Below are 41,729 nucleotides of genomic sequence, written 5' to 3'. Positions count from 1 at the left end.
CTCCACAAGGCCGGTGGCCTCGCTGAGCCGGAAGGTGATGATCTCGCCCTGCCTAAGGGCCTGGGGGTCGCAGCGCTTCACATAGATCGCGCTGCCCACCGGCATTGCCGGTTCCATACTTTGGGTCAATACGTTGTAGATTTGATAGCCAAATAGTTTTGGTACGCTGAAAGGAAGGGCGACGGCCATTACCGCCAGCAGAAGTGCCGTGGCTACGGCACTCAGCGCCTTTGCTTTCATGGCCGCCGCCCCTTTCGTTTAATTGTTAGATATTATCTGCCAAAATTACTTGTTGCCAAACTCCTGGAACTCGATTACATTGCCGTTGGCATCGGTCAGAGTACCATCAACCATTTCAATGAACTGGCCTTCGCTGAAGTTTTCAGCCTGAGTAGCAAAAGCCTGAACATTAATAGCAAACTGAGAGCTCGCGAAGCTATTGTCCCAAGTGGTGGGAATCTGGATATCACTGAACAGATCCAGAACTACATCCTCAGTGCCATCGGGATCAACAACCTGATTGTAAACATACAGAACGCCATCAGTGTCGCCCACGTTGACATAATACTGATCCCAGTTGTTCATAGTTCCCTGACGCATCATCGCATCATTAACCAGACCCATTACATCGTAAGAATCCGGACGACCAGATTCAGCATCGTTGTAGTCTACACTTACGAAAACGCCCACGTAAGCAGCAGAAGAATTCTTATCTACGGTCACATATACATTTTTGTCCAAATTATCACCGGGCAGAACATTGTCATAAACAATGCCATCCTTACCTACAGTTGCTTTATCGCTATCCGAGGTATCCGTCAAGGTGATATCCACATTACCAGTGGTAAACGCATTGTTCTTTACATCGGTCTTATCGGTGAAGTAAGCCAGAGTAGCGCCGATGGACAGGCAAGCTACCAGAGACAGGCTAACCGCTGCGGTCAGAATATTTTTTTTGTTCATGATTCACTCTCCAGATTATTAGAAATAGTTGATTCCTTTTAATTAGGCATTCGCGCCCTGGTACTCAACCTCGCCATAAGCTGCCTTCACGTCAGCAAAACCATCTTTCTGAATAGCTTTCACAGAGATCTTAATGTCTTCCAGAACTGCACCAGTCTCTACGTTACCGTTTACAAACACTGTATCAAACAGATTCGCCACTACCTCATCCGGTTCGCCATCATCTCCAGTGTAAGTGAACTCATATACATATTCGCCATATGTATCATCCGGAATAATGTCACTTACAGCGCCAGAAACATCATCATAAACCTTCCAGCCTTCTCCCAGCAACAGCTCCTTAATATTCAAGGTAACACCATTCTCTTTGTCCACGGGCTCGATTTTAACAAAGAAGTATGCATCAACATCAGAAGTAAAGGTAGCAGTTACATCTTTGTCGATATCCACACCAGGAACCAGCTCGGTATAGGCAATACCCGTATTATTGGAAGACGCATTACCATTAGAATTGGCATCTGCGTTTTCTTCCAATTCAGCAGTCAATCCATTTGCAAATTCGAAGGTATTAGTCTTCGGGCCATCGGTTGCAGTCAGATAAGCCAGAGTACCACCGATGGAGATGCAGGCTACCAGTGCCAGGGACATACCGCCGATCAACATGTTTTTCATTTTCATAATCGTTACGCTCCTTTTTTGTGTTTTTATTTCGCCGTTTTAAAAAAGAACTTTGTTATGAAGTAAAAGCGGTTTGGTGACCGGGCCCTGGGCAAGCCGCTTTTGCTTACTGAGTGGATTATACCGGCTTTCGCTTAAAAACCAATTAAAATTCGAGCTCTGAATTTTAATTTGTTCCAGCTTTTTCCGGTTCGGATTGCTGTGCCTTCTGCTTCTTTTCGTCCTCGGCTGCATCAATGATGGCTGGGATAAAATTCAGCAGAATCACCAGCATCACCACACCGCAGATGGACATAATGCCCACCGGGGTACGGATGTTCTGGATGGCAAAGCCCAGATAAGGCAGATGGAAATCCGCCCGGCCATAGACCTGGCTGAACTGGATATCGCCGTCCGCGTTTTCGTTGGCGTCGCCCTGGGTGACCAGGGTCTGGGCATCGGCATCGATGCTCATGACCCGGTGGGTCACGAAGGTCTCGCCATCGGACAGATAGTAAGTACACACATCGCCGGCTTCCAGCTCGCTGGCCTCCACCGGCTTCACATATACCAGACTTCCCACCGGGATGGTGGGTTCCATGCTGCCGGAGAGCACCGCCATCTCCTTGTACCCAAGAAGCATGGGTACAAGGATGACGGCGGCAGCCGCCAGCAATACGACCAGAATGATCGTGGATAAGATATTGCAGATTGTTTTGACCATTCCGGTCCTCCTAAAGTGAATTTTCGGTTATTGGATCAGCCCTTCTTGTCAAAGGCTGCTTTTGCATCGCTCAATTTATATTGAGCATTTGCAGGCGCTAAAACAGCTTCCTGATAAACTTCGATGGAAAAAGTTGCCGGTTTGCTTGTGTCAAATACATCCGTTTCGGTTTCAACTTTTACATTCGAATTACCCGATTCATCCGTAGCGATTGTGAACAGAGGCGCTGTCATGGAAGGGTTGCTATCGGTAGAAGGCTGAAGGATTTTCTTGTAATAATAGAAACCATCGTTTCCATATTCCCAGTTAGCCGTATTATACGCACCGTTCATATCCACCGTAACACCTTCCGGCAGGTCGGTGATCACAGCCTTTGCACGAACATACACCGGCGACTCCCCGGTATTTTTCACCTGCGGGGCCTTATTAACCCCTGTCTCTTCAAAGATTTCCGTGCTTACCTTTGCCAGCTTGAAGGTATTGATCAGCGGGCTGTCGCTGGCCTTTAAATAGGCCAGCGTACCACCTACCAATACAAGCGCCACTAACAGGGAGGAAATCAAGGTTTTCATCACTCTTTTTTTCATGGCCTTTCTCTCCTTTCCTGTCAGTTAGAGCCTTTTTCGTTCTGGTTCTCGTCTGCCTGTACCCAAACCCACTGCTTCGTCTCAGCGTTCCAGTTGAATCTGTTCTCCACAAAATCCTGGTCACCGGGGGTCGGATCATTGGTAACGGGATTGTTGGTGAACTTCACCTGTGCGTCGGTTACCTCACTGCTTTTGACTACACCGCTCTGGGTATCTTTATCATTACAGGTATAACCGGCTGCCTTCAACTCTGTCACAGTATATGTACCAACCGGCACATCCTTCAGCCAGACCTGTTTGGTAACACTTGCACCATTCTTAAAGTCATCCTTGCTGAAGTTCAGATAGCGGTAATAGGTTGGAGTTACACCGTCCTCATCAACGGGACCGGTGATCTCGAAAATAAAGGTCACATCATTGCCCATGGTGGTGTTGATGCCGGTGAGCGTTTTGCTGATCAGCAGATCACCGTTGGCAGGAGTGTACTCATTTTTCAGCTCCAGTGTAGTAGGCAAAGCTTTCACCACAGTGCCTGTAGCAGTCATTATGCTTTTTGCTTCCTGCCAAATGTAACCTTCTACAGCATTGTGTCCGCTCTCGGTTACAGTGTAGTCACCGACTGGTACTTCGCCCAAGTTAATGGTAGCAACTGTTCCAGTCCATTTGACTCTCTCAGTATCATTCGCAGGAATCACTTGACTGTAGTCGTCCGGGCCGCTCACAGTAAATTTCAGCTCATTTTTCAGCTCATCCAGTGCTGCGCTATCATTCTCCAAACCGGTAACGGTCTTTTTGATGATCAGCGTGCCAGTCGCTTTTTCGTAATGATTGGTCACGGTAACCTCAGAGACAGGAGTGTCATTTTGGTCTACATCCACCGCAACAATCCCGTCAGCGAAGTCGGTTTTGCCAGTGATTTTATCACCCTTATCACGATCATATTGATTCCAGTGCTCCAACTCATCCGATACGTTGCCGAGATAGGTCTCTACCATACTTTCATTCTTGAAAACATAGTCGCCGATCTGGGGTATATTCTCTTTAACTTCTGTAATTTCATACTGGATTGCCGGAAGGTTTTCCAGCGTTACAGTTTCACCGGCTTTCAGTTTAATTGCTGCTTGATTATGTTCATCGAATGTCCTTGTTGTTTCTTTAGAACCCCGGATTAAGGTAAAGCTCTTGCCCGCAAACTTCGGACCGTAATCTTCCTTGTCCATCAGTTTCTCCGGGTGTGCCGGTTCGATGACAATGGTGTAAGTGGCATCCTTCAAATCTGCAGTACCTGCAGGTACATCCTTCACCTCTTTTTCAATCGTCATATTACCAGTGTAGCGGTTGGTGAAACTTACCGTAGTAGGAGATTTGATTTCCAGCTCCTGGAACTCCTTCTTATCAAGCATATCCTCCTCATCAATGGCAGCATCACCGCTACTTTCACTATTTTTTCTTACCGCTTTACCAACACCGGAATAGATTTTTTCACCGGTGGAGTCATTTACAACAGTCCAGTTTGTGCTCTTAGCGCCCTGCTTGGCATAACCGGGCAATTCCGCATGCTGCTCGAATACGGTGTAGTAGCAACCATCGCCGCAAACGGGAACTTCAATCACCTGTGTATAAACCCAGTTGCCCGCATCATTCTTTTTAAGTTCAGCTCTTAATTCCGAGTTTGATGCTTGAGACAAGTCGCTAGACGTGGCCACTTCATTGAGCAACTCATAAGGATAGACTTTGAAGTCTCCACCGCTGTCCTTAAGTGGCGTTCCATTCGGTTTTGTCGCAAATTCTTTGATTCGATTCCATTCTTCCTGATTTGTTGTGGAGCTGACTACTTCTGTACTATAACAGTAGTTAATATCAAATGCGAACTGATCGTCTTCTTTTTCGCCACCTTTTTGATTGAACAGCAGATAGTAAACATCTTCATCCGTCAAACCGTAAAATTCTTTGGTCAAGGTCAGAGTAGTCAACACATGCTCATATGTATTGGTCAAATCCACACACTGCGTTTTTTCCGGTTCATCATTTCCCCATACAGCGCAGTTGATTGTCACGCCAGCCTCCGGGTAATCTCCGCTTGCATTTTGACTATCAGAAGTTATTTTATATTCGGCACTGCTAATCCACTCGTCAACATCTCCGCCTGACTCTTTAATTGTATAAGTGGTATCCAAAACATCAAACTTCCAGGTGTATGTAGTAGAATTCTCACTCGTAATTTTACCTGTATATCCCAGAACACCTCTGTTTGGATCACTATCGCTCTCCGGTATCAGTTTCAGAGTATATTCCTGTTCCCAACTGCCTTTTTGACCACTTACTGAAATTTCAAAATCCTTTGCAATTTCATTGAGAACATCGTTTGCATTCTCGAAGGTCTTGGTCACGGTTAGCTGACCATATTTGGGAACCAGAATACCATCAATATGCCAATGGTCAGTATTATTCAGCTTAAACACATACCATCGAATGGTATAATTATCCGTAGTCAACTCATCAGATTCAACTTTATGATCTCCGACTTTAATTCCCTGGCCTTTTGTATATCTATTCCAATCGGATTTGATTCTTTCAAAAACCTCAGCATCCGTTGGGAAGCTTTTTAGCTTGAATGGTGTAGGATCGCCCTTTTCGTTTGCACCTGTATAACCAGTTTTCAACGATCTGATATCGCCATCCACATCAAATGCGCTTCCGTTTGTCGCACCTTGAATTACAACATATTCTCCATTTGATGGGCTTGTATAGGAGAATTCTTCTGGATGCGTAGAAATTCGCGTACTATACACCGACTCAGTAAAATTCTCTTTATCTGTGTCTCCAGCACCATTGCCACTATTCGCAATATTCGAATACAGATTCACATAAAAGTGTACACTTTCATTGTTACTTGGGTTAATATTATCCCAGGCACTATCATCATGAGGCCAACCACCTAGCCACCAGCCGTAGGTTATCGCGTACGGAGAAAATCCTTCTACCGTGAAGGTACTAACCATATCCATGGTAGCTCCCTCTGTCTCGGTCTCTTCCACGACCACATGGCCAGCGGATTCGGTAGCATCCGCCACGGTCTTCACGGCAGTCAATTCGCCGTTTTCGTTTTCTTCCAGGTGCTGCACAGCCACGGTCTCGGGGTCGGCATCCTCGGGCAACATAGCCTTTGCGTCGATGGTCACTTCCACCGGATACAGGGGCTCGATCTCCTCGCCGTTCACCTCAAAGCGAATGTCCAAGGCGATCATGCCGTCGTATTCCACATTGTCTTCGGCCAGAGCCTGCTCCACCTGCGCAAACTCCGCAGTCTCCTCCGCGATCAGGTCAGCTTTCAGCTCGGCATCCACAGGCAGCGCGCCTTCCGGCACCTTCACGGTCACGGTGATGTCCGCGTTTTCCACCTGGGCGGTGGCCTCGTAGGCTTCTTCATTCATCGCCACGGGCTCCTCAGTAGCCTCGGGGGTCTCGGTGGGAACCGGAGTCTCGGTGGGAACCGGAGTCTCACTGGGCACAGGAGTCTCGCTGGGCACAGGGCTCTCGCTGGGCGCGGGGGTCTCGGTGGGCACAGCGGTGCCCTCGGGGGTCTCGGTGCCTTCGGGAGCTGCAGTGGGCTCGGCGCTGGGCTGCTCGCTGGGCACAGCAGTCTCAGCCGGGGCCTGGGTGGGCTCGGCGCTGGGCTGCTCGCTCTCGGTGACAGGCTCGGCAGTGGGCTCGGCCACAGGCTCCGCGGTGGGAGCGGGCTCGCCGGCGGGCTCCTCGGCCGGAGTCTCTGCAGCAGGCTCCTCGGCAGGAGTTTCTGCGGCGGGCTCCTCGGTGGTGGTATCCTCCGGCAGGGGCACTTCCTCTACCTGCACCTCACTGGTTGCCTGGCTGCTGGCAGCCAGCTCGCTGCCTGCCTCGGCGAAGGCGCTGTTGGGCACGATGCTGGCGATCATCATTACCGCCAGCGCCATGCTGAGTAAACGGCTCCACATTTTATGTTTCATAGTCTGTTTCCTCCCTAACCGGATTCTTTGGTCGTGCAAGATTTAGTTCGTCCTGCGGGGGTGACTCGTCTTCCAGGGTTGCGTCCACCGCGCTGTCCATCAGCTTGATCAGCTCCAGCGCACTGCGGAAATTTGCTTTCTCTCCCGTCTCGGCCCAGGTCACGCTGCCCTGCCAGGTGGAATGTTGGCGGTACATCACATGCACCACAAAGGTGGCCATCTTTCCTTTCTGTTCGGCAAGTTCATCCCTTGTCATCTGCGGCTCCACCTTCTTTTGTGTGGTCTGCGGCTTCGGCCTTGCCGGGCCGAAGTGCCTGGGCTGCTGGGTCCTGGCCGGATAGTTCAGCCGGTCGCACAGGCGGTCGATGCTGTCCAGTACGTCGCTGGTTCGTCCGATCGGCTCCGGCTGTTTGGAATAGCAGTGATAGAGCCTGCCGGTCACTTCGCCGCCCGCCCATGCATCCACGCATACGCGGCACAGGTTCGGCGCCCCGGAATGGAAACCTTCCATGTTCAAATGCTCTTCACCTCGTCTTCCTCAAAGCTTTGAGCATACTATCCCACACGGCACTTAAAATCCGCTTAAAATCCGGCACAAAAATTTCATCTTTTTTTAAGAAGGGCAAAAAAATCCCCGGCAGCGCCGCAAAAAAAGCTGCCGGGGGTTCTTTTTATTCACATTTTACTGATAGAATCAGGGTACCTTAACCGGGATATTGTACAATAGAATTACCACTCTATTAATAAGGAAAGGAAGGATCGATTTTGCCCAACTGCAAAAGCACGGCACTCACGCCGCGCCGGGTAAAGGCTTACCTGGACTGGCTGACGGAACGGGAACGCAGCCGGAGCACATTAAAGAAATACCGCCGGGACCTGGCCAGCCTGCAAACGTTTCTGGCAGGCCGCCCGCTGAGCAAGGCCGCGCTGCTGGCCTGGAAGGCCCAGCTCAGCGAGCGCTATGCCCCGGCCACGGTGAACTCCATGCTGGCGGCGGTGAACGGATATCTGGTCCATGCCCGGCTGCCCCAGCTGCGGCTGCGGCCGCTGCGGATTCAGCGGCAGGTATTCTGCCGCCAGGACCGGGAGCTGAACAAGGCCGAATACCTGCGGCTGGTGCAGGCGGCCCGCCGCCGGGGCAACGTGCGCCTGGCGCTGGTGCTGCAGACCATCTGCTCCACCGGCATCCGGGTGAGCGAGCTGCAATACATTACCGCGCAGGCGGTGGAGCAGGGCTACGCCGAGGTGAATAACAAGGGCAAGCGGCGCACCATCTTTCTGCCCCGCAAGCTGTGCCGGGCACTGCAGCGGTATCTGGCCGGGCAAAAAAAGCTGGCCGGTCCGGTGTTCACCACCCGGACCGGCCAGCCACTGGACCGAAGCAACATCTGGCGTGCCATGAAGGCGTTGTGCCGCGCGGCAGGTGTGGGGACCCGAAAGGTTTTCCCCCACAATCTGCGGCACCTGTTCGCCCGCACCTACTACGCCGCCCAGCGCGATCTGGTGCGTCTGGCCGACCTTCTGGGTCACGCCAGCACCGCCACCACCCGCATCTACACCATGGAAAGCGGGCGTATTCACGCCCGCCAGATCGAACAGCTGGGGCTGCTTGTCACATAATAACTATTTTGTTGTTGCCCCCACCGGCTTTTGTCTTCTACCTATATAAAATAATAGAGCATATCCGGTTTTATTTCAAGTAATTCACCCCCTTTCCACCCGGTTAATCTGAATCAGAACCGCAGAAAAACAAAGCCGATGGTTATCCATTGAACCATCAGCTGGAATGGCTAACGTCGGAAAATGACGAATTTTGTCGATTCTCAGATGATTCTCCCCCTTGAAAGCGTATCCGCCTCTTTTAAGTAGGAATTTTAAACAACAAAATAGTTATTTTGTTGTGCGTTCCCTCCGTTTCGGATATTCCGCAGCCACTCCGGCTGCCAAAGGTGATGCATAACAATGACACAGGATACCATCTACGTTAAATTATTCGGCGAGTTCTCCGTTTGGGCGAACGGCCAGCCCCTCCCGCTGGACAGCTGCACCACCAAGGCCATGCGCGTGCTGCAGTTTTTGTTGTTCCGGTATCCGGCGGGCGTTTCCCGCAATACCCTGATGGACGCCTTCTTTGTGGAGGATTCCACCAGCGACCCGGCCAACAACCTGAACGTGACCATCTCCCAGCTGCGCCGCCGCCTGAAAAAGGCCACGCTGCCCGGCGATGTTGGCGTGCAGCTGAAGAGCAACCAGTATACCCTCACCTGCTCGGTGCCCATCCTCACCGATGTGGCCCGCTTTGAGGACTGCATGACCCAGGCCGGGCAGACCAGCGATGTGAACCAGCGCCTGGAGCTTCTTCTGGAGGCTGAGCGGCTGTATTCCGGGGATTTTCTGCCCCATCTGGCCATGGACGACTGGGCCGTGACCACCGCCGCCAAATACCGCATGGATTATTTCGCCTGTCTGGACGCGCTGACCCAGCTGCTGCCTGAGCGGGGCGAATGGGAGCAGCTTCTTGGCATTGCCACCCGGGCCAGCTCGATGCACCCGCTGGAGGAGTTTTTCTGTCTGCGCATCGACTGCCTAATGAATCTGGAGCGCTACCAGGAGGCAAAGCAGGTATACGACCAGGCCATCCGCACCCTCACCGAGGACTTTGTGGTGAAGCCCAGCGCCGAGCTGACCCGCCGGTTCCAGCTGCTGAGCCTGGCCAATCAGGACAGCCACGAGACCATCTTCGAGCTGAACAACCAGCTGCGGGAGAGCGAGCACCAGCGAGGCGCCTACTATTGCAGCTATCCCAGCTTCATCGACGTGTACCGCATGTGCTGCCGCATGATCGAGCGCACCGGCCAGAGCGCCTGCCTGCTGCTGTACTGGCTGGTGGACCCCAAGGGGCACGCCCTGACCGACACCGAGAAGATTGCCCAGGCCGCGCCGCTGCTGTCCAGTGCCATTCACGACAGCCTGCGCCGGGGCGACGCCTTTACCCAGCACGGCCGGGACCGGTTCCTGGTGCTGCTCATCGGCACCGACCGGGAAAACTGCGAGATTGTGGACCAGCGCATCCAGGCCCGCTACAAGCAGCAGCCGGTGCGCGGGGTGGCGCTGCGCCACTCCCTGCAGACCGTGGAGACCGACATGCCCTTCCCCAACAGCGGGATCTGGCAGCCCCAGTGAGAAAGAGTGTGAGACCTATGAACGATTTTTGCAATATTCGCCCCAACAACGAGCCGGGCCGGCATTTCTGCGGCTATGGGCCGGTAAGCGTGCTGATTCAGGTAACCGGCCGCCAGGAGGACAGCTTCACCGGTGTGGCGATTCCGCTGTGCGGCAGCGTGCCGCCCTTCGCTTTTTCCAGCTTTCCTCAGCTCACCGCCCTGCTGGACGAGTTGTGCGACGAGCTGGGCCGCCCGATGCGCAGCGAGGCGCTGAACAGCTTCTCCGGCAGCGTCAGCCCTCTGCGTCTGGTTCCGGCCCAACCGGTAACAACCCGTAAGCTGGGACATTTCACCATCGAGATCCTCTACCGCCAGAACCAGAGCCTGCAGGGCCGCATCATCGTGCCGGGCCGGGGTGAAACCCCCGCCGGGCGGCAAAGCTTCCGCAGTGACATTGAGCTGCTGCACCTGATGCGGGAATATATGGGGTGAGCATCCTCTGCTTTTTGAGTAGCCGCATCCGCCGGACGCCGGGCAAATGCCCTGCGCCCGGCGTTTTTGTATCCAGGCACAGCTGCTCACCGTGCAGCAAAAAAGGCAGACCCCGCAGGGTCTGCCTTTTGTTTTGTTCGTTTTTCGGATTACCAGGGAGTGAGCTCCAGGTACAAATCCTTGTACTGACGGGCGGAATTGGTCCAGGACACATCCTTCGCCATATCCCGCTGGACCACCTCATCCCAGTGGTAGCGGCTGGTGAAGTACTCGGTCTTGGCCCGGTTGATGGCGTCCAGCAGCAGGCCCGCGTCGTAGCGGTCGAAGGTGAAGCCGTTGCCGCCGCCGTTGAACACGTTGTAGGGCTCCACGGTGTCCTTCAGGCCGCCGGTCTCGCGCACGATGGGCAGGGTGCCGTAGTGCATGGCGTTCAGCTGGGTCAGGCCGCAGGGCTCGAAGCGGGAGGGCACCAGCAGCACATCCGCACCGGCATAAATCCGGTGAGCGCGGGATTCATCGTACTGGATGCAGGCGCTGAACATGCCCTTGTAGGCGTTCTCGTAGTAACGGAAGGTGTCCTCATACTCCTTGTCGCCGGTGCCCAGTACCACCACCTGGGTGTTGCCGTCCATGATCTGGGGCACGATGGCGTTCACCAGATCCAGGCCCTTCTGGTTGGTCAGGCGGGAGATCAGGCCGACGACCAGCTTGCCCTCGTCCTCAACCAGACCCAGCTCCTTCTGCAGGGCCAGCTTGTTCTGAGGCTTGCGCTCCAGCACGTTGGTGATGTCGTAGTTCACAGCCAGGGCCGGGTCGGTGGCCGGGTTCCACATGCCGTAGTCGATGCCGTTCACGATGCCCCGCAGCTTGTAGCTGTGGTAACGCAGATGGTCCTCCAGCTTTTCGCCGTATTCCGGGGTCTGAATCTCCCAGGCGTAGGTGTTGCTCACGGTGGTGATGCGGTCGGCGTAGGCCAGGCCGCCCTTGAGCATGTTGGCATCCCGCCAGGCCTGCTGCAGCGCGCCCATGTTGAACACCTCGGCGGGCAGGCCGGTCCAGTAGCGGATGGTGGGAATGTTGTAGATGCCCTGGAACCGCAGGTTATGGATGGTGAGCACGCTCTTGGCGTGGCCCACCGGGGAATCCTTGAACAGGGTCTTCTGGAACACCGGCACCAGAGCTGCCTGCCAGTCGTGGCAGTGGATGATGTCGGGAATCCAGTTCATGTAATTCAGGGCAGCCAGCGCGGCCTTGCTGAAGAAGCAGTACTTGGGGATGTCCTCCACCAGGCCCACGTAGGGGTTGCCCGCGGAGAAGAACTCCTGGTTATCGATGAAGTCATAGACCACACCGTCCCAGATGTACTCCATGATGCCCACGTAGTAGCTGCGGCCGGTCTCGCCCAGGTCCATGTAGAACTCGCCCCGGTAGACCATCTTGTCCTGGTACTTCTGGGGGATGCAGGCATAGCGGGGCAGGATGACCCGCACGTCGCAGTTCTGCTTGACCAGCTCGCGGGGCAGAGCATACATCACGTCGCCCAGACCGCCGGTCTTGACGAAGGGATGGCACTCGGAGCCGATGAAGGCCACGCTCCGGCGGGGGGTGTCGTACTGGGGCTGGGCGGGAGCCGCCTCCACCACAGGCTCGGCCACCGGCTCGGCAGCGGCTACCGTCTCCGCTGCAGGTGCGGCGGGCTGCTCGGCCACGGGTGCGGCCTCAGCGGCAGGCTCAGCGGGCTTGGTTTCCTCTGCCACCGCCTTCTTGGCGGCAGGCTTGGTCTTTTTGGCTGCGGGCTTCTTGGCCGCAGGCTTTGCCTTTTTGGCAGGCTCGGCCTTCTCGGCGGGCTCAGCCTTGGCAGCGGGCTCGGCCTTCTTGGCAGGCTCCGCCTTGGCGGCGGGCTCGGTTTTCTTGGCGGGCTCCGCCTTGGCGGCAGGCTCGGTCTTCTTGGCAGGCTCCGCCTTGGCGGCGGGCTCGGCCTTCTTGGCAGGCTCCGCCTTGGCGGCGGGCTCGGTCTTCTTGGCAGGCTCCGCCTTGGCGGCGGGCTCGGTCTTCTTGGCAGGCTCCGCCTTGGCGGCGGGCTCGGTCTTGGTTACGGGTTCACTCTTGACGGGGGCTGCTTTCACAGACTCCGCGGGTTTCTTTGCGGAAGTCGAAGCACCTTTGGCTTCGGCGGTCTTTTTCTGGGTGGACTGCGCTTTTTTCTGTGCCACAACAACTCTTCCTTTCAAATGGTGATCTCACCGCGCCGCAGGGCGATGGGCCGCCCAAAAGGTTCCCCTTCGGCCCAGCCTCTGGTTTCCGGCACGGCGTGGGAGCATGCCGTTTGCCGCTCCCGGGTCCCTATATCAAAAGTTAGCATATTCCCGCCGGAATTGCAATTGCCGGAGCGGTTTTTTCTTCTACCACTCTAAAGTTTTACACAAAGCAGGCCTTTCGCTGTGGAAAACCGCCCCTGAACCGGCGGAAAAAGCGTTGGTCAGCCAACCGCTTTTTTGCGCCGCAGCGCCTATACTGGTATCCGGGGGCAGCGGTCCGATTCCGCAAAGGGCGTATCCGCCCTGCTCCTCGGAAGGAGCATATGTATGCAGCACACCCTTTATCTGGCCGCCCTGGTCCAGATCTGCCTTTCCGGCTCGATTCTGGCGGCGCTTCTGCTCTGGCTGTTTGTCACCCATACCCTGGGCACACGCCGCCAGGCGTTTTAACAGGCAACGCTCCGGCAAGCCGTGCAAGCGGTGGGCCGGGGCTTTGTTCTGCCGTTCGGCAGCGAACGGGCCCCTCCGGTTGACGGCGGCAAAAGGACCATGCTATGCTGGGTTCAGAAACGCACCCGGAAGGAGGAGGTTCCGTGAATTCGAAACGAATCGTCGCCGCCGCACTTTTGCTGCTGTTGCTGTGTTCCGCCGCGGCACTGCTCGCCCAAAAGGTCCTGTTTCCGCAAAAGCCTCCCGACAGCATGACCTCCTTTCTGGCCGCGGCTGAGGAAGTCTCCGTCAATCTTTCCCAGGTCTTGGACAGCGAATCCGAGGAAGAGCTCATACTGTCCCTGAGCGGCGCGAGTTTGAACTTTGAGAAGCTGTGCTGGTACGCCCCTTTGCTGCAGAATCGCTACGGCTACGGCGAGGAGGGCGCAAAGAACCTGCCGCTGCAGCAGACCATCCAGCAGAATTGCGACGCCTTCCAGGCCATTGCCACCGGCTGCCTGGCCGGAGACCCGCTCACAGAGGAGGACCGGCAGACCCTTTCCCGCCTGCAGGCTGATCTGGAGGCGATGCTCGAAGCACTCCGGCAGGAGGACGGCCAGTTCGACCCCAATGCCTGTGAGGACGCGTATGTTTTTCAGGTGCTTTCCGATTATGCAAACGCCGCGGCCTGACGCTTTTCCTGCGTTATGCGCCGCCCGGTTTCCATTTTTGCAGAAAGGAGGGACCCCACCATGAAACAGGAGCTCCGCAGCTTTGCGCTGCTGCTCTTCGGCATTCTGCTGGTGGAAGCAAGCCGCGCCATCGGCGGATTCGGTGTGGACGAGCGAAGCTGCTTGTTGTTGCTGTCAGGCATTGCCTTTGGCCTCTGGGGGCTGATTCGCATGTTTTACCCCAAGGAATAAGCCGCCTTTTTCGCCGGCATACAGAAGGACCGGTCAACCCGATGGTTGACCGGTCCTTCCGTGTTTGTGCGATTGTATCGAGGAATCTGTCAGGCTTTCCAGTCCCGGATCTCTCTGAGACCCGGCACCAGCACCTTTGCGCTGGTCTCCAGAATGATGCGGCCCTTTTCGGCGGTGGCGCCCGCCGGGTCGCCGCCGATGCCGATGGGCGTTCCGTCGGCGGTTTTCCAGTCCTCGGAAACCCAGCCGATGGTCACGCTGCCGCCGGTCTTCAAGGTCTGGTTGCCCACGAAGGCGGTGGGAATGCCCGCCTGAGCCGTTTCCAGCTTGACCAGCGAGGGGTCCACCGCCATGACCATGGAGGTCTCCATCTCGCCGCCGTGGAAGTCATAGATGTTGCCGGGCGTCACGGTGGCCCGCACGTCCGGATGGCCGAAGGCCCCCGAGGAGAGGATGAAGGGCGAGATGCCCAGCTCACTGCGCAGCTCCCGGCTGAGCACCTGCACAATGGGCGCGTTGCCGCCGTGGCACACCAGAAAGGCCAGCTTTTTGAAGCCGTGCCGGGCCAGGCTCACGCTGATGTCGTACAGAAGATTGTAATAGGTGTCCGGCCGCAGGGTCACCGAGCCGCAGAAGTTGCGGTGCTCGGTGCTCAGGCCCACCGGGATCACCGGAAAGGCCAGAATGGGAAAATCCTTCTCCCCTGCCTCCTCTAGCGCCCGGCCCAGATACTCCACCATGGCCTCGGCGATGATGTCGTCGGTGCCCAGCGGGGCCTGGTTGCCGTGCTGCTCCAGCGCGCCCACCGGAATCAGGATAATGGTCTCTTCCTTGTCCACCTGCTCCATCTCCAGGCGGGTCAGGTCTCTGTAATTCCGAATCATGCGTTCCCCTCCAGCTTGCGCACCACGTTGGCGGCCTGAATGCGGTCATACAGCAGGTAGCCCACAATGTAGTTGAGCAGCAGCTTGATCAGGTTGAAGGGCACGGTGGCCAGCACCAGGAACAGGGGCAGGTTCTGAATCATGGGATTGATCGCCCCCACGGTCAGCACAACCTGCTCCAGCGAAAGGCCCATGGCCCTGGCATACAGCGGCAGGGTAATGCAGGCGTTCAGAAAGCAGGCAAAGGCGATGCGGATGGGCAGGCTCACGCCCAGCGCGGCAATGCAGGCCTTCCGGCTGCCGCCGCCCCGCTTGAACACGGCCCACAGCGGCAGGATGAAAAGCAGCGCGCCCAGCAGGTTGGCGAATTCCCCCACGAACATGGTGGAGGTGCCCACCGTGATGAGCTTGATGAGAATCTTGATGATCTCCACCATCAGGCCGGACACCGGCCCCAGCAGGAAGGTGGCCAGCACGGCGGGCACGTCGCTGAAGTCGATCTTGTAGAAGGGCGGCATCAGCGGCAGGGGGAACTCCAAGGACATGAGCACCCCGGCAACGGCGGCCAGCATGGCGGTGAGTACAACGGTCTGGGTCTTTTTCATGGATTTCATAACGTACAGTCCCCTTTCGGTTCGGTATTTTACAAGGCTCGTAAATTCTCCGAACGTTGGGGACAAAAAAAGGCTCTGCATGCAATGGGGCACACAGAGTCCTGATTTCTCTCCATTTCTTCTCTCATCCAGACTATACTGTCGGTTTTGGAATCGCACCAAATCAGCCGCTTGCGCGGGTCGCGGACTATACCGCCGGTAGGGAATTTCACCCTGCCCCGAAGAATTTATTCACTTGTTCCACTTTAGTATAGCACAGCGCCGCAGTCATTGCAAGCGGCCCGGCTGCCCCGGAGCAGCCAAAATATCCCGTTCTGTTTTATGCAATTTTACGATACGGCATGGCAAACCGGCGCGCCGCTCCCCCGCTCACAGGTTGAGCAGCACCAGCGCCGCCAGAATCATGCCCGCCGCGCCCAGCTGGCGGCGGTTGAGCCGCTCCCGGAACAGAAAGAAGCTGGCCACGCTGATCACCAGAATCACCCCCACGCTGTAGGAGGGGTAGACCAGAAAGGCGGGCAGCTGGCCAAGGGCCGCCAGCAGCAGCCGGGAGGACAGGAAGTTCGGCACACCCGCCAGAATGCCGAACAGCACATCCCGCTTTGTGACCGGACGGCGCTGCCGGAGCAGCAGCACCAGGGTGGCCAGCCCGGCAAACAGGAAGATATAGAACATGAACAGCCCGTCGTCCTGCCTGCGGCCCAGCTGATTGAACACCTTGGACATGGCGTCGGCGGTGCCGTTGAGCAGCAGGGTCAGCACCAGCGGAATCAGATACACCCTCTGCTCCGCCGCCTCCCGCCTGCCGGACAGGCCGTTCATCACCACGGCGGCCGCCACCGCCAGCACCACGCCCAGCCCCTGCAGCAGGGTGGGCCGCTCGCCGAACAGCGTCACGGACAAAAGAATCGGCACCAGCACCCCCAGCCGGGTGAACACCGAGGAGAGAATCGCCCCGTTTTTGTGGATGCTGTAGCCGTTTGCCGCAAGAGACGCCAGATAGACAAGGCCGGTGATGGCCCCCAGCCAGCAGGGGGTGGCATCGCCGTTATAAAGTGTTCTGGGCTGCAGCGTGGCAAAGGCCAGCACCGCGCAGGTGATGTAGTTGACCAAATACACTCCGTACGGGCTGCCGGTGTTCAGATATTTCAGCACCAGGGCCAGCACCGCGCTGAACACCAGGGCCAGGAGCAGAAAAAGCATCCGGGGGTTCCCCCTTTCGTTTTTTAGATGTTTCACACTCTACTATATAACATCTTCGCCTCGAAGAAAAGCCGCCGTTTTTCTTCATATCCACATCCGAGTCAGGACCCCCGGCTAAGCCGGGGGCTTGAGTAAGCCCTAGAAGGGCATCGTACCGGCAAGCCTCTCAAGAGGTACTGAAAAGATCTACCACTTGCATCACTTGCCCCACAACCCGTAAACGGGCATTTGCGTACTAACACAGCTTTTCTTATGTGGATAAATTGCTGTTTATATTTCGCTTCGCTCGATACTTGAATCTAAAGTCTCTTTACTCTCCCCAGCCGAGCTGGGGGTTCTTGTTGTGCTAAAGCATTTAAACACAGAAAACCGGCCAACCATTGGTTGACCGGTTCGGCAGCATTTCGGGCGCCGCAAGCACCCTTATTTTGTTTCATGCTTCTTTTTGCCTGATTTCATTTTACGATTCACTTTTTTAGTGCGCTCAAGCCGCAATATTTAATCACCCTTCTTCCGTTTCCTCCTCAAACTGCGATAGCTTTCTGGCTTCTTCTGCCAGCTCTTCCCAGGGCCATCTCATGGTGTGATGTTTTCGATAGAACAACAGTTGCAAATCCACTGCAAAAACAGCATCAATCGATTCGTCATAAGATATAACTAAGCTCAATCTGCTTCCAGCCTCTTGCAAATCCGCCAGCTTAATCAATACAGTTTTTAAATTTCCTTTTTGAATTCGAGGCTCTTTTCCGTTTGTTATTTCGTATATCTTATTACGAGAAAATCCATGAATCAATTCATCGTCTGTAGCATTTACAACAGCCTCCATAACGAGGGCATATATTCCAGTAGAATTCTTTCTCTGCCTAATTCCTGCAGATAATGTTTTGGCAAATTGTTGATACAATCCATCTAGTTGATTAGCATAGGATTTTGCGGCATTTACATAAAAACACGGGTCAGTAATAATGCTACAATACGTCTGTGTTTTTTCTATATTAGCTTGCTCTTCCACTAACTTAAGAAGTAGCGACTGCAAAATACCTATATTACCAAAAGAATCTTGAATCATATCTTCTACAATTTTCGAGTCAATCCGTATATTTAACGCATTGCAACCTTTTTCTATTACACGCTCCAAATCATTATCAGACCAAGATACTTCGAGTTCTTCAATTCGTCCAGTCAAATCTGGATTCATTGATGTCAATAAATTAGTTTGAGTCCAAACACCAATAATAATAACAAAACATCCGTAGTCCCATAGAGTTTTTAAATCATAAGACAATTTGCGTCTGGCTTCTTTTCCAAGATAGTGAAAATCTTCAATCACCATTTTTTTGCCTGATTGATTAATAGACTGTGCTATAAACTCTAAATTTTCTACACTTGTTTGGTAATCAATTCCCGTATCTATAGAGCTATTTCGCATATATGATCCAGCAAGCCCAGTGTTTGCGTTTCCCAGTAAGGGAACTTTTAATTCAGCATTGCCCGAAATTTCTCCAGAAATTTGGTTTTGTGTTTGACGTTGAACATTAAATGCTACATGGAGTGAGGATAGGCACTGACGATAAATATCATCAGCATTCATTCCAATTCTGCATTGAACAATTAAGGCATCCTCCAAACATTTCTGACGCAACCAAGATTTTCCACACTTAGATGGTCCTTTAATTGCAATATGTGTTTGTCTCCGGAGAAGTCTAGAAAGTTTTGTGTCTAACTCGTTACGATCGTAATACGAGTAATCGCTCATCTGCGGCGATACGCCAAAAACGTCACATGTAAATGGCATCTTATCCTCCAGTATTTTGTCAAGATTTATTTATCCGCTTATTTTATTGTTTTTTATTGTAGCAAAAAACGTCTTTGTTATCAAGATAACAATTTACTTTCGCAAGCACAAAGCCGGTCAACCAATGGTTGACCGGCTTTGTTGCATGTTTTAATATTTTTAGAAAATCAGGTGACGCCAAAGGCAACGAAGTGGCAGCTGCCGCAACGGGATGGAGTGCCCCCGCTCTCAGAGCGCCAGGCTGACTGCAATCAGAAACATGGCATAGTAGTAGGTCAACAGATTGGCCACGTGCACGGCAGGGTGCCTGGAAGGGTAAAAATACAAAAACAGAATCAGCAGATCCGAAATCCAGAACAGCACTGCCCCTGCCAGCACCAGAAAGCACCAGGGCTGGCCCATGCCAAAGGCCAGCTGCAAGCCTTTGCCCAACAGCGCCGAGACAAAGGCTGCGTAAAGTACCACCCAGGGGCGCATCCGCCCGGTCTGCATTCCCGGCATGCCGGACAGCACCACCGCGCCGCCGACTCCCAGCACCGCGGCCAACGGCACCGGCCAGTTCATGGGCTGCAGCCGGCACAGGCCCCACACAAACAGGCTGTGTCCGGCCAGAAAGGCCCCCAGTCCGGCCAAAAACAGGGCCGGACGGCGCAGGTCGTTGTAGAGCGCCAGCACCACATCCCCCGCCACGCAGCACAGCAGCGCCGGCAGCAATCGCCAGAACGCTTCGGGACGGCTGCCCAGGGCCGCGCACACCGCCGCCACAACCACAAACAAAAGGCTGCACAGTGTTTTTTCGGGCAGATAGCCCCGCCCCGGCAGGCGCAGCCGCCGCACCAGCAGCCCCAGGGCGGCGGTGTAGATCACTCCCATTCCGACGATGTACGGCATGCTCATAGGCCGCGCCCCCTTTGCATTATTCCACCTTCAGTATAGGAAAAAAACGCCCGGCCGTCAATTTGTGCCCTGCCCAAAAATCCGGCAGAGCCTTTGGCTACCCTGCGAGGCGCCGGTGCCCGGGCCCTGCAGAAAACAGGACCGTTTCATCGGCAAAGCATATAAGGCTCCTGGTTCTTTTAGGCACCATTCTTTTGTTCCATCGTCAGTCCAGACTTTATAGTCTGGAGAGGCATCATACTAATCATGGAAGAACAGTTGTCAGGACAGAGAGTGGAAATACATTGCGCACAGATACCCTGACTGCCTGGGGTGTTGCCGTTCTCAGCAGATCTGAGATGAAAAAATCTATAAAAACGGTAACTTTTACAGCTTGAATATAGTATTATTATCAGCATAGAAATGTGTTTTCAGAGGAGTGAGAGGATGGACAAGCTATATAAAACAGTGCTCGCAACGGTGACAGCTGCTTCGGTACTCGTCTGCAGCGCCTGTGCGGGCGCTCCGGCAGCAGATCAGGTCCAGGACCCGGATGCCGGAAAAACATTGCCGGAGATGACAGAGAAGATTACCATACCTGCCTCGATATTTAAGTTTGCCAATACAGATATCGAGGACAACATGGAGGCTTTTGAAGATTACTGTACCGATGTAAGGCGTGACGGGGATGATCTAATTCTGGAAGTGACGCCGACGCAGAAAGAAGAACTTATAGAGATGTACGCCGGGTCCATTGACGATGTGCTGGAAGATATGGAGAAAGACGAACAGGGCTATTATGTAGAGGCGGATACCGATCACAGCCGTTTCATATATCATATCGACGAGAATATCGACGGTATTCTACAGGCAAAGATGCTGTTGACGATCACGACATCGGATGTCCTGACCGGAATCATGGAAACAGGGGATCCAAACTGGAGTGTCAGCGCAAAGATCGTGAACTGCCATACGGGGCTGACTGTCGGTGAAGGCACATTTCCGGACGGGAGCATCACCTTCGGGCCCGACGAATGGAAGGCCAGTTATGACGGCGGCGCATGGCTTGGTGCCAGACAGGAAGAGGTTATGGACATGACAGGCCTTACCGGGCCTTATGAGGAACTGACCGATACACAGAAAGGGGTCGTTACATCTGTCGTGCAGATGCTGGACTGGATCGAAGGGAAATATGAGCAGCAGTTTCATTATATATCCTACGCGCCGGGAGACGCCGTCGAGCAGGAACACCTAAAGGTGTATCCGGAACAGGGCGGTGAATCGGATGTTGTGACAGTGTACCGCACATATGAAAACGGCATGTACCGGTATGAAGACGATTACGGGGCGATCCTGATGCGCCCCGCCTATGAAGAGCAGGTACGCGCATTTGCAGAGCAGTATCTGCCTTCCGAAGGGATAAAGATATACACGGAGATAAAGAACGGCGGCAGCGGCGCGGCAGAAGAAGAAGCGATACTGAACGAGGTTTCCGCCGTGACGTATATTTTTATGGACGACGCCCTGTGTTCAGAACAGTACGAGGCGTTTCTGGAGGCTGTGCCGGACTGGCTGACGGAGAACTGTCAGGGCGTGCCGGCCGGGATCTATCTGCGCATGGCAGAGTCTGAAGCGTGGAAACAGATTGGCAGATCTGATTATGAGGATAAGCTCCGGGAAGATATCTATACCGAAGAGGCGGAGTGCGCGATATCCGGGAGCGGGAAAGTGACCGTATATTAGCTGAAAGGAAGAGAATTTATGAGGAAGGTATTACTGCTTATCGTATGCTGCGCCCTTGTATGCAGTTTGAGCGGATGCATCGTTTTCAGGCGGGGATCATCCAATGCATATCGTTCTGATAAAGAATTGGCGGATGAAATGATAGAAAACATTATCGGGTGCGCAGAGAAGGAAGATGCAAAAGCGCTGACGGGATTATTTTCGCAGTATGCCGGGGACAGTACGCTAAACTTAACGGAACAGGCGGAAGAATTCATAGAGTTTTTTCAGGGCGAATGTAAAAGCTGGAAAGGAAATGCAAGTTCCCATGAAAAAAGTGAACACGGAAAAATAACATGGCGGGAATTGAGAGGGCACTATTCGGTTATTACAGATGAAGCACAATATGAAATCGCATATATTTATATTCCTTTTTACAGAGAAGAACCGGATAAAGAAGGGCTTACTGCGATAGAGATCACTACGGAAGAAACTTTTAACAAGGATGAATTTCTCTGGAGTCTGGATCAGAAACCGGGTATCTATGTGACAGAAACCGGGGAAGAGACGTATTCGGAACAGAGGCTGATCACTCCGGAAGAACTGATCCGGGCGGCAGGACTTACAAAAGAACAGTACAGCAAAGTTGATCTGGAACAGTTTATTGAGGATTTTGACATCACGACAGAAGATGTGGATACGCTCAACATACCTTTGCTCCTGGAAGAATACGAACCGGAACGCAAATTCGGCATGTATGATGTAAGTTATCTCATTGAAGACGGCATAGAAGAACGCACATCTGATTTTACAGAAAATGTATATGCTGTAGCTTTTATGGAAAATAAGAATACAAGTACAGAATGTGTATATTATGATCTGCCGGACAGAAAAAGGTATCAAACGTCGGACGCGTATCTCTTTGATGACCTCTACCAGATACAGGGCGGATATTATGCGGACGGACAGCAGATCATTGAGGCGTTAGACAAGTATGGTGTTTTTGGCTGGGAATCCGGAACGGGTGAAGAGGAAATTACAGATCCCCAGCATATGGTGCTGGCTGTATTATATGATGACGGAACGGTCTTCCGTGTAGAAGCGTCCGGCTTGTTGTCGCAGGCGCTGCCGGACGAATACGATGAAGTGAAAGAAATGCTTCTGTCAGGAGAATACAGCGGAAGTTAAAAAAGAGTTTTGTTTCAAAGGGGGACGCTATGGATAGAGTGTTTGAAGATGAATTTATGGATGCGCAGTCACGGATTATTTCACTATGTGTCGAATTTGCGGGGAATAGGACTGATAAAGTTTATGCCTATGGCTCTATCGAAGAAAGCAGTATTTCGTTCTGGGGAAGCGGATCTTGAGAAGATAAAACAAATATGCATACATTACGAAAAACCTGTCCCCACGGAATTAAGAATGATTTATGACTGTAAAAGCGGTAAAATAGACACGGAATATAAGTATGAAAGTATCTGTTCCGCAAAGACGGGGACAGATTCAAGCGAGATTTTTATGAAGTGGTTAGATGAGGTTCGCCAAAGCACATGGAAGAGATAAAACAGCATTGTGAAAAAGTCATACAGATACTCCGTTCCGATTATAGTACGCAGTTACAATATTCGGGAATAATCAAAAAAATATACGACGTTATGCTGCAGATCATATCCTGCGATAATGTTAATGAACTCCCGGATATCCACTGGAACAGCCTAGCGCGGTGTTTTGCTGACGAAACGACGGATTATCAAAGTCCTATACTCTTTGAGATAGATAAAATTGCGAAGCTGTCAGAGGGAAAATAATGAAACAGTTGAGAAAAACAGAATGGCGGAGAGGATACCCCATAAAGAAAAACCTTGCCCTGTGTGCATGGGGAGTGCTGGCGCTCGCAGGCTTCGCCGGGATACTGGCGCGTCCGGAGAATATTCCGTCGCTGGCAGCGTGTGTTCTTGCATTGGCAGGCGCAGTCCTTTCGCTGCCGCGCCTGCTTGGATATTACAGAACTACATATCAGTGTCTGCCCGCTTTGAACCGGCGGCTTACAAAAAAAGAGCAGGAGGAGCTGCTCGAATGTGAAAATTTTGAGACGATCACCGAGTTAAAGTCAGGATCGCTGCGGCGGACAGATTTTGCTGAAAGTGCCTGCTGGCTCCGGATCAATGGAAGATATATCCCGAAAGAACTTGTGATCTTATGAGAATGACAGAGTTGTAGAAACTGAATTCTTGAAAAACATTCTTGAATCACATTTCGATACAGAAAGATATTTGCAGGAAACGGACGATAAAGTTATTGAGCAAGATTGAGTGATTTTAGGAGTGAGATTTATGAGGATTACAGACATTTTTGATGCGGTAAGAGACGCAACTTATTCGGACTTCCGGAAGTTTTATACAGGTGATCCGAATCTATTCCATAAGTATACAGGATTAAGTTTGTTTCAGTTACTGTTTGTCAATGACCACAACACAGACGAAAAAATAAAGATGATTCGATTTTTAATATCTGAGGGGGCGGATGTTAACTTTAAAAGTCCAAAAGATCAAAGAAATGCACTGCATATATTTTACTTTTCGGTTATGAGGCCCGATCCACAGTACATATTAAAAGTAACTCAGCTGCTGGTTGAGGCTGGGGTGAACATAAACGCCAAAGACAAATATGGGGCAATTCCACTTAATTATGCGATTACTGTTGTAAAGCTGCCGACAGAGACGGCTATGCCGGTATATCAATATTTAATAGATCACGGTTCAAATATCTATGAAAAAGACAATTTTGGGAAAGCATGCATTGATTATGCAAAGGAATTTTCATGGAGAAATGATCTTGTAAGTCTAATGGAAGGAACCGAATCATGAGCAAAGTGAGAAGAAAAATAACAAAATATGAGATCATTCTCTGTGTTCTTGTACTGGCGGTCATAGTTGCCGGTCTGCTTCTGCCTAAGACAGGAGAGCTGGTGTTACTGGATGAATTCTGCAATATATCCGTCATATGGATCGTGTGCATCTATGTGGTCGTGCGGGTCATACATAACTGGAAAACAGGGGAAAAAAGTAACAAAACAGCAGGAGTGATCATCGCGGTTTTCTGTGCGGTAGTCTGCATGTGGTTTACGAAGGATTTTGCCGCTGATCTGGCGTCGGGTACGAAGACGGTCACGCTGACAGATATAGAAGTAAGTGAAACACAAGCGCATACCAGCATTTTTTCGCATCATTATTATCTGATGGGGACGGATTCTCAAGGATTAAGGACCCGTGTGGAAATATCAGCAGATGACTATACGATGATGAGCCAGACAGGAAATGGAACTGCGGTTCTTGTGTATTATGAGCATACCGGACGGGCTGTGTCGGCACGCTGAGAGGAAGTTATTGCTACGACAGCATACTATGAATCTGGAACAGGAGATCATAAAGTAAGGAGGGATACCGATGGAAAAGGAGAATCTCATCTGCCCCATCTGTGGCCCGCTGGCGGCACAGACGAAAGAGCCTCTCAACGGTTCCTACCGCCAATATGACCAGATCCTTCGCAGGCTCATGGAACTGGAGCGGCAAGGCTGTATGGAACTGTTTGCCGGTGACTGCCCACTGGAAGATACCGATGCGGTGCTGGATGCCGAGCAGCATTATACCGTTTGCCACTATGTGCGGTGCCGCAGATGCGGCGCTCTCTATTTTGTGGGGGCCTGCATCCGGGGCGCACCAGTATTTCGGCAGGTGACGGACATCCGGAAGGAAAACCTTGGCACCCGGCTTTGGGGCCGGTGCGGGACCTGCTTTTCGCAGGGAAAAGGCTGAAACTGGTGTCAACGCGGATGTCGCAAAACTTTCCAGGAAAGTGCGCCTGGTTTGCCATGCGTTCATGAAAGAGGCCTGGATAAACCGGCCTTTTGCAGCAAAGCCAAAAGCCGCGGGAAAACCTGCGGCTTTTTTCATGTTCATACGCGGAAAAGCCGGTCGACCATTCGGTCGACCGGCTTGTTGGCTTGTAGTACCAAAAAAGATATTTTTGAACCACCCATATATTTTTGGGATTTTTGAGCCTTACTAGGGCATGGGCGCCAAGCTCTACATATTTGGTTCAAATATCTTTCTCTTTTCCATTTATATTGTAACACAAGTCAGTCAACACTACAAGTCTTTTTAAAGGAGGATATGAACAAATTTCCATGCCGTATTCTGTCAGTACGACTCTGGTGAGAATATAGGATGTTACCGATCTATGTCACGATGCTTTTGAGGCTTTCTACTTACCCAACACCTTCGAACAAAGCTATCACCAAGTGCAACAATGATTCATCGAAATTATGGGCAAGTTATACCAACTATTCCATATCCATCAGACCGTCAAGAAATCCAAGCATTTCTCCTGGGATTGTGGACGCTGCTGACGACCTGTGAGCACGACCTGATTCATGGGGAACCGCCTCTGGTTCTTTAAGGATTTCTCGCAGGATATTTTCAAACTCTTTCTGCGATTCAAGGCGTATGATGGCCCACGCTATGTAGTCGTTTTTCTGCCCAGCAGGGCAGGTCTGGAGATACGCCCAGGCACGCTGGTGAAGATCCGAATGAGGATTAGGACGGAAGAGGAACTGCTGCCTTTTCATCGCTGCTCCTCACGGCCCGACATTTGGCCCAAAATCCGTTCATAGCCCTCGGCGTTTACCTTATCGTCCTCGATCAGAAAAGCCCGACAAAGGCCGTCACGTTCGCTCACGTTGCGCATGACGGTCGCGGCACCTCCTCCCATCAGAATCACGGGCAGAGTTCGCAGGTCAAACCCTGCTTCCATTGCCGCCGAAATGAGTCGCTCAGTGTAGAGCCGGCCCTGCCGCTGAATCAGCTTACGCGCCTCCTCGTCCATGCTACAGGGCTTGCCGGCAAGGATCCGTTCCACCTGGGCATCCGTAACAGACAGGCCGGTGTCCCGACGAACCTGCTCCTGGATCTCATCCATGCAGCGGATCATGCCAAGTTCCAGACTGCGGCAGGTGGCCGCATTAGGGACGTTGTAGTCCAGTCGCATAAGATCCACCGTCCATCCGCCGATGTCCATGAGGAGCACAGACGGCTCATCCTTCACCAGCTCAGGATGAATAGCGATGGCGGAGTAGCCCTGGGGGAACAGTTTCACGCTTTCGATTTTGACTTTGTAGCGTTCCCCTTCGAACAGGAAGTTGACCGGCTGACCATTGCGCAGCAGATATTCGGTGAACGGCTTCTTGTCACGGCCATACCGTGCTAGAGGGAGTCCTGCCGCCAGGGTTACTGAACTCTCTGCCGGAAAGCCCCTGTAGCGAAGTTCCATGGCAATGGCGGCCAGGGTCAGAATGTAGTAGTTGTCGTTGACGGTCTTGTCACGCAGGATAGGCTGCCGGCTAGTGCCACAGACAAAGTATTTGCCGCCGATCTGGAGGGTGTTTTTCAGGGTATAAGGTTCATGGGTATACGCTGTCACACCGGCTGGGAACGAGAAATTCTTGGTTTTAATTGCGTAGTACCCATGGTCAATGCCAATGATCATGCTTTCAAGTCCTTTCTGGCATTTGCCTTTATTTCTGAGTTTTTTCTTTCGGCCCCGTCCCATCTTATCTGGCCCGACTCATACTGGGGACCTGGGGTTCCTTGCAGTACTCCGGGTACCGAAGCCGAACCGCCTCCAACATGTAGGTTGCATCCGAAGTGGTGAACAGATCGTAAGGCGTCGCGCAGCCATCCGCGTTCCACCCGTTCCAGAGGTTGAACGCCAAGCGGGTCAGGCAACTGCTGCCGCTGGTCTGCCAGCCTTTGTTCAGGCCCTCCGGCTGAATGGCATCCTCCCGGAAGTTGAAGACGTCCTCGATGTGCTTCCTGGTCTCGCCGCTGATGCCCATGGTATAGAAAAAAGCCTTGTGGTAGGGATCAAGGCTGCCGGTCCGGCCGAGGCACTGCTCATAGAATTTCTCGTGTTCCTTATTTTTGAATTTGATGGACATTTCGTTCCTCCTTCTGGTTCGTTTGTTCAAGGAAATCACCGGCTGGGAAAGACGATGACTCCCATTTCAGCATTGATGTTTGCATCGCTTGCTTGGGCTGGCTGGGGCTGTAAGAGCGCATTCCGTAGGCATTGATATCTTCTTCCCAGTAGGTAAGTGTATCTTGGGGGGAGAGTGTGAGAGGGGGGGAGCAACGTCCCCTGTTTCAAAAGCAGGAAAAGGCGCACTTCCCCCTGGGTGTGACGAGGAATTTCTGCCCAGGTATGAAGATGTTTTCGGGAAATATAAAAAAGCGTCTGTTTGGATAAATCCAATACAGACGCTTAAAACGATGGTAAGTTGCAGAAACTCATCCCAACAAATAGTTCCTGCTGCAGGGGGGCTGAGTCATATATGTTTTTTGAAATACTTCACTATCAGTAAGCACAAAGGAGTTACTAATAGAGCGGCAAGAACTATCAACAAACCTAAGCCGCCAAAGAATAGCAGTAAGCCTCGGACTTCTTGCGATTGATATGAGAGTGCGCCAATTCCTGCAATCAATACTATTGCTCCGACTATCAGCATAATAGTCTTCTTTGGAACCACTCGCCCAGCGAGTGGTTTTCGTTATACAAAAACGCCGCGCCCGGTCCCGCCGGGAGGGCGGCGGCGTGGTATCAAAATTGCACCAGGAACAACGCCCAAGGCTCGGTCTGGATGGGTACGGATTCAGGATTTTATGTGGCGCACCCACCCCGGAACAGGTCGCTTGAGGGATATTTCGCTTCTGCTGACAGGGAGAAGCATCAATGACTCAGGGCTCCACCCGCACCGTCAGGCGGGAGGCGTGCAGCCCACCGTGGTATACCCGGTTATGGGCCACCACGGTCCGGGCGGAAGCAAAACCTTCCCGTGTGTTGCTGTTGGGGAAGATGAAATTCTTGGCGCTGGAGGTGACGGTCACCCGGATGCGGTGGCCTTTCCGGAAGCAGTTAGACAGCTTGGTGGTACGGATCTTCAGGCAGACGATCTCGCCTTCCTGCAAAAACTCTGACCGGGCAAAGCCGTTGCGATAGCGGGCGCTGAGCAGGCCGTCCGCCAGCTTGATGGAACGGCCATTCTCGTCCACGTCGGTAACACGCACCACAAAGTCGGTGTCCGGCGCGTCGGAAGAGATGTACAGCTCCGCCGTCATATCGCCGGTCAGGACCAGGTCCTCCTCCAGCACGGGGGAGGTGTAGCACAGCAGGTCCTGACGCAGTTCCTCCTGGGTGTAGTCCTCCGGCACCTCGATCTCGTTCTCCGACATATCGATGATGTGCTGGGATGGATGCTCGGGGTCATAGGCATAGCCGTCGCTGTTCTCCTGCTCCGGCTTGGCAAAGGTCAGTCGCCCGTCCCCGGCGGAGGTGTTGGCGTGGCCGTCGCTGTCCAGGTACAGTTGGGTGACCCGGGTCTCGGGCACCGGCCAGTTTTCGGCGGTCTTCCATACCTCCTGGCCCAGGGTGTAGTATTCCACCGGGGCAGTCTGGTCGATGCCGTTGTCTACTTCCTTGAGGTGATGCTCGAACCAGCGGAAATACAGCCAGTCCAGATCAAAGCGCAGCGCCTGGCTGCCGAAGGATACCCCGTGCATATCGTACTTGCTGTTGCCGCTGTGCTGCCAGGGCCCCAGAATAACCTTGCGCATGCCCCGAGGGAAGTCGTGGACCAGTTCCAGGGCTTCGGTGGTGCCCATACCGTTGTCGTCAAACCAGCCGGACTGAATCAGCGCCGGGATCTGCGCCCCGACGGAACGCTCCTGCCAATTGGACCGACGCCAGAAATCGTTGTAGTCACTGGGTTCCAGCCACCGGGTGATGAAGGGCACATCGTACCCCAGGGCCTTTTTGGGCAGGTCGGTCAGGGGGCGGATGTTCAGCACTTCCTCCCAGTCGTCTCGCTCCATCAGCTCAGGGTGGAAGGTTTTCTGAGACACCGCAAAGGCCCAGGCCAGCATGCCCGAGGTGAAAGACCCGCCCCGGCGGGGCAGATCCACAAAGGAGCTGCCCGCGCAGACTACGCTGATCAGCGCTTTCAGGTGGGGGTTGCCGCTGGCAGCGGCCGCCCACTGTACATAACCCAGGTAGGACCCGCCCACCATGCCGATGCGTCCGCTGCACCAGGGCTGGGCGGCGATCCAGTTCAGAGTATCGTCGCCGTCCTCCACCTCGTGGTAGTTGGGCAGCCATTCGCCTTCACTGGCGTTGCGGCCGCGCACATCCTGTACCACCACCGCGTAGCCGCGCTGGACGTAGCGGTAGTAGACCTCACAGCCGTCCTCCTTGCCGTAGGGAGTGCGTACCAGCACTGCGGGCACCGGGGCGCCGCAGTCTTTGGGCAGGTATACGTCGGTGGAAAGATGTACCCCGTCCCGCATGGGCACCGGGAATGTCCCCGCATGCTCTACCGGGAACAGCTGTTCCTCCGGCCAGGTCGAGCGCCACAGGCGCAGGACGGTCTCCTCCTCGGCACCGGGTTCCACCAGCACCGTGACCATCTCCCGTGCAGGGCAGGTGACGGCGATCAGCCGCCCCTCTTTCATCTGTTTGTTGTTGGGGAATTTTACATCCCGCTGCAGGTAGCTGCAGCCATCTTCACTGGTGTAGCGCTCGCCGCACAGGGAAACTTCCCCGGTGCCCTGCAGGCCCGCCTCGTAGCGGGACAGGTTCTGCCCCAGGGCGGTAAAGTCCATCTTTACAAAGGAACGGTAAAAATCCCGGTCCTGGTCGGTCAGGTCCTGCCAGTCCAACAGCGCGCCGGTGTGCACATCCAGTTTCTGGATCTGGGGTGTGCCGTCGCCCAGGCGCAGCCTGCCGTACAGGATGCCCGAAACATATAAGTCAAAATTACGCATTTCCGTTTCTCCCGTTTTCCGGTCAGGCGCCGATCAAGGCACGGATGGCATAGGCTACACCGATGCCCACATAGTTGCCCAGGGCACCGGCCAGTACGCCCATGAGCAGACCGATGTTGATAAGGGTCTTCCACTGGGCGCTGGAGGCGATGAGGGCAGCGGTGGGGCCATCTGAGATGCAGCCTACGATGGACAGCAGCACATACTCAAAGCGGACTTTCAGCAACCGGGTGATGAGCAGGTGCAGCAGGATGGAACAGGCGATGACGCAGAAGCAGAACAGGGTGATGTAGAAGGTGGAGCCGAAGAACTGCTGCAGGTCCACCGCAAAGCCGATGGTCACCAGGAACAGCAGCGCCACAAAGAGGCCCAGGTCAAAGTTGCCGCGCAGCTTGCGGATGGCAGGTACCTGTGCCAGGATGATGGAGAAGGTGGTGATGAGCAGGATGCGGCCCGCGCTGCGGAATCCTTCCCCGAATACTACCGAGGAGATGCCGGTGGCGGCCCACACGGTGCCGAAGCCGATGGCCAGCAGCCAGGCGATTTCCTGGATGGACCATTCCTTGGAGGCCATCAGTTCCTCGTGGTCGCCGTCGCCCAGCAGTTCCGGCTCGCTCATTTCATAGGGCCACAACTTTTTCAGCCGTTTGGAATTCTTGTACAGGGCGGGGGCGGCGAACATCAGGATCAGTGTGGGAATGCCCACCACATAGTCGGCGGCGTTGGCCGAGGCGATGGTGGTCTTGCTGGCCTCCAGGCCCACGGCGATGGCGGTCAGGTTGGAGCTGCCGCCGGTGTAGGTGCCCACGAACATGCCGGCCACCTTCCAGCCTTCGTCGATCTTGCCGGCGAACAGTACGCCGAACACCAGGGCCGCCACGCAGACGCTGAACACTGCCGATGCCAGCGCAATGACCGGCTCTTTGGACAGCTTGCGCATCTGTTTCAGGTCCAGGCTCAGCAGGCAGATGGAAACGGACAGCGGCACGCAGTAGCTGCTGATGGCATCATAGGTAGCGCTGGAGGTGGGCACGATCCGCAGGTTGGACATCACGATGCCCATGACGATAACCGTCAGGGCCGGGCCCAGCGTTTTGAACGCCTTGAACCGCTGCAGCCAGAATCCCAGGGCGACCGTGGCGACCATGATGAACAGGAGCGCGCCTTCGGAGGAAAAAATTGTATTCGGCATAATGTACCTCTCTGCGGGGTCCCGCTTAAAAATCAATATCGATGCCAAGGCCCGGTTTGTCGGACAGGGTGTAGACGCCGCCGTTCACGGCAAAACCACCGGGCATGCCCATCTCGGGGTCCACGGCGTACATAAAGCTGTCGCAGTCCGCCTCAGTGATGTTCTGCTTGGCAGCGACCAGACTCACACCGGCGGCAATGGCTACCTTGGTCTCCAGCATGCAGCCCACCATGCACTGTACATGGTTCGCCTCGGCAATGGCGTTGATCTTTTCCGCCGGGTACAGGCCGCCGCACTTCATCAGCTTGATGTTGATGATGTCTGCAGCATCGATCTTGCAGGCTTTCGCTGCGTCAATGGGAGAGTGGACCGACTCATCCAGCATGACCTTCAGGTCCACCTTGGAACGCACAAAGCGCATACCGTCCAGATCCCAGCTGGGCAGGCACTGTTCCACCGCTTCCACGCCCACCTGTTCAAAGGCTTTCAGGGTGCGCACCGCATCGCTGACAGTGTAACCCTGGTTGGCGTCCACACGCAGGCGGATGTTGGGGCCCACCGCCTGGCGGATCAGGGTCAATGCCTGGATGTCCTCTGCCGGGTTGATGCCGGCTTTGATTTTCAGAATGGTGAAACCGTCCTTCTCCACCCGTTCCCGAGCTTCGGCGGCCATGGCTTCCGGTGTGTCAATGCCCACCGTCATGTCAGTGACGATCTGGTTCACACTGCCGCCCAGCACCTTGTACAGAGGCTGACCCATCAGCTTGCCCTTGATATCGTACAGGGCAATATCCACCGCGGCCTTTGCCGAGGTGTTGCCTGACAGCAGGCGGTCCATCATGCAATGGATGCCCTCAACATCCAGCGGATCCATGCCGATCAATCCGGTGCGGAACAGTTTCAGCGCTTCCAGAACGGTGGCCGCGCTCTCGCCGGTCACCGGTTCAAAGGGCGCGGCCTCACCGATGCCCCACAGGCCTTCGTCGGTGGTGATCTTCACCAGCACGTTCACCGAATGGTCCTGTACCGCAAAGGCAATACGGAAGGGCTTTTTCATAGGGATGTGAATGGTTTCCACCTTAACATCTGTAATTTTCATGGGATGCCTCCTGCACAGTAAAATTTTATACAATTTTACTATTTCTAAAATTTTTGTCAAGAGCTTTCCTCTTTTTTCACATTTTTCAGAGAATAAGCAAGAAATCATCTGATTTTCTTTGTAAAAATTTTATAAATATCGAATATTTTCTCGCTTATTTACGTACAGGATATTTTGTGATATACTGTAAATAAATTTTTTACGAAAAAGCGGGAGGTTTTATGCTGGGCGAACAGGTTCGAAATATTCGGAAAAAGCGGGGAATCACCCTCAAGGAACTGGCCGAAAAGACTGGTTTGTCCATCGGGTATATCTCCCAAATCGAGCGCAATCTCACCGACCCGTCCCTGTCCACCCTGCGCAAACTCAGCGCCGCTCTGGACATCCCCACCTATCTGTTCATGGGTGGTGAGAGCAGCACTGGCCTGACGACCCGTCAGGCGGATATGATGATCCTCTCCCAGCCCAACTCCAATATACGGTATCATCTGCTCACCCCCATGCCCAACGGGGATTTTGTACCTCAGTCGTTGGTCATACGCTTTGAACTGGAGCCCCACTGCAAGGACGGCGACCTGCCGGTGATCCATCCCAGTGAAGAAATCCTGCTGCTGGAACAAGGGCAGCTGGATGTACTGGTGGAGTCCGAAACCATCCGCCTGAACGCCGGGGATACCACGGTGGTGCAGTCCAACCTGCCCCACATCGTTTCCAACCCTGGGGATACCACAGCGGTGGGGCTGGCGGTGTTCACTCCGGCCATTTGGTTTCCCAACAACCGGCGCACCCTCAACCGCGGTGGCGAAACCTAAATCTTCGCATAGGAATACCAAAAAGAAAGTACAGCCAATTGCCTGTACTTCAGACTGTCGAAAAAGGTCACCGGAAGGTGGCCTTTTTCTCGTAAATGGGAAGAAAATGAGATGAATAGTGTAGTTGCATTGCCGGGGCTGAAAGAGTGCATTTGGTAAGCATTGATATCTTCTTCCCAGTAGGTAAGTGTTACTTGGGGGGAGAGTATGAGAGGGGGGGAAGTAGCGCACCGTGCTTCATGGGCAAAATAGACGCACCTCCCCCTGGGTGTAATGAGGAATTTCTGCCCATGTATGAAGATGTTTTCGGGAAATAAAAAAAGCGCCTGTTTTGGCGAATCCAATACAGACGCAAAAACCAGAATTTTCGGCACCCTAAACAAAATTAAGCCGATTATTTCTACAACAAATTTTCTTAAAAAGGGGGAAATTGGGGACTAATCTAGTGGAGCTGAGTAGCTACTTGTGATTATTTCAAAAAGTTCATAATTTGTTTACAATTTCACCGGGTCAAAAATCGGAAAAACCGATCCAAACCAGGCAAAATAAGCCACAAAATCGGTAGTCGTTAGTTCAAGTCCTCACCAAAGCCCGAAAAGGGCGAAAAATATCTTTCAAACTGGGACCTAATTTTTGGCACGAAAAAACCCCGTAAACGGCTTGTTTACGGGGTTTTTCGGTCTCATATCTTTTTTGTTAAGACAATATGGTTGCGGAGGCTGGATTTGAACCAACGACCTTCGGGTTATGAGCCCGACGAGCTACCAGGCTGCTCCACTCCGCGCTATTTCGTTTGCCCTCTTGCTGAGTGCTTATATATAATAGCATACGGAACAGGGGTTGTCAAGCCTGTTTTTGAAAAATTTTTCCTGCCCTCTCCGGCCCCGCCGGGGCGGCGTCCGGTTCATTCCACCGGCTCCGCTCCCACCTGGCTCAGATCGAACTCCACAATCTCGTCGCCGCTGGCCTGCTGTGCCATGCTGTCCGCCGGGGGTACGCTGGCTGCCTGGGGTGCGCCGTCCGCCGAGGCCTCGGCCGCGCCTTCCCCGAAGCCCGCGGCGGTCTGGGCCGCCTGCTCGCTGGTCAGTGGCGCGGGGGTGGCGGCGGCACTGGTCAGGCCGGTCACCTCGCCGGAGGGCTGGCTCAGCAGATACGCTCCCACCGGCTTTTCCTTATACACCAGCAGCACACACTGGCAGGTGTTCTGGCCGTCCGAGCGGGCGGGGCACTCCACCAGCCATTTCTCCACAGTTTTGCCCTTGCTGTCCGCCAGATCAAAGCCGCTCTCCTTTACCACCGTGTTGAAGGCGGAAAAGCTTTCGTCCCATTTCTTGGGCACCTTCACCTTATCCACCGTGGCGGTGGTCAGATCCACCTCCAGCCCGAAGCCCTTGAAAAACGCGGCGATGTCCTCCGAGCCTGCGATTTTCTCCGGGATGGCAGTGGCCCCGCTCTGGGCCGCCGGGGCGTTTGCCTCCAGCGCACTGTCCCCCGCGTGGATGAAGCCGCTCACCGCCAGCACCGCCCCCGCCAGCGCAATGCCGCACACCGCCGCGGCCCCCAGCCTGCGCAGGCCCTTTTTGCCCAACGTCAACACAAACATTCTTTGCACCCTCCTCTGTGAACTGCTCTTCGGTCATGCGAAGCACTGGTCCATAACTATGCCGCACCGGGCCGGTTTATGCTCTGCCACGAATTTTTTGCGTCGCTTTCACATTTTGTCCACACCGCTCCCCTATTATGGTAATATAAAAGAGGTAATACCGCACAATTTCAGGTGGTGGAGCGCGCCGGAAAATTTTTTGTGATATGAACCAAAAAGCACAGCCAAGCCTTGGGTGGCTTGGCGAGCATTTTTGGAAAATAGCACGGAAAATTTTGGCGCGATACGCCGCCTGAGCCGGCAGGCGTGAATTGTGCGGGGTTACCTAAAGACAATACTGCGGGCCCGGGCCGCTTGCCCGCCCGCTTTACAGTAAATAACAGGAGGTAATCTTTTATGCCGAAAATCCTGATCGTAGACGACGAACCCCGCATCCGGGACCTGATCCGCGCTCATCTGGAGCACGAGAACTTCACCTGTGAGGAAGCCAGCGACGGCGGTGCGGCGCTGGCCGCCCTTTCGCTGGGCGGCATCGACCTGGTGATCCTGGACGTGATGATGCCCTTTGTGGACGGCATGACCTGCCTGCGGGAGATGCGCAGCCGCAAGATCAACACTCCGGTGATCATGCTCACCGCCCGGGGCGAGGAATACGACAAGCTGGCCGGTCTGGAGGGCGGCGCGGACGATTATGTGGTCAAGCCCTTCAGCCCCCGTGAGCTGGTGGCCCGGGTGAAGGTGGTGCTCAACCGCACCCTGCCCAAGACCGAAGCGGAGGGCGGCGTTTACACCTTCGGCGGCCTCACGGTGGACTCGGTGAGCCACAGTGTGAAGATCGACGGCCAGGAGGCCTCCCTCACCCCGAAGGAGTTCGACCTGCTGGTCTTCCTGGCCACCAACCGGGGCATTGCCCTCTCCCGCGAGAAGATTCTGCAGAAGGTGTGGAACTACGACTACTACGGCGAGGACCGCACGGTGGACACCCACATCAAGATGCTGCGCAGCCATCTGGGCCGCTACCGGGACGCCATTGTCACCGTGTGGGGCATCGGCTACAAATTCGACCCGGAAGCGGTCAAGTAAGGGGCGGCGCTCATGGCAAACACCAAACCCCATTTTCTCAGCCTGCGCTACCGGCTGATGATGTTCCTGTGCCTGTCCAGCGCCTTTGTGCTGATTCTGGTATGGGTCTTTGTGACCCAGTTCATGCAGCCGCTGTACAACCATTATATTTACAAGCATCTGCTGAACCAGGTGAACACGGTGGTGTCCATCATCGAGTCCTCCACCGAGCCCATCAGCACCCGCACCCTGCCCATCATGGATGCACAGGTGAGCAGCAGCTTCGAGTCCTCGCTGCTTTCGGCCATCCAGAGCCGCAAGCTGGACGCCTCCAACACCTGCTTCGACCTGGCGGACTCCACCCTGCAGCATGTGACCGGCTTCGAGAACCTGTACCCCTGCCTGCTGCACGAGGCCTCATTCACCACCTCCATCAACGGCAAGACCTCGGTGTGGAACGGCAGCGTGGTGGAGAGCCTGCGGGCCACCGTGCTCAGCCAGGGCTACGTGAAAAAGGAGCTGGTGGTGGACAAGAACGCCTCCACCCGGCAGATGGCCGTGGGCCGTGTGGCCAAAAACGGCGACGAGACCTACTCGGTGATCTTCTGCACCAGCCTGGCCCGCATCGACGAGGCGGGCGTGGTGCTGGGCCAGCTGATGCCCTGGATTTTCCTGTGCCTGATGGCCTTCTCCATCGTGGCCTCCTGGCTGTTCAGCCGGTGGTTCACAAATCCGCTGACCAAGCTCTCCCACGCCACCCGCAAGCTGGCGGACGGTGACTACTCGGTGCGGGTAAACGTGCCCGAGACCGACGAGATCGGCCTTTTGGCGGCGGACTTCAACCACATGGCGGGCGAGGTGTCCCGTGCGGCGCAGCTGCAGCGGGACCTGCTGGCCAACGTGAGCCACGACCTGCGCACCCCGCTGACCCTCATCAAGGGCTACGCGGAGACGGTGCGTGATCTGACCGGAGACGATCCGGACAAGCGCACCGCCCAGCTGGACGTGATCGTGGACGAGACCGACCGGCTGAGCGGACTGGTAAACAGCGTGATGGAGCTTTCCAAGATGAGCAGCGGCACCGACAAGCCGGAGAAGGTACGGTTCGACCTTTCCCAGCTGTGTGAGGAGGTGGCCCAGCGGTACGAGGCGGTGTGCGCCCAGAACGGTTACACCCTCAAGCTGGAGCTGCCGGACCCGGAGACCGACTGCACCGTATGCGCGGACCCGGCCATGATGGAGCGGGTGCTGCACAACCTGCTGGGCAACGCCATGCACCACATCGGGCCGGACAACGTCTTCATCCTGCGGGTGAACGTGCCGGAAAAGGGCACCGTGCGGGTGGAGGTGGCCGACCACGGCGCGGGCATCGCCAAGGAGGACCTGCCCTACATCTTCGACCGCTACTACCGCAGCCGCAGCGACGCGGGCAAGGTGGGCACCGGTCTGGGGCTTTCCATCACCAAGGCGATCCTGCAAAGCCACGGCTTCCGCTTCGGCGTGAACAGCACCCTGGGCGAAGGCTCCTGCTTCTGGTTCGAGGCAAAGAACCAGGACTGACCGCTCTGCCCCGTTTCCCATAACGCACAACGTCCCCCGCACCCGGAAAACCCCGGGCGCGGGGGACGTTTTTGTTTATCCGGCAGGCGTGGTGTTTTTCTGCAGCAGGGCGGCCAGCTGCAGCACCAGCTCCTCCGGCGTGGGGCGCTCGCCCCGGAAGGTCAACTCCGCCCACAGCGGCGCAGCCCCATCGGCGGGATGGTCACAGTCCTGATCGATGGCCCGCTGCATCTGGTCCCGCACCTCCCCTGGCGTAGTCCCGTTTTCCCGGGCAATTTTCTCCAGGATCTTTTCAAATTGCTTCATTTTACATTCCTCCATCTTTTGAAGCATCCCTTGTTCTTTAGCACAAGTATATAATTCTTTTGATGTCGAAATCACACCCACTTTGTCAATGAAACAAAAAAAGATGGAAAAGCATTCCGCTCTTCCATCTTCCATCATTCGATCATGGCCGCTACTACCTTCAGCACCCGTACCTTCTCCTCCCGGGGCAGCTCCTCCAGCAGGCGGGAAAGCTCCGAAGCCGCGCCTTCCGCCGCTCGGTCCACCACGTCCACCAGCAGGCTATCCGCCGAGACCTCCAGCACATTGGCAATGGCCACAAAGGTATCCATCCGGGGAATCTTGGTCCCCCGCTCGATCACGCTCACATGGGTGGGGCTGATATCCACAAGGGCGGCAAGCTCTTCCTGGGTCAGGCCCTTCTTTTCTCTCGCAGCTCTGATTCGCTGCCCGACTGCCCTGGCATCCATTTTGCCGCCTCCTTCTTTAGACCGTGATATTGCTCTAAAGATAGTATACGGTGGCGGCGCTTTGTCTTACAGAATCCAAAAATCAAACAGTCGTTCTAAAGAACAATCAAGCAAAACAAAAAAGCGCCCGTTCCGGAAATTCCCGGAACGGGCGCTTTGCGCTTATGCGTTTACTTGTTCTTGTCGAACAGGTCCTTCAGGTTCTTGAAGAAGCCCTTGCGCTGCTCGTAGTTTTCGTCCTTGAGGGTCTCCTCAAAGGCTTTCAGCGCCTCGCGCTGGGCCTTGTTCAGCTTTTTGGGGATCTCCACGTTTACCTTCACGTACTGGTCGCCACGGCCGCGGCCGCCCAGGTACTGGATGCCCTTGCCCCGCAGCCGGAAGGTGGTGCCGCTCTGGGTGCCTTCGGGCACGGTGTATTCCACCTTGCCGTCCACGGTGGGAACCACCACGGAAGCGCCCAGCACCGCCTGGCTGAAGGTAATGGGCACGTTGACCCACACATCGTAGCCGTCCCGCTCGAACATGGGGTCGGGCCGCACGGTCACGATCACAATCACATCACCGGCGGGGCCGCCGTTCACGCCCGCATCGCCCTGACCGCGCAGTGCAATGCTCTGGTCGTCGTTGATGCCGGCCGGGATCTTGACCTCCAGGGTCTTCTTGGCGCCCACCTTGCCGGTGCCATGACAATGGCCGCAGGGGGTGCTCACAATCTTGCCCTTGCCGCCGCAGCGGGAGCAGGGCTGACGCTGCTGCATGACCATGCCGCCCATGCGGATGTTCCGGTTCACATAGCCGGTGCCGTGGCAGTCCGGGCAGGTCTCGGGGCTGGTGCCCTTGGCCGCGCCGCTGCCGCCGCATTCGGGGCAGGTATCCTGCTTGTTGATGGTGATGGTCTTGGTGCAGCCGTGCACGGCCTCCATGAAGCTGAGCACCAGACTCACCCGCACGTCCGCACCCTTGCGGGGGGCGTTGGGGTTGGCCCGGCTGCCGCCGAAGCCGCCGCCAAAGCCGCCGCCGAAGATATCACCGAAGATGTCGCCCAGGTCCACGCCGCCGAAGCCGCCGCCAAAGCCGCCGAAGCCGCCCGCGCCGCCTGCGCCTGCGCCGTAGCTGGGGTCTACGCCCGCAAAGCCGAACTGGTCATACCGGGCGCGCTTTTCCTTGTCGCCCAGAACCTCGTAGGCCTCGTTCACTTCCTTGAACTTGGCCTCGGCCTCCTTGTCGCCCGGGTTCAGGTCCGGGTGATACTTTTTGGCCTGCTTGCGGTACGCTTTTTTCAGTTCATCGTCGCTGGCGTTCTTCGCAACGCCAAGGACCTCGTAATAATCGCGTTTGTCTGCCATAAATTTCTCACCTAAAAGCCCGCCGGGCGGGCCCCTCATGTAAAATCACTGAAATCAGCAAAACCAGAAATTGCCGCCCCAGCCTGGGCCGGGGCGGCTGAGTATATTATTTTATACTTCTTTGAAGTCCGCGTCAACCACGCCGTCGTCGGGCTTGCCGCCATTGGCAGCGCCGGCGTCCGCGCCGGGCTGTGCGCCCTGAGCAGCCTGAGCGTTCTTGTACAGCTCCTCGCTGATGGCATAGAACGCCTTCTGCACGGCCTCCTGCTTTGCCTTGATGGCCTCGGTGTCGGTGCCCTTCAGAGCTTCCTTCAGCTCGTTCAGCTTGCTCTCCACTTCCGCCTTCTTGGAAGCGTCCACCTTGTCGCCCAGCTCGTTCAGGGTCTTCTCGGTCTGGAAGACCAGCTGCTCGGCGCCGTTGCGGGTGTCGACCTCTTCACGCTTCTTCTTGTCCTCGGCGGCAAACTGCTCGGCCTCACGAACGGCCTTATCGATGTCGTCCTTGCTCATGTTGGTGGAAGCGGTGATGGTGATGCTCTGCTCCTTGCCGCTGCCCAGATCCTTGGCGCTTACATGCACGATGCCGTTGGCGTCGATGTCGAAGGTAACCTCGATCTGAGGCACGCCACGGGGAGCGGCGGGGATGCCGTCCAGCTTGAACATACCCAGGCTCTTGTTGTCGGCAGCCATCTCACGCTCGCCCTGCAGCACGTTGACCTCAACGCTGGGCTGGTTGTCAGCAGCGGTGGAAAAGATCTGACTCTTCTTGGTGGGGATGGTGGTGTTGCGCTCGATGATCTTGGTGCAGACGCCGCCCAGGGTCTCGATGCCCAGGCTCAGAGGAGTAACGTCCAGCAGCAGGATGCCGCCGACCTCCTTGTTCAGCACGCCGCCCTGGATGGCAGCGCCGATGGCAACGCACTCGTCGGGGTTGATGCCCTTGAAGGGCTCGCAGCCCATCTCCTTCTTAACAGCCTCCTGCACGGCGGGGATACGGGTGGAACCGCCCACCAGCAGAACCTTGCCCAGATCGCTGGGACGCAGGCCGGCGTCCTGCAGAGCCTTGCGCACGGGAGCCATGGTGCGCTCCACCAGATCGGCGGTCATCTTGTCGAACTGGGCGCGGGTCAGGGTCATATCCAGGTGCTTGGGGCCGGTGGCGTCGGCGGTGATGAAGGGCAGGTTGATGGCGGTGCTGGGCACGCCGGACAGCTCGATCTTGGCCTTCTCAGCGGCTTCCTTCAGACGCTGGGCAGCCATCTTGTCGTTGCGCAGGTCGATGCCGTTCTCCTTCTGGAACTCGTCGGCCATCCAGTCGATGATGCGCTGGTCGAAGTCGTCGCCGCCCAGGTGGGTATCACCGTTGGTGGCCAGAACCTCGGTCACGCCGTCGCCCATCTCGATGATGGACACGTCGAAGGTGCCGCCGCCCAGGTCGTAAACCATGATCTTCTGGTCGTTGTCCTTGTCAGCGCCGTAGGCCAGAGCCGCAGCAGTGGGCTCGTTGATGATACGGCGAACGTTCAGGCCCGCGATGGTGCCGGCGTCCTTGGTGGCCTGACGCTGGCTGTCGTTGAAGTAAGCGGGCACGGTGATGACGGCCTCGGAAACGGTCTCGCCCAGGTAAGCCTCGGCGTCCGCCTTCAGCTTGGCCAGGATCATGGCGCTGATCTGCTGGGGATTGTAGTCCTTGCCGTCGATGGAAACCTTGTAGTCGGTACCCATGTGGCGCTTGATGGAGCTCACGGTACGCTCGGGGTTGGTGATGGCCTGGCGCTTAGCCACCTGGCCGACCAGACGCTCGCCGGTCTTGGTGAAGCCCACCACACTGGGGGTGGTGCGGGCGCCCTCGGCGTTGGCGATCACAACGGGCTCGCCGCCCTCGATAACGGATACACAGCTGTTGGTAGTACCCAGGTCAATACCAATAATCTTGCTCATAATCTATTCCTCTCCTTCTCGAATCGTGTCAGAATGAAGTTAATTGTTTTTGTATGAAAAAGCCGTTTCGGCTTTTTGACTTATTCAGCCACCACAACGGTAGCATGGCGGACGACCTTGTCGCCCAGCTTGTAGCCCTTCTGGAAGACCTGCACCACGGTGCCGCTCTCCTGGCCTTCGGCCGCGGGCTGCTGCATCACGGCGCTGTG

Annotated in this window: 41 protein-coding genes, 1 tRNA gene and 1 riboswitch (1 of these 43 only partly in view); of the genes, 16 read left to right on the top strand and 26 right to left on the bottom strand. The window is 54.9% G+C overall.

Annotation, left to right across the window (positions count from 1 at the left end; all coding sequences use genetic code 11):
- The 7 genes from PH256_RS06640 to PH256_RS06610 all read right to left on the bottom strand — a co-directional run.
- Nucleotides 1-240 (bottom strand): S26 family signal peptidase (locus tag PH256_RS06640; protein WP_270913507.1); only part of this gene is annotated, 240 nt, incomplete at its 3' end.
- Nucleotides 241-285: 45 nt separating this feature from the next.
- Nucleotides 286-963 carry a SipW-dependent-type signal peptide-containing protein gene (locus PH256_RS06635; protein WP_270913506.1) on the bottom strand — a complete coding sequence of 226 codons (678 nt, stop codon included), beginning with the start codon at nt 961-963 and terminating at the stop codon, nt 286-288.
- A 42-nt stretch (nt 964-1,005) separates the two neighbouring features.
- The gene (locus PH256_RS06630) at nt 1,006-1,641 is read right to left on the bottom strand and encodes a hypothetical protein (RefSeq protein WP_270913505.1); all 636 of its coding nucleotides are present in this window, start codon (nt 1,639-1,641) and stop codon (nt 1,006-1,008) included.
- Nucleotides 1,642-1,807: 166 nt separating this feature from the next.
- The gene (locus PH256_RS06625) at nt 1,808-2,344 is read right to left on the bottom strand and encodes a signal peptidase I (RefSeq protein ID WP_270913504.1); all 537 of its coding nucleotides are present in this window, start codon (nt 2,342-2,344) and stop codon (nt 1,808-1,810) included.
- Nucleotides 2,345-2,379: 35 nt separating this feature from the next.
- The gene (locus PH256_RS06620) at nt 2,380-2,931 is read right to left on the bottom strand and encodes a hypothetical protein (RefSeq protein WP_270913502.1); all 552 of its coding nucleotides are present in this window, start codon (nt 2,929-2,931) and stop codon (nt 2,380-2,382) included.
- A 20-nt stretch (nt 2,932-2,951) separates the two neighbouring features.
- Entirely contained in the window at nt 2,952-6,917 is a 3,966-nt protein-coding gene (locus PH256_RS06615) for a hypothetical protein (RefSeq protein ID WP_270913501.1), read from the bottom strand.
- Complete coding sequence (locus PH256_RS06610; RefSeq protein WP_270913500.1) at nt 6,907-7,434, bottom strand: hypothetical protein; 528 nt, start codon at nt 7,432-7,434, stop codon at nt 6,907-6,909. The genes PH256_RS06615 and PH256_RS06610 overlap by 11 nt, the downstream gene beginning before the upstream one ends.
- A gap of 248 nt (nt 7,435-7,682) precedes the next feature.
- Between PH256_RS06610 and PH256_RS06605 the strand changes: the two genes are divergently transcribed.
- The 3 genes from PH256_RS06605 to PH256_RS06595 all read left to right on the top strand — a co-directional run bounded on the left by PH256_RS06605 (nt 7,683) and on the right by PH256_RS06595 (nt 10,573).
- Nucleotides 7,683-8,537, top strand: a complete 855-nt coding sequence (locus PH256_RS06605) for a tyrosine-type recombinase/integrase (protein WP_270913499.1) — start codon at nt 7,683-7,685, stop codon at nt 8,535-8,537.
- Nucleotides 8,538-8,879: 342 nt separating this feature from the next.
- Nucleotides 8,880-10,100 (top strand): AfsR/SARP family transcriptional regulator, encoded by a 1,221-nt coding sequence (locus PH256_RS06600; protein ID WP_270913498.1) that lies wholly within the window; start codon nt 8,880-8,882, stop codon nt 10,098-10,100.
- A gap of 17 nt (nt 10,101-10,117) precedes the next feature.
- Nucleotides 10,118-10,573, top strand: a complete 456-nt coding sequence (locus PH256_RS06595) for a hypothetical protein (RefSeq protein ID WP_270913497.1) — start codon at nt 10,118-10,120, stop codon at nt 10,571-10,573.
- 149 nt (nt 10,574-10,722) lie between these two features.
- On the opposite strand, the gene PH256_RS06590 is transcribed toward PH256_RS06595, so the two are convergent.
- Entirely contained in the window at nt 10,723-12,786 is a 2,064-nt protein-coding gene (locus PH256_RS06590) for a glycogen synthase (RefSeq protein ID WP_270913496.1), read from the bottom strand.
- 372 nt (nt 12,787-13,158) lie between these two features.
- Here PH256_RS06590 and PH256_RS06585 point away from each other — a divergent pair, with 372 nt between their 5' ends.
- The 3 genes from PH256_RS06585 to PH256_RS06575 all read left to right on the top strand — a co-directional run bounded on the left by PH256_RS06585 (nt 13,159) and on the right by PH256_RS06575 (nt 14,183).
- Complete coding sequence (locus PH256_RS06585; protein WP_270913495.1) at nt 13,159-13,281, top strand: hypothetical protein; 123 nt, start codon at nt 13,159-13,161, stop codon at nt 13,279-13,281.
- A gap of 143 nt (nt 13,282-13,424) precedes the next feature.
- Nucleotides 13,425-13,952 carry a hypothetical protein gene (locus PH256_RS06580; RefSeq protein WP_270913494.1) on the top strand — a complete coding sequence of 176 codons (528 nt, stop codon included), beginning with the start codon at nt 13,425-13,427 and terminating at the stop codon, nt 13,950-13,952.
- Between the two features lie 60 nt (nt 13,953-14,012).
- Complete coding sequence (locus PH256_RS06575; RefSeq protein WP_270913493.1) at nt 14,013-14,183, top strand: hypothetical protein; 171 nt, start codon at nt 14,013-14,015, stop codon at nt 14,181-14,183.
- Between the two features lie 89 nt (nt 14,184-14,272).
- Here the strand turns inward: PH256_RS06575 and PH256_RS06570 are convergent, their stop codons facing one another.
- From PH256_RS06570 to PH256_RS06550, 5 genes are all read right to left on the bottom strand, one after another.
- Complete coding sequence (locus PH256_RS06570; protein ID WP_270913492.1) at nt 14,273-15,067, bottom strand: creatininase family protein; 795 nt, start codon at nt 15,065-15,067, stop codon at nt 14,273-14,275.
- The gene (locus PH256_RS06565; RefSeq protein WP_270913491.1) at nt 15,064-15,681 is read right to left on the bottom strand and encodes an ECF transporter S component; all 618 of its coding nucleotides are present in this window, start codon (nt 15,679-15,681) and stop codon (nt 15,064-15,066) included. The genes PH256_RS06570 and PH256_RS06565 overlap by 4 nt, the downstream gene beginning before the upstream one ends.
- Before the next feature lie 112 nt (nt 15,682-15,793).
- Nucleotides 15,794-15,911: riboswitch (FMN riboswitch) on the bottom strand.
- A gap of 139 nt (nt 15,912-16,050) precedes the next feature.
- A complete protein-coding gene (locus PH256_RS06560; RefSeq protein WP_270913490.1) occupies nt 16,051-16,884 on the bottom strand; it encodes an EamA family transporter in 834 nt (277 codons plus the stop codon).
- Nucleotides 16,885-17,386: 502 nt separating this feature from the next.
- Nucleotides 17,387-18,679, bottom strand: coding sequence for a hypothetical protein (locus tag PH256_RS06555; RefSeq protein ID WP_270913489.1), 1,293 nt, complete (start codon nt 18,677-18,679; stop codon nt 17,387-17,389).
- Nucleotides 18,680-18,907: 228 nt separating this feature from the next.
- Nucleotides 18,908-19,576: a lysoplasmalogenase family protein gene (locus PH256_RS06550; protein WP_270913488.1), complete on the bottom strand. Its 669-nt coding sequence runs from the start codon at nt 19,574-19,576 to the stop codon at nt 18,908-18,910.
- A 426-nt stretch (nt 19,577-20,002) separates the two neighbouring features.
- Between PH256_RS06550 and PH256_RS06545 the strand changes: the two genes are divergently transcribed.
- The 7 genes from PH256_RS06545 (at nt 20,003) to PH256_RS06515 (ending at nt 25,092) form a co-directional block, all read left to right on the top strand.
- The gene (locus PH256_RS06545; RefSeq protein WP_087183223.1) at nt 20,003-21,298 is read left to right on the top strand and encodes a hypothetical protein; all 1,296 of its coding nucleotides are present in this window, start codon (nt 20,003-20,005) and stop codon (nt 21,296-21,298) included.
- An 18-nt stretch (nt 21,299-21,316) separates the two neighbouring features.
- Entirely contained in the window at nt 21,317-22,465 is a 1,149-nt protein-coding gene (locus PH256_RS06540) for a DUF5104 domain-containing protein (protein ID WP_087308268.1), read from the top strand.
- A 29-nt stretch (nt 22,466-22,494) separates the two neighbouring features.
- A complete protein-coding gene (locus tag PH256_RS06535; RefSeq protein ID WP_270913487.1) occupies nt 22,495-22,644 on the top strand; it encodes a hypothetical protein in 150 nt (49 codons plus the stop codon).
- Between the two features lie 440 nt (nt 22,645-23,084).
- Nucleotides 23,085-23,480, top strand: a complete 396-nt coding sequence (locus PH256_RS06530; protein WP_270913486.1) for a hypothetical protein — start codon at nt 23,085-23,087, stop codon at nt 23,478-23,480.
- Between the two features lie 130 nt (nt 23,481-23,610).
- Nucleotides 23,611-24,144 carry a hypothetical protein gene (locus PH256_RS06525; RefSeq protein ID WP_087183219.1) on the top strand — a complete coding sequence of 178 codons (534 nt, stop codon included), beginning with the start codon at nt 23,611-23,613 and terminating at the stop codon, nt 24,142-24,144.
- Nucleotides 24,141-24,653 carry a hypothetical protein gene (locus PH256_RS06520; protein ID WP_270913485.1) on the top strand — a complete coding sequence of 171 codons (513 nt, stop codon included), beginning with the start codon at nt 24,141-24,143 and terminating at the stop codon, nt 24,651-24,653. Before PH256_RS06525 ends, PH256_RS06520 begins: the two co-directional genes overlap by 4 nt.
- Before the next feature lie 70 nt (nt 24,654-24,723).
- Nucleotides 24,724-25,092 carry a hypothetical protein gene (locus tag PH256_RS06515; RefSeq protein WP_087183218.1) on the top strand — a complete coding sequence of 123 codons (369 nt, stop codon included), beginning with the start codon at nt 24,724-24,726 and terminating at the stop codon, nt 25,090-25,092.
- Between the two features lie 527 nt (nt 25,093-25,619).
- Here PH256_RS06515 and PH256_RS06510 read toward each other — a convergent pair.
- From PH256_RS06510 to PH256_RS06485, 6 genes are all read right to left on the bottom strand, one after another.
- Nucleotides 25,620-25,904, bottom strand: a complete 285-nt coding sequence (locus PH256_RS06510) for a plasmid segregation centromere-binding protein ParR (RefSeq protein ID WP_270913483.1) — start codon at nt 25,902-25,904, stop codon at nt 25,620-25,622.
- Nucleotides 25,901-26,821, bottom strand: a complete 921-nt coding sequence (locus PH256_RS06505) for a ParM/StbA family protein (RefSeq protein ID WP_270913481.1) — start codon at nt 26,819-26,821, stop codon at nt 25,901-25,903. The genes PH256_RS06510 and PH256_RS06505 overlap by 4 nt, the downstream gene beginning before the upstream one ends.
- A gap of 64 nt (nt 26,822-26,885) precedes the next feature.
- A complete protein-coding gene (locus PH256_RS06500; RefSeq protein WP_270913479.1) occupies nt 26,886-27,272 on the bottom strand; it encodes a DUF6075 family protein in 387 nt (128 codons plus the stop codon).
- A 796-nt stretch (nt 27,273-28,068) separates the two neighbouring features.
- Nucleotides 28,069-30,150 (bottom strand): CocE/NonD family hydrolase, encoded by a 2,082-nt coding sequence (locus PH256_RS06495; RefSeq protein WP_270913477.1) that lies wholly within the window; start codon nt 30,148-30,150, stop codon nt 28,069-28,071.
- A gap of 22 nt (nt 30,151-30,172) precedes the next feature.
- On the bottom strand, nt 30,173-31,342 hold the full coding sequence (locus tag PH256_RS06490; protein ID WP_058962758.1) for a DUF819 family protein: 1,170 nt from the start codon (nt 31,340-31,342) through the stop codon (nt 30,173-30,175).
- A 25-nt stretch (nt 31,343-31,367) separates the two neighbouring features.
- On the bottom strand, nt 31,368-32,441 hold the full coding sequence (locus PH256_RS06485) for a mandelate racemase/muconate lactonizing enzyme family protein (protein WP_058962759.1): 1,074 nt from the start codon (nt 32,439-32,441) through the stop codon (nt 31,368-31,370).
- 221 nt (nt 32,442-32,662) lie between these two features.
- On the opposite strand from PH256_RS06485, the gene PH256_RS06480 reads away from it, so the two are divergent.
- On the top strand, nt 32,663-33,253 hold the full coding sequence (locus tag PH256_RS06480) for a helix-turn-helix domain-containing protein (RefSeq protein ID WP_058962760.1): 591 nt from the start codon (nt 32,663-32,665) through the stop codon (nt 33,251-33,253).
- Nucleotides 33,254-33,960: 707 nt separating this feature from the next.
- Here PH256_RS06480 and PH256_RS06475 read toward each other — a convergent pair.
- Together PH256_RS06475 and PH256_RS06470 are read right to left on the bottom strand one after the other, a co-directional pair.
- Nucleotides 33,961-34,037: transfer RNA gene (locus tag PH256_RS06475), tRNA-Met, on the bottom strand.
- A 120-nt stretch (nt 34,038-34,157) separates the two neighbouring features.
- Nucleotides 34,158-34,856, bottom strand: a complete 699-nt coding sequence (locus PH256_RS06470) for a DUF4830 domain-containing protein (protein WP_270913473.1) — start codon at nt 34,854-34,856, stop codon at nt 34,158-34,160.
- A gap of 396 nt (nt 34,857-35,252) precedes the next feature.
- Here PH256_RS06470 and PH256_RS06465 point away from each other — a divergent pair, with 396 nt between their 5' ends.
- Together PH256_RS06465 and PH256_RS06460 are read left to right on the top strand one after the other, a co-directional pair.
- A complete protein-coding gene (locus PH256_RS06465) occupies nt 35,253-35,939 on the top strand; it encodes a response regulator transcription factor (RefSeq protein WP_087180877.1) in 687 nt (228 codons plus the stop codon).
- Between the two features lie 12 nt (nt 35,940-35,951).
- On the top strand, nt 35,952-37,478 hold the full coding sequence (locus tag PH256_RS06460) for a sensor histidine kinase (protein ID WP_270913471.1): 1,527 nt from the start codon (nt 35,952-35,954) through the stop codon (nt 37,476-37,478).
- 75 nt (nt 37,479-37,553) lie between these two features.
- On the opposite strand, the gene PH256_RS06455 is transcribed toward PH256_RS06460, so the two are convergent.
- The 5 genes from PH256_RS06455 to PH256_RS06435 all read right to left on the bottom strand — a co-directional run.
- Nucleotides 37,554-37,784, bottom strand: a complete 231-nt coding sequence (locus tag PH256_RS06455; RefSeq protein ID WP_270913469.1) for a sporulation initiation factor Spo0A — start codon at nt 37,782-37,784, stop codon at nt 37,554-37,556.
- A gap of 134 nt (nt 37,785-37,918) precedes the next feature.
- Nucleotides 37,919-38,233: a helix-turn-helix domain-containing protein gene (locus tag PH256_RS06450; RefSeq protein ID WP_270913467.1), complete on the bottom strand. Its 315-nt coding sequence runs from the start codon at nt 38,231-38,233 to the stop codon at nt 37,919-37,921.
- A gap of 170 nt (nt 38,234-38,403) precedes the next feature.
- Nucleotides 38,404-39,579, bottom strand: coding sequence for a molecular chaperone DnaJ (gene dnaJ / locus PH256_RS06445; protein WP_270913465.1), 1,176 nt, complete (start codon nt 39,577-39,579; stop codon nt 38,404-38,406).
- Between the two features lie 111 nt (nt 39,580-39,690).
- A complete protein-coding gene (dnaK, locus tag PH256_RS06440) occupies nt 39,691-41,520 on the bottom strand; it encodes a molecular chaperone DnaK (RefSeq protein WP_087183214.1) in 1,830 nt (609 codons plus the stop codon).
- 80 nt (nt 41,521-41,600) lie between these two features.
- Nucleotides 41,601-41,729, bottom strand: partial view of a nucleotide exchange factor GrpE gene (locus tag PH256_RS06435; RefSeq protein WP_270913461.1) — the 3' portion only. Its footprint extends 480 nt past the window's final position; the window shows 129 of its 609 coding nt (coding positions 481-609); the start codon falls outside the window, past its right edge; the stop codon is at nt 41,601-41,603.

Source organism: Allofournierella sp. CML151 (assembly GCF_027853465.1).
GTDB lineage: Bacteria > Bacillota > Clostridia > Oscillospirales > Ruminococcaceae > Allofournierella.
Note: the sequence above shows the minus strand (reverse complement) of the source record. Positions and strands in the feature narration are given on the sequence as shown.

Bases quoted from the DNA above. Each gene is read 5' to 3' on its own strand.
- PH256_RS06575 (WP_270913493.1), top strand. From the start codon at position 14,013: ATGAAACAGGAGCTCCGCAGCTTTGCGCTGCTGCTCTTCGGCATTCTG.
- PH256_RS06455 (WP_270913469.1), bottom strand. From the start codon at position 37,784: ATGAAGCAATTTGAAAAGATCCTGGAGAAAATTGCCCGGGAAAACGGG.
- PH256_RS06550 (WP_270913488.1), bottom strand. From the start codon at position 19,576: ATGAGCATGCCGTACATCGTCGGAATGGGAGTGATCTACACCGCCGCC.
- dnaK (WP_087183214.1), bottom strand. From the start codon at position 41,520: ATGAGCAAGATTATTGGTATTGACCTGGGTACTACCAACAGCTGTGTA.
- PH256_RS06490 (WP_058962758.1), bottom strand. From the start codon at position 31,342: ATGCCGAATACAATTTTTTCCTCCGAAGGCGCGCTCCTGTTCATCATG.
- PH256_RS06555 (WP_270913489.1), bottom strand. From the start codon at position 18,679: ATGCCATTTACATGTGACGTTTTTGGCGTATCGCCGCAGATGAGCGAT.
- PH256_RS06510 (WP_270913483.1), bottom strand. From the start codon at position 25,904: ATGAAAAGGCAGCAGTTCCTCTTCCGTCCTAATCCTCATTCGGATCTT.
- PH256_RS06565 (WP_270913491.1), bottom strand. From the start codon at position 15,681: ATGAAATCCATGAAAAAGACCCAGACCGTTGTACTCACCGCCATGCTG.
- PH256_RS06630 (WP_270913505.1), bottom strand. From the start codon at position 1,641: ATGAAAATGAAAAACATGTTGATCGGCGGTATGTCCCTGGCACTGGTA.
- PH256_RS06450 (WP_270913467.1), bottom strand. From the start codon at position 38,233: ATGGATGCCAGGGCAGTCGGGCAGCGAATCAGAGCTGCGAGAGAAAAG.
- PH256_RS06520 (WP_270913485.1), top strand. From the start codon at position 24,141: ATGAGCAAAGTGAGAAGAAAAATAACAAAATATGAGATCATTCTCTGT.
- PH256_RS06505 (WP_270913481.1), bottom strand. From the start codon at position 26,821: ATGATCATTGGCATTGACCATGGGTACTACGCAATTAAAACCAAGAAT.
- PH256_RS06535 (WP_270913487.1), top strand. From the start codon at position 22,495: ATGGATAGAGTGTTTGAAGATGAATTTATGGATGCGCAGTCACGGATT.
- PH256_RS06545 (WP_087183223.1), top strand. From the start codon at position 20,003: ATGGACAAGCTATATAAAACAGTGCTCGCAACGGTGACAGCTGCTTCG.
- PH256_RS06465 (WP_087180877.1), top strand. From the start codon at position 35,253: ATGCCGAAAATCCTGATCGTAGACGACGAACCCCGCATCCGGGACCTG.
- PH256_RS06620 (WP_270913502.1), bottom strand. From the start codon at position 2,931: ATGAAAAAAAGAGTGATGAAAACCTTGATTTCCTCCCTGTTAGTGGCG.
- PH256_RS06500 (WP_270913479.1), bottom strand. From the start codon at position 27,272: ATGTCCATCAAATTCAAAAATAAGGAACACGAGAAATTCTATGAGCAG.
- PH256_RS06570 (WP_270913492.1), bottom strand. From the start codon at position 15,067: ATGATTCGGAATTACAGAGACCTGACCCGCCTGGAGATGGAGCAGGTG.
- PH256_RS06595 (WP_270913497.1), top strand. From the start codon at position 10,118: ATGAACGATTTTTGCAATATTCGCCCCAACAACGAGCCGGGCCGGCAT.
- PH256_RS06540 (WP_087308268.1), top strand. From the start codon at position 21,317: ATGAGGAAGGTATTACTGCTTATCGTATGCTGCGCCCTTGTATGCAGT.
- PH256_RS06485 (WP_058962759.1), bottom strand. From the start codon at position 32,441: ATGAAAATTACAGATGTTAAGGTGGAAACCATTCACATCCCTATGAAA.
- PH256_RS06530 (WP_270913486.1), top strand. From the start codon at position 23,085: ATGAAACAGTTGAGAAAAACAGAATGGCGGAGAGGATACCCCATAAAG.
- dnaJ (WP_270913465.1), bottom strand. From the start codon at position 39,579: ATGGCAGACAAACGCGATTATTACGAGGTCCTTGGCGTTGCGAAGAAC.
- PH256_RS06625 (WP_270913504.1), bottom strand. From the start codon at position 2,344: ATGGTCAAAACAATCTGCAATATCTTATCCACGATCATTCTGGTCGTA.
- PH256_RS06460 (WP_270913471.1), top strand. From the start codon at position 35,952: ATGGCAAACACCAAACCCCATTTTCTCAGCCTGCGCTACCGGCTGATG.
- PH256_RS06470 (WP_270913473.1), bottom strand. From the start codon at position 34,856: ATGTTTGTGTTGACGTTGGGCAAAAAGGGCCTGCGCAGGCTGGGGGCC.
- PH256_RS06585 (WP_270913495.1), top strand. From the start codon at position 13,159: ATGCAGCACACCCTTTATCTGGCCGCCCTGGTCCAGATCTGCCTTTCC.
- PH256_RS06495 (WP_270913477.1), bottom strand. From the start codon at position 30,150: ATGCGTAATTTTGACTTATATGTTTCGGGCATCCTGTACGGCAGGCTG.
- PH256_RS06615 (WP_270913501.1), bottom strand. From the start codon at position 6,917: ATGAAACATAAAATGTGGAGCCGTTTACTCAGCATGGCGCTGGCGGTA.
- PH256_RS06525 (WP_087183219.1), top strand. From the start codon at position 23,611: ATGAGGATTACAGACATTTTTGATGCGGTAAGAGACGCAACTTATTCG.
- PH256_RS06600 (WP_270913498.1), top strand. From the start codon at position 8,880: ATGACACAGGATACCATCTACGTTAAATTATTCGGCGAGTTCTCCGTT.
- PH256_RS06480 (WP_058962760.1), top strand. From the start codon at position 32,663: ATGCTGGGCGAACAGGTTCGAAATATTCGGAAAAAGCGGGGAATCACC.
- PH256_RS06635 (WP_270913506.1), bottom strand. From the start codon at position 963: ATGAACAAAAAAAATATTCTGACCGCAGCGGTTAGCCTGTCTCTGGTA.
- PH256_RS06515 (WP_087183218.1), top strand. From the start codon at position 24,724: ATGGAAAAGGAGAATCTCATCTGCCCCATCTGTGGCCCGCTGGCGGCA.
- PH256_RS06560 (WP_270913490.1), bottom strand. From the start codon at position 16,884: ATGCTTTTTCTGCTCCTGGCCCTGGTGTTCAGCGCGGTGCTGGCCCTG.